Genomic DNA, 57671 nt, shown 5'->3' with positions numbered 1-57671 from the left:
TCGGGTGGGGCTGCAACGGCTGCTCGAGCATCATCAGGTAGGCGCCGCTGTCGCCGTGGAACCAGAAGGCCGGCTGGTACGCCAGCAGGTAGGCGACCCGCAGCGCGATCCCGGCGGCGAGCATGATCACCACGGGTAGGTGTCGGCGGAGCAGCGACATCCGGTGGCTCCGCTCCTCCCCCAACGTGGCAGTACGCTTCATGCGTGACTACCAGCCGGGAGATCGACCGCATCCTGCAGCGAGGCGCCGACGGTGGGCGGATCACCGCCGAGGAGGCGCTGCTGATCTACACCGACGCGCCGTTGCACGCCCTCGGCGAGGCCGCGGACGCGGTGCGGCGGCGCCGGTACCCGGACAACATCGTGACGTACCTGATCGACCGCAACATCAATTACACCAATGTCTGCGTCACCGCGTGCCGGTTCTGCGCTTTCTACCGCGCACCGAAACACGCCGAGGGCTGGTCACATCCGATCGAGGAGATCCTGCGTCGCTGCGGTGAGGCGGCCGACCTGGGGGCGACCCAGGTCATGCTGCAGGGTGGGCATCACCCTGATTTCGGGGTGGAGTACTACGAGCAACTGTTCGGCGCGGTGAAAGCCAGTTACCCGCAGTTGGTGATCCACTCGATTGGCCCGAGCGAGATCCTGCACATGGCCAAAGTATCTGGTGTCTCCCTCGACGAGGCGATTGTCCGGATCAAGTCGGCCGGGTTGGATTCGATCGCCGGCGCCGGCGCCGAGATGCTGCCGGAGCGCCCTCGACGGGCGATCGCCCCGCTCAAGGAGTCCGGGGCGCGCTGGCTGGAGGTCATGGAGCTGGCACACCGGCACGGCATCGAGTCGACCGCGACGATGATGATGGGCACCGGCGAGACGAACGCCGAACGCATCGAGCATCTCCGGATGATTCGGGATGTCCAGGACCGGACCGGCGGTTTCCGGGCGTTCATCCCGTGGACCTACCAGCCGGAGAACAACCACCTGAAGGGGCGTACCCAGGCGACGGCCCTGGAGTACCTGCGGATGATCGCGGTCTCCCGGCTCTTCTTCGACCAGGTGGCGCATCTGCAGGCGTCCTGGCTCACGACCGGCAAGGACGTGGGGCAGCTGGCGCTGCACATGGGCGTCGACGACCTCGGGTCGATCATGCTCGAGGAGAACGTCATCTCCTCGGCCGGGGCCCGGCACCGGTCGAACCTGCACGAGCTGATCTGGATGATCCGTTCGGCCGGCCGGATCCCGACCCAGCGCGACACCCGGTACCGCCACCTCGCCGTACATCACACTCCAGCGGACGATCCGACCGACGAACGGGTGGTCTCGCACTTCTCGTCGATCGCGCTGCCCGGTGGTGGGGCGCGTCGTGAACTGCCGTTGGTCGACGCCAGCTGACCGCTGACAGCCGGCGACTGAGCAGCTGCGGTTCATCCGTTCGGTGTGGTCCAGCTGGCGACCCGGCCACCCGGTCGCGACGGTAGGTCGGCGGCCCATCGGCCGGTCGTGGCGGGTACCACCGTCGATGCGGCCGAGGGTGCGCGAACCTTAGGTCAGGGAGCCATAACGTGTTGATCACGAGGCGCGCGAAGCTGCGGGCTGGCCGCTAACGTCCTCGTCAACAACGTTCCGGCAGCCACCCGCGCCGCGACACCGACCTGTCGGTCGTCGCCGGTCACGTCCCCCAGGGCGGGCCGCCGGAGGGTGTACTCCAGCGGCCCGGGCGGGCCGTCTACATAACGCACGGCAGTTCGGGCGGGGTGGTTCACCACCCCGCCCGAAATGTTTCTGCGCCGCCCGGCGGCATCGCTTCCTGGCCAGTTCCCAGTCAGGTTCGGCCCGTCGGGCAGGTGGGACCGACTTCGGCGGCTCCGCTCAATACGCTGTGCCGTCATGCGGACGAAAATGTCGATGCTCGGTCGGATCGCGGCCATGCTGCTCACCACTGCCGCGACGACGATGTTCGGCGCCGTACCCGCAGCCGCCGCCGACGGCACCGACCTGGGGGTGGCGATCAGCGGCAACGTGGTCAATTCCTACGGGTCCAAGGCGACAGTGATCACCGTGACCAACCACGGGCCCGGCGCCGCCAGCGGGATCATCCTCGATCTCAGCGAGACCAGGGTCGACAGTGAGGCGATCGACCCCGGCACCGTGCACTTCTGCGACTCGCTGCCCGGCACCGAGCCGCAGGTGAATCCGCCATCCCCGGACCCGGACCCGGAGCACCCCAACCGGGGCTACGACATCCCGGTGGCGGGCAAATGTGCTCTGGCGGACCTGCCGGCCGGTCGGTCCATCCGGCTGGAGACAGAAGTCACGGTGTGGCACCCGATGGGCATTCCGATCGGTACAATTCGGGCGAGGATCAGCCACGACGGCACCGACCCGGTGGCCGGAAACGACGCGGCGCAGGCCTCGTTGATCACCGTCGGGCACGCCACCGACCTGTACGTGCGCGCGTGGGACGTGCCGTACCGGCCGGAGGGCGAGACCGGGGCGGTGGTGCCGGGCGAGGCCACCGTCCTGCACTACGAGGTCGGCAATCCGGGTACGGCAGCGGTGACCGGGATCACCCTCACCGTGCGCCTGCCCGACCAGGTCGAATTCACCGAGTCACTGGCGGGATGTCAGTACGACATCGACCGCACCGAGACCACCTGCGCGTACCCAGATCTTCAGTTGGTCCCGAAGTCGGCGCAGACCGCGACCGCGCCCTCGGCGGTGATCTTCACCCATGAGATTCGGGTCCTGCCGAGTGCTCCGGCTCCGGCGGTGCTCGCCGACGGATCGGTGGCGCTGTCGCTGACCGGTGCCACCGATGACGTGGCAGCGCTGGCCGAACCGGCGGCGTCGGCGTCCGTGCTGCCGGCGGGGGCGGTGGCCGCCGTCGCCTCGGACATCGACCCCAGTGACAACCGGGACTCGTTCGCCGTCACCACCGGACCTGCCGGCGGCGACGGGGCGGGTCTTCCGGTGACCGGGCCGGACAGCCGGACGATCGCCGGACTCGGTCTGGTCGCGTTGCTGTTCGGCGCATTGTTGACGATGCTGGCACGGCGGGGTCGCCCCCTGTCCCGGGCCAGGGCCGGCGAGCTGACCGGCTAGGGACCCGCGCCCCGCGTCCGGGCCGGTAGCTGGCAGAGTGGTCGGGCGTGACGAACACTCCGCCTCCGGTGCGAGCTAGCCTGGACAAGCAGCCGGCCGAGGTCGCCGCGATGTTCGACGGCGTCGCCGGCCGCTACGACCTGACCAACACCGTCATCTCCTTCGGGCAGGACCGGTACTGGCGTCGGGCGACCCGTTCGGCGCTGCGGCTGCGGGCCGGCGACCGGGTACTCGACGTCGGAGCCGGCACCGGGGTGTCGACGGCCGAGCTCGGCCGCCACGGGGTGTGGGCGGTCGGCTCGGACATCTCCCTCGGCATGCTGCGGGCCGGCCGACGGGTGCGTCCCGACGTCGCGCTGCTCGCCGGCGACGCGTTGGCGCTGCCGTTCCCCGACGGGACCTTCGACGCGGTGACGATCTCGTTCGCGCTGCGCAACGTGGTGGACACCGGTGGGGCGTTGGCCGAGCTCGCCCGGGTGACCCGGCCCGGTGGCCGGCTGGTCGTCTGCGAGTTCAGCCGGCCGACCAACCCGGCCTTCCGCACGGTCTACCTGTCGTACCTGATGCGGTCGGTGCCGACGGTGGCCCGTGCGGTGGCCAGCAACCCGGACGCCTACGTCTACCTGGCCGAGTCGATCAGGCAGTGGCCGGACCAGTCGGCGTTGGCCGGCCGGATCGTGGCCAACGGCTGGCGTTCGGCACAGTGGCGCAACCTCACCGGCGGCATCGTGGCGCTGCACCGGGCGGTTCGGGGGTAGTGCGACACGGTGCGGCGTGGTGTCCGTCGATGGGTGGTTTGGTGCTCCCGGTCACCGGCCGGGGTCGCTACCTCGCAGGGTTAGGGTCACCTAACCGATTGCTGCCCTGTCAACGGTTCTAGACTCACCCCGAGCAACGCTTGTGAAGCATTTCACGAGCGGCCGGGAGATGAACGGGAGGTGGCTGTGAGTGACACCGAGGCCGACGTGATCGTCGTCGGTGCCGGCCCAGGAGGCTCCGCGGCCGCCTACCACCTCGCCCGGCACGGAGCACGGGTGCTCCTGCTGGAGAAGACCACCTTCCCTCGGGAAAAGGTCTGTGGCGACGGGCTCACCCCGCGCGCCGTGAAACAGTTGATCAAGCTTGGCGTCGACACCTCCCCCGAGGCCGGCTGGCTGCACAACCGAGGCCTGCGGGTCATCGGCGGTGGTTTGCGGTTGGAGCTCGACTGGCCCGATCTGGCCAGCTTCCCCAACTACGGCCTGGTCCGGACCCGGCTCGACTTCGACGACCTGCTGGCCAACAGGGCCGTCGAGGCCGGTGCCGTGCTGCACACCAACACCAACGTGGTGGCACCCGATCTGGATACGACCGGACGTGCGGTGGGAGTCAGCGCCGAGGTCGGCCCCGACAAGGAGCCGGTCACCTTCCGCGCGCCGCTGGTCATCGCCGCCGACGGGGTCTCCGGGCGGCTCCCACTCGCCATGGGCCTGGCCAAGCGCGAGGACCGGCCGCTCGGCGTCGCGGTCCGCCGCTACTACCGCTCTGCGGTCCGGCACCAGGACGACTACCTGGAGTCCTGGCTGGAGCTGCGCAGCCGGGAAGGCGGCGACAAGCTGCTGCCGGGCTACGGCTGGATCTTCGGAATGGGTGATGGTCGGGTCAACGTCGGGCTCGGCATCCTCAACTCCTCGGCAGCCTTCGGCAAGACCAACTACCGGCGGATGCTCACCGACTGGCTGGGTAGCACCCCGCCCGACTGGGGACTGGCCGACGAGGCCAACGCCGACGGCCCGATCCTCGGTGCCGCGTTGCCGATGGGTTTCAACCGGGTTCCGCACTACACCCGGGGGGTCATGCTGGTCGGTGACTCCGGCGGCATGGTCAACCCCTTCAACGGCGAAGGCATCGCGTACGCGATGGAGTCCGGCGAGCTGGCCGCGGAGGTGGCGGTCCAGGCACTGGCCCGACCCGCCGGTGCGGACCGGGAACGCGCGCTCGCGCAGTACGCGGCCGAGTTGAAGATCCGTTTTGGCGGCTACTACCGGCTCGGCAACATCTTCGTGAAGATGATCGGCAACCCCCAGATCATGCGAATCGCCACCAGACACGGCATGCCGCATCCGACACTGATGCGGTTCGTCCTGAAACTGCTGGCGAACCTGACCGACCCGCGCGACGGGGACGCGATGGACCGGATGATCAACGCGATGACCAAGGCGGCTCCCGCCGCGTGAGCACACCACCAGCACCACCCCGGGCCGGCAAGCCCGCTGCACCAGCCACCGGGACGGGCAACGAGGCCTGATCCAGGCAGTCAACATCAGATCGCTGGAAACTGACCGCGGGCAGGGAAGGACGAGCAGGAGAAGCCATGTCGCTCTCGCCTTACATACCCATCGTCGGGGTGTTCGCCCTCGCGTCGGCCTTTGCGCTGTTCTCGGTGGCCGCCGCCCGACTGGCCGGACCGCTGCGCTACAACCGGGCCAAGCTCGAGGCGTACGAGTGTGGGATCGAGCCGAGCCCGGAGCCGGTCGGCGGCGGTCGAATCCCGATCAAGTTCTACCTGACCGCGATGATGTTCATCATCTTCGACATCGAGATCATCTTTCTGATCCCGTGGGCGGTGTCGTTGGACCCGCTCGGTGCGTTCGGGTACGTCGCGGTCTCGCTGTTCATCGTCGCTGTCTCGGTCGCCTACGTGTACGAGTGGCGCCGCGGCGGGCTCGACTGGGACTGAGGGAGGAACCATGGGAATCGAGGAGAAACTCCCCGCCGGCGTACTGCTCACCTCGGTGGAGAAGCTGGTCAACTGGTCGCGGCGGACCTCGGTCTGGGGTGCGACCTTCGGGCTGGCCTGCTGCGCGATCGAGATGATGGCAGCCGGGGCCCCGCACTACGACATGGGTCGTTGGGGCATGGAGGTGTTCCGCGCCTCACCGCGTCAGGCCGACCTGATGATCGTCGCCGGCCGGGTCAGCCAGAAGATGGCCCCGGTGCTGCGGCAGATCTACGACCAGATGGCCGAGCCCCGCTGGGTGCTGTCGATGGGCGTCTGCGCCTCCAGCGGCGGCATGTTCAACAACTACGCGATCGTCCAGGGCGTGGACCACGTGGTGCCGGTCGACATGTACCTGCCGGGCTGCCCGCCCCGCCCGGAGATGCTCATCGACGCGGTGCTCAAACTGCGCGAGAAGATCGGCCACGAGCCGCTCGGCCCGAACGGCCGCAAGATGCTCGAAGCCCGCCGGGCGCGCGGCGACGTTCCGGTGGTCGCCCCCGGCGCGATGCCGTCGTCGTACCGCTCCGACAAGGCCCGTCGGGCCGAGTGGGAGCAGGCGGTCCGGGACGGCCGCGAGGAGCAACTGCGGATCGAGAACTGGATGAACGCACAGCACCACCTGCGCCCGAAAGAGGGCATCAAGTGAGCACCGCGGGCACGAGCGGAAAGGACGGTCCAGTGACCGGGCCGACGAACGCGCCGAGCGAGCAACCCGGTGGCGGCGTACCCGTCGCCGCGCCGCCGGTCGGGGCGACCAGCGGCGCACCGGCCGAGTTCCCGCCGGCCAGCGGGGCCGGTCGCGGCATGTTCGGCATCCAGGGCTCCGGCGACACCTCCGGCTTCGGCGGCCTGGTCCGTCGCCGGGCGAGTGTGGCCGGCAGCGAACGGCCGTACGGCGGCTACTTCGACGAGGTCTACGACGCGCTCGAAGAGGCCTACCCCGCCTTCGCCGACGCGATCGAGAAGGTCGTCGTCGACCGGGGTGAGCTGACCCTGCACATCAAGCCGGAGCGGATCGCCGAGGTCTGCCGGGTGATGCGCGACGACGAATCGCTGCGCTTCGAGCTCTGCTCGTCGGTCTCCGGGGTGGACTACCTCGGTGCCGACGAGCGCCGGCTGCACGTCGTCTACCAGCTGACCTCGATGACGTACCGCCGTCGGGTCCGGTTGGAGGCGGCGGTGACCGCCGAGGACCCCCACCTGCCGAGCGTCACCGCCGTCTACCCGACCGCCGACTGGCAGGAGCGGGAGGCGTACGACATGTTCGGTGTCGTCTTCGACGGCCACCCGACGCTGACCCGGATCCTGATGCCGGACGACTGGGAGGGCCACCCGCAGCGCAAGGACTACCCGCTGGGTGGCGTCCCGGTGGAGTACAAGGGTGCCGAGATCCCACCGCCGGACAAGCGGAGGAGCTACCAATGACCGCCGGATACGCAACCGAACGCGAGACCGACGAGGGCAAGGTCTTCACCGTCACCGGTGGTGACTGGGACTCCGTGGTCGGCGGCACCGACCCGCTCACCGACGAGCGGATCATCGTCAACATGGGTCCGCAGCACCCGTCCACCCACGGGGTGCTGCGGCTGGTGCTGGAGCTGGAGGGCGAGACGGTCCGGGAGGCCCGGACGGTCGTCGGCTATCTGCACACCGGGATCGAGAAGAACCTCGAGTACCGCAACTGGGTGCAGGGCACCACCTTCGTCACCCGGATGGACTACCTCGCGCCGATCTTCAACGAGACGGCGTACAGCCTGGCGGTGGAGAAGCTCCTCGGGATCACCGACGACATCACCGATCGGGCGAACACCATCCGGGTGCTGATGATGGAGCTCAACCGGATCTCCTCGCACCTGATCTGGCTGGGCACCACCGGCCTGGAGCTCGGCGCGATCTCGATCATGCTGTACTGCTTCCGGGAGCGCGAGTACATCCTGGAGATCTTCGAGATGATCACCGGGCTGCGGATGAACATGGCGTACGTGCGTCCCGGCGGCGTCGCCCAGGACGTGCCGGACGAGGCGATCGTCAAGATCCGCGAGTTCCTCAAGATGATGCCCAAGCGCCTCAAGGAGTACGAGGACCTGCTCTCCGGCCAGCCGATCTGGCTGGAACGGACGCAGAACGTCGCGGTGCTCGACGTCACCGGCTGCCTCGCGCTGGGCATCACCGGTCCGGTGCTGCGCTCCGCCGGGCTCGCCTGGGACATGCGCAAGACCATGCCCTACTGCGGCTACGAGAACTACGAGTTCGACGTGCCGACCACGCCGAGTGCCGACGTCTGGGGCCGCTACCTGGTCCGGATGGCCGAGATGCGCGAGTCGCTCAAGCTCGTCGAGCAGGCGCTGGACCGGCTCCGGCCCGGGCCGATCATGGTGGCCGACAAGAAGATCGCCTGGCCGGCGCAGCTGGCCATCGGCGTCGACGGCATGGGCAACTCGCTGGAGCACGTCGCCAAGATCATGGGCCAGTCGATGGAGTCGCTGATCCACCACTTCAAGCTGGTGACCGAGGGCTTCCGGGTGCCACCGGGCCAGGTCTACGTCGGTATCGAGAGCCCCCGGGGCGAGTTGGGTGTGCACGCCGTCTCCGACGGCGGTACCCGGCCCTACCGGGTGCACTACCGCGAACCGAGCTTCATCAACCTCCAGGCGATCCCGGCAATGGCCGAAGGCGGCCTGCTCGCCGACGTGATCGCCGGAGGCGCCTCGTTGGACCCGGTGATGGGTGGGTGTGACCGCTGATGGGTTTCAGTCAGGAAACGCACGACCGGGCGCGGGAGATCATCGCCCGCTACCCGGCGGACCGGGCCCGCTCGGCGCTGCTGCCGCTGCTGCACCTGGTGCAGTCCGAGGACGGCTACGTCTCGCCGGCCGGGGTCGAGTTCTGCGCCGAACAGCTGGGCATCAACAAGGCCCAGGTCAGCGCGGTCGCCACCTTCTACACCATGTACAAGCGTCGGCCCAGCGGTGACTGGTTGGTCAGCGTCTGCACCAACACCATGTGCGACGTGCTCGGCGGTCAGCGGGTCTACGACGCGTTGAGTGAACACCTCAGCGTCGGCCACGAGGAGACCACCGCCGACGGCACGATCACGCTGGAACACGCCGAGTGCCTGGCGGCCTGCGACTACGGCCCGGTGATGACGGTCAACTACGACTTCTTCGACAAGGTCGATCCGGACATCGCACTCGGCGTCGTCGCCGAGTTGCGGGCCGGCGGCCGGCCGGCGCCCACCCGGGGTGCCCGACTGTGCACCTTGAAAGAGATGTCGCTGCAGCTGGCCGGCTTCTCCGACACCCGCGAGGGCGCGGTTGCCGACGGACCGGCCGGCGACGCCACCCTGCGCGGGCTGCGGCTCGCCCAGCAGCACGGCGTCTCGGTCGCCGGATTCGACCCGAACACCCCGATCACCGGCGACGCGCCGCCGCCCGCGACCAGCCGCCCGGCCCCGGCCGCGACCGGCAGCACCGCCCCGGACGTCAAGGCACCGCAGACCAAGTCGCCCGAGCTGCGGGCGGCGGAGACCCGCGCGCCGGACGCGAAGACCCCGGTCCCCGACGCGCCCGGCACCACGGTGCCGACCGACCGGGCCGAGCCGGACAGCGACGCCGAGGCCGCCGAATCGGCCGGTGCCGCCGCCAACCCGCCAGCCAGCGACGCCAAGCCGGCCGGCGACAGCCCGCAGCCACAGCGTGAAGCGCTGCGGGACGCGCGCAGTGAGGAGGGCACCCAATGACCGAGCCGCGACGGGAGACCCTGGAGAAGCTCACGCCGGTCCTCACCAAGCGCTGGTTGTCGCCGGACGCCTGGCGGATCGACGTCTACGAGCAGCTCGACGGCTACGCGGCGCTGCGCAAGGTGCTCGCTGGCGCACCGGGCGGCGGCCGTGACCGTGGTGGCGACCCGGTGCACCCGGACGACCTGATCAAACTGGTCAAGGACGCCGGGCTGCGTGGCCGCGGCGGTGCCGGCTTCCCCGCCGGCCTGAAGTGGGGCTTCATCCCGCAGGGCGACGGTAAGCCGCACTACCTGGTGGTCAACGCCGACGAGGGCGAGCCCGGCACCTGCAAGGACCTGCCGCTGATGATGTACGACCCGCACTCGCTGGTCGAAGGCGTCATCATCGCCTCGTACGCGATCCGGGCCAGCCGCGCCTTCATCTACATCCGGGGCGAGGCGGTGCACGCCGCCCGGCGGCTGCGCAACGCCGTCGACGAGGCGTACCGGGCCGGCTACCTCGGCACCGACATCCTCGGCTCCGGTTTCAACCTGGATGTCGTGGTGCACAGCGGCGCGGGTGCGTACATCTGCGGCGAGGAGACCGCACTGCTGGACTCCCTCGAAGGCTTCCGGGGCCAGCCCCGACTCCGCCCGCCGTTCCCGGCCACCCACGGCCTGTACGCCTGCCCCACGGTGGTCAACAACGTCGGCACCATCGCGAGCGTTCCCTACATCGTGCTCGGCGGTGCCGCCTGGTGGAAGACCATGGGCACCGAGAAGTCCTCCGGCCCGATGATCTACTCGCTCTCCGGCCGGATCGCCAACCCCGGCCAGTACGAGTGCTCGATGGGAATCACCCTGCGGGAGCTGATCGAGCTGGCCGGCGGCATGCAGCCCGGGCACGAACTGCGGTTCTGGACCCCGGGCGGGTCGTCCACCCCGCTGCTCAGCGCCGAACATCTGGACGTGCCGCTGGACTTCGAAGGGGTCGCCGCCGCCGGCTCGATCCTCGGCACCACCGCCACCCAGATCTTCTCCGACCAGGACTGCCCGGTCTACGCGACCTACCGGTGGCTGGAGTTCTACCACCACGAGTCGTGCGGCAAGTGCACTCCCTGCCGCGAGGGCAACTACTGGATGGTGCGGGTCTTCCGGCGGATCCTGGCCGGTCAGGGCACCCACGAGGACCTCGACACCCTGCTGGACGCCTGCGACAACATCCTCGGTCGCTCGTTCTGCGGCCTCGGCGACGGCGCGACCAGCTCGGTGACGTCCTCGCTCAAGTACTTCAAGCAGGACTACCTCGACTACATCGAGGGTCGCAAGGCGCCGAAGCTGTCGGAGAAAGCATTGGTAGGTGCTCACTAATGAGTGACGTGGCCAAGACCACCGAGACGGTGACGCTGACCATCGACGGCGTCGAGGTCACCGCGCCGAAGGGGTCGCTGCTGATCCGGGTCGCCGAGAAGCTGGGCGTCGAGATCCCCCGGTTCTGCGACCACCCGCTGCTCGCCCCGGCCGGTGCCTGCCGGCAGTGCCTGGTCGACGTGGAGGGCCAGCGCAAACCGGTCGCCTCCTGCACCCAGACCGTCGCCGAAGGCATGGTGGTCCGCACCCAGCTCACCTCCGAGGTGGCCAAGAAGGCCCAGCAGGGGATCATGGAGCTGCTGCTGGTCAACCACCCGCTCGACTGCCCGATGTGCGACAAGGGCGGTGAATGCCCGCTGCAGAACCAGGCGATGTCCACCGGCCGACCGGACTCGCGCTTCCACGAGCACAAGCGGGAGTACCCCAAACCGGTCGAGATTTCCAGCCAGGTGCTGCTGGACCGGGAACGCTGTGTGCTCTGCCAGCGGTGCACCCGGTTCTCCGAGGAGATCGCCGGGGACACCTTCATCGACCTGATGGACCGCTCCTCCGGCGAGCAGATCAACGTCTACCGGGACGAGGCGTTCGGCGCCGAGCCGGCACCCGACGGCGAGTCCGGCGCTGGCGACGAGCCGTTCAACTCCTACTTCTCCGGCAACACGGTGCAGATCTGCCCGGTGGGCGCGCTCACCGGCGCCCAGTACCGGTTCCGGGCCCGCCCGTTCGACCTGGTCTCCTCGCCGAGCGTCTGCGAGCACTGCTCGGCCGGCTGCGCCCAGCGCACCGACCACCGGCGCGGCAAGGTGATGCGCCGGCTGGCCGGCGACGACCCGGCGGTCAACGAGGAATGGAACTGCGACAAGGGCCGGTGGGGTTTCCGCTACGCCACCGACCGGCTCACCACCCCGCTGGTACGCGACGCCGACAGCGGTGAACTGCGCGAAGCCTCCTGGAGTGAGGCCTTCGCGGTCGCCGCCGAAGGACTGCGCAACGCCCGCGACGGTGCGTACGGGGTCGGGGTGCTGGCCGGCGGCCGGCTCACCGTCGAGGACGCCTACGCGTACGCCAAGTTCGCCCGGGTCGCGCTGCGGACCAACGACATCGACTTCCGGTCCCGGCCGATCGCCGCGACGGCCGGCTCCACCGAGGAGGCCGACTTCCTGGCCGCCCGGGTGGCCGGCGGCAACGACGTGACGTACGCCGACGTCGAGCGGGCACCGGTCGTGGTGATCGCCGGGCTGGAGCCCGAGGAGGAGTGCCCGATCCTCTTCCTTCGGCTGCGCAAGGCGTACACCAAGAAGGGGCTGCGGGTGGTCGCCCTGGCCCCGTACCTGAGCCGAGGGCTGGAGAAGCTGGGCGCGACCCTGGTGCCGGCGGTCCCCGGCGACGAGGCGCGGCTGCTCACCGAGGACGCGACGGTCACCGAGGCACTCGCCCGCTCCGGCGCGATCCTGATCGTCGGCGAGCGGCTGGCGACCGTACCCGGTGGGTTGTCGGCCGCCGGCGCGGTAGCCGAGCGGGCCGGCGCGAAGCTGGCCTGGGTGCCCCGCCGGGCCGGGGACCGGGGCGCGGTCGACGCCGGCTGCCTGCCGAACCTGCTGCCCGGTGGCCGTCCGGTCGCCGACGCGGCGGCCCGGGCGGAGCTGACCGGGGCCTGGGACATCGGCGCCGGGATCATCCCGGCCGAGCCGGGCCGCGACGTCGACGCGATCATCGCGGCGACCGCCGCCGGCAAGGTCGGCGCCCTGGTCGTCGCCGGGGTCGACCCGGCGGACCTGGCCGATCCGCGACTGGCCGAGGAAGCGCTCGACGCGGTGCCGTTCCTGGTCAGCCTGGAGATCAGGGGCAGCGCGGTGACCCGCCGCGCGGACGTGGTGTTCCCGGTCGCGCCGGTGGTGGAGAAGTCCGGCAGCTTCGTCGACTGGGAGGGCCGGCTGCGGACCTTCGAAGCGGTGCTCGACACGACCGCGATGGCCGACTCCCGGGTGCTCGACGCGCTCGCCGCCCAGTTGGGCGTCGAGCTCGGCACCGGCGAGATCAACCTGATCCGCCGGGAGCTGGGTGCGCTGCCGGCGACCAAGGCGCAACGCCCCGGCCTGCCACTGGTCGACCCGGTGACTCCGGCGAGCCCGGCGGCCGGCGAAGCGGTCCTGGCCACCTGGCATCACCTGATCGACCTGGGCACGTTGACCGACGGGGACACCCATCTGGGCGGCACCGCCCGGCTACCGGTGGTCCGGCTGGCGAAGTCGCTGGCCGGCGCGCTCGGCGTCGCCGACGGCGATCCGGTCACCGTCGGCACCGAACGGGGCGCGATCACCCTGCCGGCGGCGGTGACCGACCTGCTGCCCGACGGCGTGGTGTGGCTGCCGACCAACTCGCCCGGCTCGACGGTGCGCCGTAGCCTCGGCGCGGTCTCCGGCGCGGTGGTCAAGGTCAGTGCGGCCGCCAGTCCCAACGGCACCGCCAGCCGCGACGGTGTGACGAACCCGAACGTAGGGGGTCTGCGGTGAACCCAGTGGCACAGGATCCGAACCTGTCCGACTTCGGGCTGGACCCGTGGTGGCTGATCCTGATCAAGGTCGTCTTCGCCTTCGCCTTCGGCCTGGTCGGCACCCTGCTCGGCGTCTGGTTCGAACGCCGGGTCGTCGCCCGGATGCAGGTGCGGCCCGGCCCGAATCAGGCCGGTCCGTTCGGTCTGCTGCAGACCCTGGCCGACGGCCTGAAGATGGCCTTCAAGGAGGACATCCTGCCGAAGGCCGCCGACAAGGTGGTCTACTTCTTCGCCCCGACGATCTCGGTGATCTGCGCGGTGACCGCGCTGTCGGTGATCCCGTTCGGGCCGATGGTGAGTATCTTCGGCACCCGGACCCCGCTGCAGGTCACCGACGTGCCGGTGGCGGTGCTGGTGCTGCTGGCCTGCTCGTCGATGGGCGTGTACGGCCTGGTGCTGGGCGGCTGGGCGTCCGGGTCGACGTACCCCTTGCTCGGCGGGCTGCGGTCGACGGCGCAGGTGATCTCGTACGAGATCGCGTTGGGGCTGTCGGTGGTCGGCGTCTTCATGACCGCCGGCACCATGTCCACCAGCGAGATCGTCACCGCGCAGGCCGGTGGAGACCGGTTCTACTCGATCGGCGGGTTCGACCTGTACGCCCCGGGCTGGTACGCGATCCTGCTGTTGCCCAGCTTCATCATCTTCTTCATCGCCGCGGTGGCGGAGACCAACCGGGCACCGTTCGACCTGCCGGAGGCCGAGTCCGAACTGGTCGCCGGCTACATGACCGAGTACAGCTCGCTGAAGTTCGCGCTGTTCATGCTCTCCGAGTACGTCGCCATGGTGACCATGTCGGCGGTGACGGTGACGCTGTTCCTCGGCGGCTGGCGGGCACCGTTCCCGATCAGCATCTGGGACGGGGCGAACTCCGGCTGGTGGCCGATGCTCTGGTTCATGGGCAAGGTGATCCTGCTCGTCTTCGTCTTCGTCTGGCTGCGCGGCACGCTGCCCCGGCTGCGCTACGACCAGTTCATGCGGTTCGGCTGGAAGGTGCTGCTGCCGATCAACCTGGTCTGGATCCTGGCGCTCGGCGGCATTCGGGTGACCAGCGACTGGGAGCGCAACGACCGGCTGATCGCGATCGGCATCCCGGTCGCCATCCTACTGGCGGTGGTGATCTTCTGGCCGACCCGCCGGGAGCGCCCGACGCAGACCCTGCAGGAGCAGGTCGACGCACGACCGACGGGCAGTTTCCCGTTGCCACCGATGGACCTGCAGGTCCCGCCCAGCCCGCGGGCCAAGCGGGCGGTAGCCGAACGGGAGCCGGCCCAGGTCGGTCCCGCCACCGACGACAAGGAGGTGTGACGTGGGCGCGATCACGGGAACGTTCAAGGGGTTCGGAGTCACCTTCTCGCACATGTTCAAGAAGGTGGTCACCACCGACTACCCGTTCAAGCCGCCGGTGTCCGCGCCGCGCTACCACGGTCGGCACATCCTCAACCGGCACCCGGACGGGCTGGAGAAGTGCATCGGCTGCGAGCTGTGCGCGTGGGCCTGCCCGGCGGACGCGATCTACGTCGAGGGCGGCGACAACACCGAGGAGCAGCGCTTCTCCCCGGGCGAGCGGTACGCCAGCACCTACCAGATCAACTACGCCCGCTGCATTTTCTGCGGGCTCTGCATCGAAGCCTGCCCGACCCGGTCGCTGACCATGAGCAACGAGTACGAGCTGGCCCGCGACTCGCGGCAGGACCTGATCTTCACCAAGGAGCAGCTGCTGGCGCCGCTGTTGGCTGGGATGGAGCAGCCGCCGCACCCGATGCGACTGGGCGACACCGAGAAGGACTACTACGTCGGGGCGCTGACCAACCCGGGCACCTCGGCCGGCGCCGAACGGGCCCCCTGGTCGGAGCAGGGCACCGAGGACGGCTCGGGTACGACGGGAAAGGTTGAGCCATGACCGAGCTCGCGGCGGAGGTCTCCACCGGAGAGGCGGTGACCTTCTGGATCCTGGCGCCGATCGCGCTGCTCGGCGCGATCGGAACGGTGTGGGCCCGCAACGCGGTGCACTCCGCGCTCTGGCTGGTGCTGACCATGCTCTGCCTCGGCGTCTTCTACGTCGTGCAGGGCGGTCCGTTCATCGGCCTTGTGCAGATCATCGTCTACACCGGCGCGATCATGATGCTGTTCCTGTTCGTGCTGATGCTGGTCGGCCGGGACACCACGGACTCGCTGATCGAGACGCTGCATGGGCAGCGGATCGCCTCGATCGCGCTCGGCGTCGGCTTCGCCACCCTGGTCGGCACCGGGCTGTACCGGGGACTCGGCGGGGTGCAGGCGGTCGGGCTGGAACAGGCCAACGCGGACGGCAACGTGCAGGGCATCGCCGCACTGCTGTTCACCCGCTACCTGATCGCCTTCGAGGTGACCGCCGCGTTGCTCACCACCGCCGCGATCGGCGCGCTGATCCTGGCGCACATCGAGAAGCGCAAGGGTGAGAAGCGCGGCCAGCCGGAGATGATGCGGGCCCGGTTCGCACCGGGCAACTACCCCGGTCCGAAGCCGGGTCCGGGTGTCTACGCCACCTCCACCTCGGTGGCCACGCCGGGCCGGTTGCCGGACGGCACGCTCACCGAGCTGAGCATCCCGGCGATCCTGCCGACGCGGGAACTTTCGCCGAGTGAGGCCGCCCCGAAAGGCACTGAAAAATGACTCCGGATTACTACCTGATCCTGTCGGCGGTGCTGTTCACCATCGGCGCGGTCGGCGTGCTGGTTCGCCGCAACGCGATCGTGCTGTTCATGTGCATCGAGTTGATGCTCAACTCCGCGAACCTGGCCCTGGTCACCTTCAGCCGGATCAACGGTGACCTCAACGGTCAGATCATCGCCTTCTTCGTGATGGTCGTGGCGGCAGCCGAAGTGGTCGTGGGGCTCGCCATCATCATGACCATCTTCCGTACTCGACGCTCGGCAAGCGTCGACGACGCCAACCTGCTGAAGTACTAAAGGGGCCCACACGTGGAATCGACTGTGGAGTACGCCCAGGCCACGGGGCTGCTGAGTAGCGTGTGGCTGCTGGTGGCCATCCCGCTGGCCAGCGCGGCGATCCTGCTGCTGCTCGGCCGCTGGGCCGACAAGTGGGGACACTGGCTCGGGGTGGCCAGCGTCGGGGCGATCTTCGCCCTCGGCCTGACCTACTTCTTCCAGCTACGCGACCTGGAAAACCGGGCGGTCGAGCTGAGCCTGTGGCGGTTCATCGAGGTCGGTGGCCTGTCGGTGGACTTCGGGCTGCTGTACGACCCGCTGTCGGCGGTCTTCGTACTGCTGATCACCGGTGTGGGTTTCCTGATCCACATCTACGCGGTCGAGTACATGTCGCATGACCCGGGTCGGCGACGGTTCTTCGCGTACTTTAACCTGTTCGTCGCCGCGATGTTGATGCTGGTGCTCGGCAACAACTACGTGATGCTCTTCCTCGGCTGGGAGGGCGTCGGCCTGGCGTCGTACCTGTTGATCTCCTTCTGGTACGACCTGCCGGCCGCGGTGACCGCCGGCAAGAAGGCGTTCCTGATGAACCGGGTCGGCGACGCCGGCCTGGTGCTGGCGATCTTCCTGATGTTCGCCACCCTGGGCACCACCCAGTTCGACGCGGTCTTCACCGGTGCCGGCGCGCTGGCCTCCGGCACCATCCTGGCGATGGGCCTGCTGCTGCTGCTCGGGGCCACCGGCAAGTCCGGCCAGTTCCCGCTGCAGGCCTGGTTGCCCGACGCGATGGAAGGCCCGACCCCGGTCTCGGCGCTGATCCACGCCGCGACGATGGTCACCGCCGGCGTCTACCTGATCGCCCGGTCCAACCCGATCTTCTCGGCGAACCCGACGCTGCAGACCGTGGTGGTCAGCATCGGTGCCTTCACTCTGCTGCTCGGCGCGGTCATCGGTTGCGCCAAGGACGACATCAAGCGGGTGCTGGCCTGGTCGACGGTCTCCCAGATCGGCTACATGTTCCTCGGTGTCGGGCTTGGCGGCGGGGCCTACGCGCTGGCCATCGTGCACCTGCTGGCGCACGGCTTCTTCAAGGCCGGGCTGTTCCTCGGTGCCGGTTCGGTGATGCACGGGATGAACAACCAGGTCGACATCCGGCGCTTCGGCGGCCTGTGGCGGTACATGAAGATCACTTGGGCGACCTTCGGGCTGGCCTGGCTGGCGATCATCGGTATCCCGCCGTTGTCCGGCTACTTCTCCAAGGAGCCGATCATCGCGGCAGCCTTCGAACGGGAGGACTGGACCGCCTGGCTGTTCGGCGGCGCCGCCCTGCTCGGTGCCGGGATCACCGCCTTCTACATGACCCGGCTGTTCGTGCTGACCTTCCACGGACCGAAGCGGTGGACCGAAGACATCGACCACCCGCACGAGTCGCCGGCGTTGATGACCGTGCCGCTGATCCTGCTGTCGGTCGGCTCGGTCGCCGCCGGCGCGCTGATGGCCACGGCGGTGCCCGAGTGGCTGACCCCGGTGCTGGGCACTGAGGAAGGCCACCACGAGGCGGTGCTGTCGCACACCGCGGTCACCATCCTGGCGCTGGTGGTTACCGTGCTCGGTGCGGTCGGTGGCTGGCTGCTGTTCCGTAACGGCACCGCCGAGCAGGAGCAGCCGGCCGGGGTGCTGGTCACTGCGGCCCGACGCAACCTCTACACCGACGCGTTCAACCGGGCGGTGTTCGAACGGCCGGGCATCTTCCTCACCCGGGCGCTGGTCTTCCTCGACAACCGGGGAGTCGACGGTCTGGTCAACGGCCTGGCCGCGGCGATCGGCGGCAGCTCCGGGCGACTGCGGCGGCTGCAGACCGGCTTCGTGCGCTCGTACGCGATGTCCGTGCTCGCCGGCGCCCTCGTGGTGGTCGCGGCGTTCCTCGCCCTGCAGATGGGATGGCTGGCGTGAACGACTTTCCGTTCCTCTCGGTGCTGACCGTGGCGCCGCTGGTCGGTGCGCTCGTAGTGGCGCTCGTCCCGCGCCGCCAGGGAGAGTTCGCCAAGTGGCTGGCGCTCGCCTGGTCGACGGCGGTGCTGGTGCTGTCGCTGGTCATGTGGTTCGCCTTCCAAGCTGGCGGCGACCGCTTCCAGTTCCACGAGTCGTACCCGTGGATTCCCAACTGGGGGGTGCGGTTCACCTTCGCCGCCGACGGCATCGCGCTGGTCATGCTGATGCTGATCGCCGTACTGGTGCCGTTGGTGATCCTCGCCTCCTGGCATGACGCGGAGGCGTCGAAGCGGTCGGTGCCGGTCTACTTCGGGCTGCTGCTGATGCTCCAAGGCACGATGATCGGCGTCTTCGCCGCCGCCGACATCTTCCTGTTCTACGTGTTCTTCGAGGTCATGCTGGTGCCGATGTACTTCCTGATCGGCAGCTACGGCGGCCATCAGCGCCAGTACGCGGCGGTGAAGTTCTTCCTCTACTCACTGGTCGGCGGCCTGTTCATGCTGGCCGCGGTGATCGGCCTTTGGGTGGTCGGCGGACAAACCTTCGACTGGCAGGCGCTGAGCCAGATCGACATGTCCACCGGGGTGGAGCGCTGGCTGTTCCTCGGCTTCTTCGTGGCGTTCGCGATCAAGGCGCCGTTCTTCCCGTTCCACACCTGGCTGCCGGACGCCGGTGGCGCCGCGCCGGCCGGCTCGGCCGCGCTGCTGGTCGGCGTGATGGACAAGGTCGGCACGTTCGGCATCCTGCGCTACTGCCTGGGGCTGTTCCCCGAGGCGTCCCAGTGGTTCGCGCCGTGGGCGCTGACGCTGGCAGTGATCGGCATCATCTACGCCGCACTGCTGGCGGTCGGCCAGAACGACCTCAAGCGGCTGGTCTCGTACACGTCGATCTCGCACTTCGGCTTCATCGGGGTCGGCATCTTCGCGTTCACCACCCAGGCCGGCACCGGCGCGGTGCTCTACATGGTCAACCACGGGCTCGCCACTGGCCTGCTGTTCCTGGTCGTCGGCATGTTCGTGGCGCGGCGGGGCTCGGCGCTGATCAGCGACTTCGGCGGGGCCGGGAAGATGGTGCCGGTACTGGCCGGGGTCTTCTTCTTCGCCGGTCTGGCGTCGCTGGCGCTGCCCGGCACCGCCCCGTTCGTCTCCGAGTTCCTGGTGCTGATCGGCACCTTCTCGGTGAACAAGCCGGTGGCGGTGATCGCCACGCTCGGCATCATCTTGGCCGCCGCGTACGTGTTGTGGATGGTGCAGCGCACCACCCAGGGCACGCTGAACCCGGCGCTGGCCACCGTGGACGGCATGAAGCGGGACATCACGCTGCGGGAGAAGGTCGTGGTCGCCCCGCTGATCGCGCTGCTCCTGCTGTTCGGGTTCTACCCCAAGCCGTTGACCGACGTGATCAATCCGGCGATCCAGGCGACGTTGTCCGGTGACGTCGGCACGTCCGACCCCGCCCCGACCGTGGGCGTTATCCAGGAGGCGGCCCGGTGAGCGACATCTCGTTCCCCGAGATCAACTACGCGGCGATCGCACCGCTGCTGATCCTGTTCGGCGCGGCGATGATCGGCGTACTCGTCGAGGCGTTCGTGCCCCGTTCGGTGCGCAACCCGGTGCAGTTGGTGCTCGCCCTGGGCAGCATGGTCGCCGCCCTGATCGCGGTGGTGGCGCAGGGCAGCACCCGGACGGTGACCGCCGGTGAGGCGATCGCGGTCGACGGACCGACGTTGTTCCTGCAGGGCGCCATCCTGGTGCTCGCCATCATGGCGATGCTGCTGATCGGCGAGCGGACCCTGGAGACCGGCGGGGCGTTCGTCGCGCAGGCGGCGATCGTGGTCAACTCCCCGGAGGACCGCAAGCAGGCGGAGGGCCGGTCGGGTGCCACCGAGGTCTACCCGCTGGCGCTGTTCGCGATCGCCGGCATGCTGCTGTTCGTCGCGGCCAACGACCTGCTGACCATGTTCATCGCCCTGGAAGCGTTCTCGCTGCCGTTGTACCTGCTCTGCGCGTTGGCCCGGCGCCGGCGACTGCTCAGTCAGGAAGCGGCGCTGAAGTACTTCCTGCTGGGCGCCTACTCGTCGGCGTTCTTCCTGTTCGGGCTGGCCCTGACCTACGGCTTCACCGCCGGTGTGGACAGCCCGACCGGGCCGGGCGTCGACTTCGCGACGATCCGGCTCGCGGTGGAGACCTCCACCGCCAGCCCGGTGCTGTTGTTCGCCGGCATCGCGTTGATCTCGGTCGGTCTGCTGTTCAAGGCGACCGCGGTGCCGTTCCACGTCTGGGCCCCGGACGTCTACCAGGGTGCTCCGACGCCGATCACCGGTTTCATGGCGGCCTGCACCAAGGTCGCCGCGTTCGGTGCGCTGCTGCGGGTGCTGCACGTCGCGTTCTACGGCGCGGCCTGGGACTTCACCCCGGTGCTCGGCACGATCGCCGTGTTGACCATGCTGGTCGGCGCGATCATGGCGGTCACCCAGACCGACATCAAGCGGCTGCTGGCGTACTCGTCGGTGGCCAACGCCGGCTACCTGCTGGTCGGGGTGCTGTCGTTGTCCGCCGCCGGGCTGGCCAGCACGATGTTCTACCTGGTGGCGTACGGCTTCATCGTGCTCGCCGCGTTCGCCGTGGTGACCCTGGTCCGCGATGCCGACGGCGAGGCCACCCACCTGTCCCGGTGGGCTGGGCTCGGCCGGCGTTCGCCGCTGTTCGCCGGAGTCTTCACCTTCATCCTGCTGGCCTTCGCCGGTATCCCGTTGACCAGTGGCTTCACCAGCAAGTTCGCGGTGTTCGGCGCGGCCATCGGGGACGGCCAGGTCTGGCTGGTGATCGCCGGGGTGGTGACCAGCATGATTCTGGCCTTCCCGTACCTGCGGGTGGTGGTGATGATGTGGCTGAGCGAGCCCAGCGATGCCACCCCGACGGTGGTGATCCCCGGCGCGCTGACCTCGGCGGCGCTGATGATCGGCGTACTGGCCACCCTGCTGCTCGGCGTCGCCCCGGGCGCGCTGCTCGACCTCACCAGCAACGCCGCCGAGTTCGTCCGATGAGCCGCCCCACCCGCCCCCAACCTGGGCCGCGCCGACCGCTGTGGCATGGTTGGGGGTGTGGTGAGGACGGATGACGGCGGCTCCATCGCCTCCGGCGCGAGGGCGGTGACCTCGATCGGGATCGACATCGTCGACCCGCGGCTGCAGGCGTCCGTCGAGCGGGTCATGGCGATGGTCGAGTCCGAACTGCGTGACTGTGTGTTCAGCGCCGACCCGTTCGTGACCGAAGCGGCCCGGCATCTGGTTGAGGCCGGCGGGAAACGGTTCCGGCCGCTGCTGGTGGCCCTCGGGGCTCATTTCGGTGACCCGGGATCGCCGTTGGTGGTGCCCGCCGCAGTGGTGATGGAGCTCACCCACCTGGCGACGCTGTACCACGACGACGTGATGGACGAGGCGCTGGTGCGTCGCGGTGCCCCGAGCGCGAACTCGCGGTGGACCAACTCGGTGGCCATCCTGGTCGGCGACTATCTGTTCGCCCGGGCCGCCGACCTCGCCGCCGACCTGGGCATCGAGGCCGTCCGGCTACAGGCCCGGACCTTCGCCCGGCTGGTGCACGGCCAGATCGCCGAGACCGTCGGCCCACAGGCCGGTGAGCCGTCGGTCGACCACTATCTGCAGGTGATCGGGGACAAGACCGGATCGTTGATCGCGACGTCCGCTCGGTTCGGCGGGATGTTCGGCGGTGCGGCGCCCGAGCATGTCGAGGCGCTCGCCGGGTACGGCGAGATCATCGGCGTGGCGTTCCAACTCTCCGACGACCTGCTCGACATCGCCTCCGAGTCGGCCCAGTCCGGCAAGACACCCGGCACCGATCTGCGGGAGGGCGTGCCCACGCTGCCGGTGCTCTACGCACTCGGCGACGATGACGGTGACGCGGCGGCGCGGCGGCTCCGGGAGATCCTGGCGGCGGGTCCGGTGACCGACGACGACCTGCACGCCGAGGCGCTCGGGCTGCTGCGTGAGTCGCCGGCTCTCAAGCGCGCCCGGGAGACCGTCCGCAGCTATGCGGAGGACGCTCGGGCGCGGCTGGCCCCGTTGCCGTCGGGCGGCCCCCGCCGGGCGATGGAATCACTCTGTGACTTCATCGCCGACCGGACGAACTAGCGGCCACGTCGCCGGCGCTGGCACCCGCCGGCCGGTCGCGGAGCCGGTGCCGCACCACGCCGGGTCGACGGTGGATTTGCGCAGTCCAGGTGGCTGCGGCAGCGGCGACCGAGGGTGCCATTTGCGATGACCTTATGCCAGCTAATAGCATGAACCGAACGTGTCGGGCGCCACACCGATAGTCGCCACCTGGTGCCCCTGATTCGAAAGGGCATTCCACAGGCGGCTGTCTTTTCATATGGTGTAAGTCCCCGGCGGCGGAGGTGGTTGTGCGCGACCCCTTGGCGGAACCTTCGGACCTGATCCGGAGCGTTTCACGGGCACTTCGGGTGCTCGAAGCGGTAGGTCGTGCTCCGCGCGGGCTGACGGTCAAACAGATCGCCCGACGGTGCGAGTTGACCGTGGCCACCACGTACCACCTGGTGCGCACCCTGGCGTACGAGGGTTACGTGATTCGCCGCGAGGACGGCACCTACATCGTCGGGCTCGAGATCGCCGATCGGTACCGCGAACTGGTCACCGCGTTCCGCGGCCCGCCGGCAGTCGGCGAGGCGCTGCGCCGGGCCGCCGTCGAGTCCGGGTACAGCCACTACCTCGGCCGGTTCGTCGGCACCCAGGTGGCGGTGACCGCGTCGGCCGACGGACTACGCTCGCCGTACCTGGAGGACATGGTCCCCGGTTTCGACGAAGGTGCGCACGCCACCGCCCTCGGCAAGGCGCTGCTCGCCACGCTCACCCCTGATCAGCGGTTCCGGTACCTCAAAGAGTTCGGGATGCGGCCGTTCACCTCGGCGACGATCACCACGATCGAAGGCTTCGAAGCCGACCTCGCGGTGGGCGACCGGCGCGGCATGCACCTGGAGATCGGTCAGTACCGCCAGGGCATCGCCTGCGCCGCGGTGATGGTCAACGCGGACAAGGACCTCGAACGGCGGGTGGCGATAGCCTGCGCGTTGCCGGCCGCCGAGATGATGACGTCGGCCCGGGTGGTCCGCGCCAAGCTGCTGACGGCTGCTCGGGCGGTGGCCGAGGCGATGAGCGCACCGGAACATCCGGCAGGCTGAGCGCCGGGGCGCCGGCCGAGCCGGCGGTGCCCGGCCGGCCGAGCAGTTTTCCCAGTACTTGAACCGTCCGGCTGGTGGCTACGTGTCAACAGTCGGAAGGGAAGGGCGCCTCTTGACCGACCAGGATTCACAACTGATGCGCGCGTTGCACGAAGAGCATGGCGACGCGCTGTTCGCCCATGCCCTACGGCTGGCTGGCGGTGATCGTCAACGAGCCGAGGATCTGGTTCAAGAGACGCTGCTGCGGGCCTGGCGTCACCCTGAGTCGCTGGATCCGGAGCGAGGTTCCGTACGCGCCTGGCTGTTCACCACCGCCCGGAATCTCGCGATCGATGCCTGGCGCCGACGCAGCGTCCGGGTCGGCGAGGTCGTCACCGACGAGCTACCGGAGCCACCGCCCGCGGTGGACGAGGCGGACCGTGCGGTGGAGGCATGGACGGTCGCCGAGGCGCTCGGGCGGCTGTCGCCGCCGCACCGTGAGGTGTTGATCGAGTGTTTCTACCGGGGCCGTTCGGTCTCCGAGGCGGCGGCCCGGCTCGGGGTGCCACCCGGCACCGTGAAGTCACGTACACATTACGCACTGCGCGCGTTGCGCCTGGTGCTGGAGGAGATGGGGGTGACCCAGTGAGGTGTGACTACGCGCACGACGATGGAGCTTACGTCCTGGGCGCCCTGTCGCCCTCCGAGCGCACGGCGTACGAGCACCACCTCAGCGGCTGCGCGGGCTGCCGGCAGGCGGTGGCGGAGATCGCGGTACTGCCCGGACTGCTCGGCCGGCTCGATCCCGCCGGCTTCGAACAGATCAGTGACCCACCGTCGGCCGGGCCTCGACTGTCGACCCTGGTCGGCGCGGCCGACCGGGCGCGTCGGCGCGGGCGGCGGGTGCGACGTTGGCAGACGGCGGGCGCGGCGCTCGTCGCCGCCGGCCTGGCGATCGTGGTCGGCTTCGGCGTCGGCTGGGTCGGTGCCGGCGGTACGCCGGACAACACACCTGGTTCCCAACTCACCGCGATGCAGCCGGTGGCATCCGAGATCCCGATTCACGCTGAGGTCGGCCTGCGGCCGGTGGCGAGCACCGGGACCGAGGTGACCATGCGGTGCTGGTGGGAGCCGACCAACCCGGATGGCAGCCCGATGAGCTTCGAACTGGTCGCGTACGACCGGGACGGCGCGAAGCAGCGGGTGGGCTCGTGGGCGGTCAGCCCCGGTGCGGAGATCGTGTTCACCGGTGCCACCCGGTTCGAGCAGGACCAGCTGGAACGCCTCGAGCTGGTGCGCGCCGACGGCGCGGCGATCCTGACGCACCAGGTCGGCTGAGCCGACCCGGTGCGTCCGGTGACCTCAGATGGACCGGCGCCGATGACGCCGGGCTCGATGACACCGGGCTGGCCTCGGTGTCGACGGCCCCGGCGGCCGGATCCGCCTCGGTCAGTTCCATCCAACGGTCCGGGCGGGCCAGCGGCGCGAAGCCCAACGGGGCGTAGACGCCGTGCGCGTCCAGGGTGCCCAGCACCAGCCGCCGGACGCCGCGCCGACCCAGCTCGTCGCGGACCGTGCCGACCAGCCAACGACCCAGGCCACGGCCGCGATGCGACCGATCGATGTAGACGTCGCAGAGCCAACCGAAGGTCGCCAGGTCGGTGACGACCCGGGCGAAACCGACCTGTTGGTCGTCCGCGTCCTGGTAGATCCCGAACACCACCGAGTTGGCGATGGTGGTGGCGACCACCTCCCGCGACCGGCCCTGCGCCCAGTAGGCGTCGGTGCAGAGCCAGGTGTGCACCCGATCCAGGTCGATGCGGTCCGGATCGTCGCAGATCTGATAGCCGCCCGTACGTTCGATCGTCAGCACGCCCCGACCCTGTGCCGAGCATCCGGCGGTACGCCCCCGAATTCCTGACCGGGTCAGTCCCGGTCGAGGATCAGCCCCAGCACCCAGGTGACCACGCTGACGAAGAGCGCCCCGAGTACGGCGGCCGGCCAGAAGTTGTCGACGTGGAACGGCAGTTCGAGCTGTTCGGCGATGAACCCGGTGAGCAGGAACAGCAGTCCGTTCACCACCACCGCGATGAGGCCGAGGGTCAGCAGGTAGAAACCACACCCGACGGTCTTGATGATCGGCTGCAGGACCGCGTTGACCACGCCGAAGATGGCGGAGACGAGCAGCAGGGTGCTGACGGACTCGCCCAGGGAGTTGCTCTCCAGCCGGATGCCGGGAACGACGAAGGTGGCAAGCCAGAACGCCAGTGCGGTGCTGCCCAACCGGATGAGCAGGCTCGTGACGAAACTCATCCGGGGATCTTGTCATGGACGAGGCCGTGACGACCACGGACGTTGCCGATCGTCGATACCATCGCCGAGCGTCGAGCACGTTGTCACCATGGGTTGGCGCCGACCGGCGCCGGAGGTGGTCGGATGGTGTCCGGACCGGACCAGCTGCAGTCACACCGGTACACCACGGCGCGGGTGGTCCGGGCCCTCGTCCGTGGGGATGCCGACCCGACCCGACCCGCGCCGGGGGACCGCAGCGTCAGCGCGACGCTGGCCGGCCTGCTGACCGCGGTCATCCTGCTCGGGGCCGCCGCCGGCTACGGGGCGGTGACGGGCACTGCGCGCGTCGACTGGCGGGACAGCGCGGTGGTGATCGTCGAGCGGGAGTCCGGTGCCCGCTACGTCTACCGCGACGACGTGCTACGGCCGGTGCACAACTACAGTTCGGCGTTGCTGATCGCGGCCGCGGCACCGCCGCGCACCGTGCTGGTGAGCCGGACGGCGCTGCGAGGGGTGCAGCGCGGCGCACCGCTCGGCATCCCGGGCGCTCCCGACTCACTGCCGCCGGCCGAGGAGCTCGTCGGTGCGCAGTGGACGGTGTGTTCCAGCGGGCAGGTCCCGGAGTCATCCGCCGCGACGGCTCGGCCCGACGCGATGGTGCTGGTCGGCGGGACCGTCGCGGCCGGCCGTGAGCTAGGTCGGGACGCGCTGCTCGTCCGGTCGACCGACGGCGGCCTGCACCTGCTCTGGCAAGGCCACCGGCACCTGATCGAGGAGCCGGAGCTGGTGCTCAGTGCCCTCGGTTGGAGCCATCACCGGCCGGTTCCGGTGCCGGCGGCGGTGGTGCGGGCGGTGCCGCCGGGTGCCAGCCTGGTCCGTCCGACACTTTCCCGGGCCGGCGCGCCGTCCGCCGCGATCCCGCAGGCGGCGATCGGCGAAGTGTTCGTGGTGGTCACCCAGAGCGGATCCCGGCAGTACGTGGTCGCGGACCGGACCGGGCTGGCGGCGATCACCCAGGTGCAGGCCGACCTGCTGCTGACCGCGTACGACCAGGCGGAGCCGACGGTGTTGACGCAGGGCCGGTTCCGGGAGCTTCCCCGATCGGCCGGCCTCATTCCGGATGGCCCGCTGCCCCCGCCGGCCACCACGCCCGAAGTGCGGCCGGCGGCGGCCGGCGTCTGCGTACGGGTGGCCGAGGTGGCTGACGCCGGGCCGGCGTCGGTCGCGGTGCGGGTCGACGTGGACCCGGCCTTCGTCGCGCCGGGAGTGCGGTTGCCGCCCGGCCAAGGGGCGCTCGTGCAGGCGGTGCCGCCCGGGGGATCCGCCGCGTCGGCCGGGACTACTTCCGGGCGGCCCGAGGACGATGGGCCGGTGAGCCTGATCACCGACGCCGGACTGCGCCACCGGGTCAGCGATCCGAGGGTGCTCGCCACCCTGGGCTATCCGGACGTCGCGCCGGTGCGGCTGCCCGCCGGGGTCATCGAGTTGGTTCCGGCGGGTCCAGATCTCGATCCACGGCTGGCGCTCGGGTGACGGCCCTTCTCGATGCGCGAGCGACCATCGAGACGAAGCTGTTATCCACAGCGGACGAATTCGGGAGCGCGGCGGCCGGCCCGGCGAACTACGTTCTGCGATAGGGCGGCGACTCCCGATCGCCGAGGTGCGGGTGGACGGGCGGGCGCCGGCATGGTCACGGCACCGGCGCGTCGCCGGTGTGCCGGAAGGAGGCTGGCGGATGTCCCAGACACAGGCCGAGGCCGCGGTGATGCGGCAGACGGCGGGTCGGTTCGAGCAGGTCGACGCGGAGCTGGACACCATGCTGCGGGGCCTGCTGCACCGGCTCGAGGCGGTGCAGGGCGCCTGGCGCGGCGCGGGTGGCCGATCGTTCGAGCAGGTGAAGACGGCGTGGGCGCAGGATCAGGCGGCGCTGCAGGCGGCGCTGCGCGAGACGGCCGCCGCGGTGCGGTCCGCCGGGGTCCACTATCAGTCCGCCGACCTCGCGGCGGCGGACCGGGTGGCCGGGGCCGGCCGCCGGATCGAGTTGCCGCTGTGAGCCCTGGCCACCGTGGGCCGGAGCCGTCGACATGGAGGTGTGCTGGTGACCGAGGGTGTTCTGATCGTCGACTTCTCGGTGCTGCGCCAGGCGAGCGCGGACATCGCGCAGGCGCTGCGTACGCTCGAATCACAGTTGGAGCAGTTGGAGCGTGATGCCGCTCCGTTGATCGCGACCTGGGACGGCGCGGCCCGGCAGGCGTACGAGCAGCGGCAGGGTCGGTGGCGGGCCGCCGCCCGGAGTCTGCAGGCGATGCTGCGCGACATCAAGTTGGCGGTGGACGACTCGGCGGCGGACTATCTGAGCGCGGAGCGCCGTAACGCGAGCCTGTTCCAGTGACTGTCGAGTGGCGTTCGTTTCGCCCGGACCGGTCCGGGTAATCCGGTTCGCCGATCGACATTCGTCAACGTTCAATCGTGTCCACCTGGACACGTAACGTCATTTTGAGTTTGGTGATCGAGAACGCCTCCCCGCCGGCCGTCGTGATCATGGAACTACCTTGTAAGTTGTACCCGACGTGTCGGCAGGTCCGGTGAAAGGGGGGCGGCCGTGACTGATTGGCAGCCGGCCACCGAGGTCGAGGCCGCGATGCGCGATGCCCTGCTCCGGCAGGATCAGGAGTTGTACTTTCAGCTCCTCGCCGGGACCGAGTTGCTGCTGCCGGTCTCGGCGGAGGCCCTCGCCGGCCAGGTCCCGATGGGCTGGGGCACCTGGACGACCAACGGACGCACCCACGTCCTCGCTTTCACCTCGCCGGTGACGCTGCACGCCTGCCTCGGAAACAACGGCAGTTCGGCCCGCCGGGTGACCTTCGCCGATCTGGCCAACACCTGGCCGAATCTCGAGTGGTGGTTGGCCGTGAACCCCGGCCTGCCGATCGAGGGGTGGCTTCCCGCCTGGTTCGTCGCTCAGCTCGCCCGTGGCGACGCGCGGCTACCCACCCGTGGCAGTCAGGCCCGGGCCCGGGCCACGGCGACCGTTCCGACCGGCCAGGGCGGTGGCCCGCCGTCGACGGCCGGTCGTCCCGGCGCGGCCACCGAAGGCTACGGCGGCGACCTGTACGGCACCGGCCGACGCGATATCGACCAGCCGGAGCCCGAGTACCCCGCGCCGGCCCCGCCGCTCGCGGCACCGACGGTGCCTGCTCCGCAGGGCCAGTGGCCCCACCCGGACCGGGCTGCCGACGACGCGGTGACGCACGCCGCCACCCCCGCACCGCGTGGTGCTCCGCCGTACGGGTCGACGCAGTCACAGACGAGCGCCGTCGGTGGGCTGGCACCGAGCGGGCTGCCGCGCCGGGTTCCCACGCCCGCACCTGGCTCCGCTGCCGAGGCGGCACCGGCCACCGCGCCGCCCGGCGTACCCGACGTATCGCCCACACCGAGCATCCCGACGGCACCCTCGTCGCCCGCCCCGACGGCTGCCCCGGCCGACGCCACGGATCAGGCCGAGCCGCCTGCCCCGGCCGAGCCGCCTGCCCCGGCCGAGCCGCCTGCCCCGGCCGACGCCACGGATCAGGCCGAGCCGCCTGCACCGGCCGAGCCCGACGCCGTCGCGGAGGTGACCTTCGAGCCGGCCAACGACGTCGAGCGTGATCTGGTGACCGCCGCCGGCGGTGGCGGCAGCAACTCGTTCCTTTCTACGCTGCTGCTCGCCCGGGTGCTGCTACCGGTCGCCGCGTCGTCCGGCGATGGTTCCAGACCGGGCGACGACGGGTTCGTCTGGCGCACCGAGACAGTGGACGACGACACCTTCGTGCTGGTGTTCACCTCTCAGGAGCGCATCGCGGACCACTTCGACGACCCGGTCGAGACGGTCGAGGTGAAGTTCGTCCAGCTGATCCGTCGCTGGCCTGACCCGCAGTGGTCGTTCGTCATCAACCCGGGCACGCCGGTCGGTGCCAAACTCCCCGGCACCGAGATCGTCGGCCTGGCGAGCTGGGCCGCCGAGGTCGGTCTCGGCGCGGAGCCCGACGTCGAGCCGGCCGATCCGAAGCCGAGCGTGACGGCGACACCGGGGCCGAAGACGGCGGCGCAACATGCGGACCCGGACCAGCCGACGATGATGCAGAAGGCCATCGCACCCAGCCAGCTCGACTACTACCTGGAGCGCGGCTACGACCGGGTGTCCGGCTTCGTGCACCGAGCCGGCGAGGTCGCGCACCTGGACACCGTCAGCAAGCTGCACACGGCACTCGGGCTGGGCTACGCCGGCTCCCCGTTCGACCCGGGCGCCGCCGAGGTTTTCGTGCTCCGCTGGCGGGCCTACCGGCCGAGTCTCTACCGCATCCCCTACGGCGGGCAGAACGAGGCCGCGATGCGTGCCATGGAAGGCTGGGTCATCGAGCGCACGCCGTTCCGTGGCAACGGATTCGCCCCAGGTGAGAGCAACGACGTGGTGGCCGAGTTCAAGGTCGACAGCATCCGGTTGCCACACGGATCGCAGCTGTGGCGCATCACCGACGGCAGTGAAACCCTCGTCGCCCAGCTGGACGCCGACGAGCCGGCCTGGCACCGGGTCAAGGAGGACTGATGCGCGACGGCTACGTCGCCCGCTGGCGTGGGCAGGAGTACGACGCCAGCCCGGACGGCGACCAGGTCCGGATCTACCAGCCGACCGACGGCGAGGGATTCACCGCCATCCGGCCGGGCCGATCCGTCCGGGTGGTTCCGATGACGGAGATCGACGACCTTGCTTACGTGCGTACCACCTGCACCTGGCACGGCCAGCCGTTCGTGGTGCTCGCCAGGCACGACAGCTGGCTGCGGGTCGAGTACACCGGCGGTCGGGCCCCGGTGGCCCAGTCCCTCGGGCTGGAAGAGTTCGACTTCGGCGTCTACCAGGGGTGGGCCCCGGCCAACGAAGTGACCGAGCTGCGTGAGCAGCGGGTCTGAGCCGACCCGGCCGCCGGCCAAGCTCAGCTCTTCGCCCAGCGCAGCACCTCGCCGAGTACCAATTCGGGCGACTCGACGTGCGGAAAATGCCCGACCGCGTCCAGCAACCGCCACTCGTACGGGGCGATGACGTAGCGCCCCGAACCTTGGGCCGTCCGTGGCAGCACCGCCGGATCGAGCGCACCGTGCAACTGCAGCGTCGGCGTCACCAGCGGCTCCTGCAGCAGCTTGACGAATCGGTAGCCGTGTAGCCGCAGCAGCGAGCGGAACGCCCAGCGGTGTGCTTCCAACGCGCAGAACGACGCCTGCGGGATCTGCATCGCGGTCCGGCACCGCTGTTCGTACTCCGCGAAGCGGGATCCGGTCGCCCAGGCCGGTCCACCCCACTGCCGCAGAAAGCCGCCGACCATCGCCGCGTCGTCGCGGGTCAGCAGGTGTTCGTAGCGGGGCAGCTGAAAACGCAGCGACGGGGTGGAGGCGACGAACTGCCCCCGGGGGTCGGAGAAGATCGCCGATCGCAGGCGCAGCGGGTGCGCGGCGCCGATGACGACCAACCGGCGCACCATCCGGGGATGGAACGCGGCGGTGGTCCAGCCGACCATCCCACCGAACCCGGCACCGACGATGGTCGCCGAGCGCTCGCCGAGCGCTCGGATCATGCCGGTGACATCGGCCGCCAAGGTGTAACCGTCGTAGCCCCGAGGCGGCTTGTCGCTGGCGCCGAAACCACGCATGTCCACAGCCACGGCCCGGTAGCCGGCATCGGCGACCGCCGGGAGCATCTCGTGCCAGGCCCACCAGAACTCCGGGAACCCGTGCAGGAACAGAACCAGCGGGCCGGCGCCCGCCTCGACGACGTGGAACCGGCTGCCGTTGGCGCCGACGTACCGATGCTCCCAGGGGCCCTTGTCGAGTACGCAGGACTCGTCCACCCGACCAGCTGCCCCGCCGCGTTCCGCCATGGCCACAGCGTAGGCCGCAGCCGCACCCGCCCGGGGCCAGGACCGAATCGGTACCCGTCCGCGCGGCGATACGGTTGCCGGATGGTTGACGACGACGCTGCCCGGGACCTACCGACCACCCCCACCGCCCCCGTACCGGTGATCAGTGTTTCCGGGACACCGGCGCGGTGCGGTGCCGGGTACGGCGAGGCGGCGGCCGGCCTGGTCGCCGACAACCTCGAGCGGTACCTGCGTAGGTTCCGTGACGAGGCGGGGCTGAGCCGTGCGGCGGTGCGGATCGCCGGCAGTACGTTCCGCAGCGCCAGCCAGGCGGCGCACCCCAGGGTGGCCGAGATGCTCGACGGACTGGCCGAGGGCGCCGGGGCCGCAGTCGACGAGATCTACGCGCTGAACGCCCGTACCGAACTGTTGTACGGAGCCGGCTCGGCCAGCGCCAGAGCCCGCCGTCCGACGTCCGGCGACCAACCGGTGCCGGGCGCGGCGACCAGCGGCGACGACGAGTGGCAGCTCAGACCGGACGGTGCCGACGGCGGCTGTACGGCCGCCGGCGTGCTCGGCACCCGCACTCGCGACGGGCATCTGCTGCTCGGCCAGAACTGGGACTGGCACCCCGATCAGCGGGACACCATGGTGTTGCTGCGTACGGTGGACGAGCACGGTGCCGTGGTGCTCACCCTCGCCGAGGCCGGCATGCTGGCCAAGACCGGCCTGAACTCGGCCGGGCTGGGTGTCTGCGTCAACATGCTCGGCAGTGACCGGGACGGGCTGGCCGCCGACCGGGCACCAGGAGTGCCGTACCACGTGTTGCTGCGGGCGGTGCTCGAAGCCGGCAGCCTTGGCCAGGCGTCCCGGGTGGCCTGCCGCACCACCCGCAACGCATCGATCAACCTGCTGCTCGGTCAGGCCGGCCCGTACGGGGGCGAACTGCTCGACCTGGAGATGGTGCCCGGCGACGTCGGCTGGCTGCACCCGACCGACGGCATCCTCACCCACGCCAATCACCTGGAGTCGGCGCTGCCGGTTCGGGACACGATGAAGGATTTCGGCGGGTCGTCGCTGTTTCGGGCGGCGCGGGCCCGCCGGCTGCTCGTCGATCGGGCCGACCGCGCGCCGGTGGGCCTCGCCGACCTGGCTGACGTCTTCCACGACCATCTGGGTCTGCCGCTGGCGATCTGTCGACACCTCGACGAGCAGGACGCCCCGGCCGATCAGGGGGAAACGGTCTACTCGGTTCTGCTCGACCTCGACAGCCGTCGGCTGGGGCTGGCCACCGGGCCGCCCTGCCGGCACGAGTACCAGTGGTTCGAGCTGACCGGCGTCACCGGATGAGTTCGGCCCGGACCAGCCGCCACGGTTGCCCCGGGCCGCAGTGGATGCGTACGTCGAGCGGTGCGACCCGGACCCGGATCCGTGCGTGCCGGGTCAGTTCGACCGGCTCGTCGCTGTACAGCGAGTGCTCCACGCCGTCGTCGGTGATCAGGCCGTAGCAGGGGCCGGTGCCGCCCTGGGTCACCGTGCCCACCAGCCAGTCGCCGGTGATGAGGTCCGAGGGCGTCTTCGGCGGGGTGCCGGGACGCGGTGGGGTCGGCGGGACGGTCTGGGACAGCCCTGGTGGCTGCGCCGTCGCGTTGTCCGTGGCGTCACTGGTCGGTGTGCCGGCTTCGGCCGGCACCGGTCCTTGCCGCGTCGGCTCGGGTCCTCCCGGGGACGGGTCGCCGCGCGGCGAGCGGCCACCGCCCGAGGACGGGCCGCAGCCGGTGGTGATGGCGAGCGTGGCGGCCACCGCGAGCGTGGCGAGGGCCAGCCACCCGGGCGGCGTACCGTGCCGTCGAACGGCTGACCATCTGATCAGTCTGGTTGGCGCCATGCTGGTTGGACGCCGCCCGGCCGGTCGCAGTTCCCTGCGACCGGCCGGACGGATCGCACCGGTCAGGAAATCCGGATCTTCATGGTGGTGCCGTCCACCTCGACCACCCGGATCTTGACGCCGACCGCGGGCAGCTTCACGCCGTGGTTCGGCAACTCCTCGAAGAAGTACTTCTTGGTGTCGTCGAACACCGGCTTGGCGGCCTGGCCCCGGACGTACTGCGGCTGGCCGTTGACGTGCAGCGTGAACGAGTCGGCCTTGGTCAGGCTGAACGGCGCGTCGTACACCTGGACCCGGGCCCGCCACGGCGCCCCGGTCAGGTTGTACATCGGCCGCGGCCGCGAGTCGATGTAGAGGTTGCGACCCTCACCCGGATGTACGTTGGTGTTGTTGTCCGCCTGGGAGGTGTCCCAGTACGAGATCAGCAGACCCTCCTGGTACGCGTAGTGGTCCACCCAGTCCGGCTTGGTGTTGGCGTACCCGAAGAAGTACGGGCCGGTCTTGAGGTAGCGGTCGTAGGAGACGTACGAGCGGTGACCGGCGATGTAGTAGTTGTCGAACTCGCCGGTGACGCTCGCACCCACCGCCGACCAGCCGCTCAGGGCCCAGCCGCCGTCGCCCTCCGCACCGTCGGTGAAGATCGGCGACCCGTCGGCGGTCACGACGATCTCGTCGCCGAAGAAGCCGCCGTAGGCGACCGCGCCGTCGGTGCGGTAGAGCAGCCGGACCAGGACCTCGTCACCGGCGTACGCGTCGAGCGGTACGGCGATGTCCACCCACTGGCCACCGGTGGAGCTGTCGATCGCCGGGGTGCCGCTGCCGTCGGTGCCGAACGGGCTGCCGTTGATGGTGCCGTCCAGCGACGTCCAGCTGGTGCCGCCGTCGGTGGACGCCTGGAAGTACAGGTAGTCGTAGTCGTCCTCGATGTCGTAGCGGGCCTTCATCGACAGGGCGGCGGTGGCGGCCCCGGTCAGGTCGAACTCGCGGGTCATCGTGTTGTTCAGGTCGTCGGAGTTGCCGGAGAAGTACTGCAGCTCACCGGCGTACGGCTCGCCCAGCTCGGTGGTGACCTGCTTCTTCGGCAGGACCACCACGACCGCCTGGGCCCGCTTGGTGTTGTACTCCTGCGGTCCGAGGTGCAGGGTGCGCTTCTGGCCGGCCACCACGACCTCGTAGTCCAGCCAGCCGAGCTGGAGCTTGTTCCAGGCACCGAGGTCGCCGGGGCGCTCGCCGATGCCCTGGTCGGTGGCGGCGCCCAGCCGGCTCTGCGCCATCAACGTCCAGTGTTCGTTGTTGTTGTCGCCACCACCGGAGGTGTCGTAGTCGTCCGGCAGGCCCAGGTCGTGGCCGTACTCGTGGACGAAGACGCTCAGGCCGCCGTTCTCCGGCTGGATGGTGTAGTCGCCGATCCACAGTCCGGTGTCGGCGATCTGGGTGCCGCCCAACAGGTTGTCGGCCGGTCCGGTCAGGCCGGCGTCGCTGGCGAAGGCGTACCAGCGGTGGCTCCAGATGGCGTCCTCGCCCTGCCACGGGTCGCCGTCCTCCTGGCCGTGGCCGGCGTGCACGATCTGGAAGTGGTCGAGGTAGCCGTCGGGCTCGTTGAAGTCGCCGTCACCGTCGTAGTCGTACCGGTCCCACTTGTCGAACTCGCGCAGCTCGGCGGTGATCTCCTCGTCGGTACGCCCGAGCGCCCGCTGGTCGGCGACCCACTGGTTGGCGGCGTCGCGGACCAGCTGCCAGACGTTGCTGCAGACGTTGCTGCCGCACAGGTCACGGCCGTAGCGGGCGCCGTTGTAGCGGACCTTCACCCAGTCGGTGACGGTGCCGTCGATGCTGTAACGGCCGGAGGACTGGGTCTCGAAGTAGGTCTTGACCGACTCGACACCCTCGCCGGCTCCGAAGTAGAGCTGCCGGTAGTGCTCGGCGGAGTAGTCGGCCTGCCAGACGGTGCTGTTGTCGACCGAACGGTCCGGCTCGGGGATCTGGTTGTGCAGCGGTCCGTCGAAGGTTTCCGGTCCGGGCCAGCCGGGGTTGCTGTCCACGTCCGGGTAGCTGGGGTGCCGCTCGTCGCCGTACTCAGCCAGAATCACGAAGATCCGGTCGGTGGTCTCGCGCTCCAGCTCGACGTACTGGTCCTTGGAAGCTGTGGTGTTGCCGGCGGCCCGACCGGCGATGCCGGCTTCGGGTGTCTCGCCGACCTTGGCGACCGTGCTCACGCCGCGTCGCTCGGGCGTGAGTCGCCCGCTGACCACTTCGCTGACCGCGCGTTCGCGCAGCTCGCGACGCTTCTCGCCGAGCGGGTTCGGTAGGTCGTCGGTGCTCGGGGCTACGGCTTCAGCAGGAGCAGCCGGCGTGTCCACCGGCGGTGCTGCCATTGCCGTCGCGGGTAGAGCAAAGCTCAATCCCGAGGCGAGCGACACGGTGAGCATCCCCACCATGACTTTGCGCACCTGGTTACCTCCGGTTCGGGGGATTCCGAGCCGCCACTTGGATGGGTGGGGCAGGGAGCTCCGGATGATGTGGCCTCGTTTTGTCGGGGCCATCGTGAACCTAGTCACCCGAGGGAACCTCTGTGAAGGTCAATGCGTCGATTTGTTTCACCGACCTGGCAGGATCGCCCTGATATGTAACAAGCGTCGGGCAGTAGGAACGGGCCGGTCCGGTCGCCACGGCGACCGGACCGGCCCGAAGATCGACAACCGGCGGTACGGCGCGAGCCGCACCGCCGTGACGCGCTGCGCTCAGTCCTCGTCGGACTTGGTGCCCTGCATCCCGGACGAGATCAGGTCCATCACCGTGGAGTCCTGCAAGGTGGTCACGTCACCGAGGGAACGGTTCTCGGCGACGTCACGCAGCAGCCGGCGCATGATCTTGCCGGAGCGGGTCTTCGGCAGCTCCGCGACCAGCATGATCTGCCGGGGCTTGGCGATCGGCCCGAGCGTACGGGCGACGTGGTTGCGCAGCTCCTGAATCAACTCCTCACCGGCTGCGCCGGCGATGTCGGCACTGCCGCGCGGGATGGCGAACGCGACGATCGCCTGGCCGGTGGTCGGGTCGGTGGCGCCGACCACCGCCGCCTCCGCCACCGCGGGGTGCGCCACCAGGGCCGATTCGACCTCGGTGGTGGAAATGTTGTGGCCGGACACCAGCATCACGTCATCGACCCGACCGAGCAGCCAGACGTGGCCGTCGGCATCCTTCTTCGCCCCGTCGCCGGCGAAGTACATCTTGTCGAAGCGGGACCAGTAGGTGTCGACGAACCGGTCGTCGTCGCCCCAGATGGTGCGCAGCATCGACGGCCACGGCTCGCGTAGCACCAGGTAACCACCGCCACCGTTGGGCACCGAGGCGCCCTGGTCGTCGACCACGTCGGCGCTGACGCCCGGCAACGCCGACATCGCGCTACCCGGCTTGGTGGCGGTCACCCCGGGCAACGGCGAGATCATGATCGCCCCGGTCTCGGTCTGCCACCAGGTGTCCACGACTGGGCACCGGTCACCTCCGATGTGCTCCCGGTACCACATCCAGGCCTCCGGGTTGATCGGCTCGCCGACGCTGCCGAGCAGCCGCAGCGAACTGAGGTCGTACCCGACCGGGATCTCCTCGCCCCACTTCATCATGGTGCGGATCAGCGTCGGCGCGGTGTACAGGATGCTGACCTTGTACTTCTGCACCAACTCCCAGAACCGGCCCCTGTGCGGGGTGTCCGGGGTGCCCTCGTACATCAGCTGGGTGGCACCATTGGACAGCGGACCGTACACGATGTACGAGTGCCCGGTCACCCAGCCGATGTCGGCGGTGCACCAGTAGACGTCGGTCTCCGGCTTGAGGTCGAAGACCGCGTGGTGGGTGAACGACGTTTGGGTGAGGTAGCCGCCGGTGGTGTGCAGGATGCCCTTCGGCCTGGCCGTCGTGCCGCTGGTGTAGAGGATGAACAGCGGCTGCTCGGCGTCGAACGGCTGTGCCTCGTGCGCGGTGTCGGCCTTCTCCACCGTCTCGTGCCACCAGCGGTCCTTGTCCGTCCAGGCGACCTCCTCGCCGGTACGGCGGACCACCAGCACGTGCTCGACGGACGGGCACTTGGCGACCGCCTCGTCGACGGTCGGCTTGAGCGCCGACGGCTTGCCCCGCCGGTAACCACCGTCCGCCGTGATGATCACCTTCGCGCTGGCATCCTGTACCCGGCTGGAGAGCGCGTCGACAGAGAAACCGCCGAACACCACGTTGTGGGTTGCACCGATCCGGGCGCAGGCCAGCATCGCGACCGCCGCCTCCGGGATCATCGGCAGGTAGATCGCCACCCGGTCGCCAGCGGTCACCCCCAGCTCGGTCAGGGTGTTTGCCGCCTGACAGGTCATCTGGTGCAGCTCGGCGTAGGTGATGGCGCGGGTGTCGCCCGGCTCGCCCTCCCAGTGGATGGCGACCCGCTGGCCGAGGCCGGCCGAGACATGTCGGTCCAGACAGTTGTACGCGACGTTGAGTTGCCCGCCGACGAACCACTTCGCGAACGGCGGATTGGACCAGTCCAGCACCTGGTCCCACTCCTTGGCCCAGTGCAGCCGGCGAGCCTGGGTCGCCCAGAAGGCAAGCCGGTCGGCGGCTGCCTCGTCGTAGGCGGCCGCAGTGACGTTGGCCGCCCCGGCCAGCTCGGCCGGCGGCTCGAACCGGCGATTCTCCTGAAGTAGGTTCTCCAGTGCTTCGCTCATTCGTGGGGCTCCTCACACGTCGCTTGACTTGCTCCGAGGTTAATGTCGTCGTCTCGTTGGCACGAGACTTGTCACATACCGGGGTGCCCATCTCGCGCCGAGCGGCCACACCAGCGCGGCGGGCGGTCCGGCCCGTGCTCGTCCGCCGCGGCCGGGCACGTAGCGTAGCGGGGTGACCGATGCCGATCCGCTCGCGCCGCTGCTCGACCTCGCCGACGTGGCACCGTCCCTGCACCGCGCCCGGGACGAGGTCGACGCGGCGCTGCGCCACCGGGCGCTGCGTCGACACGGCGGGCAGGTCGCCGCGGAGATCAGCCTGCGGTCGGCGGTGGCCAGCGCGGCGCTGGAGGGCCACCTCTACCCGCTGGCCGACGTACGGGCCGGCACGGTGACCGACCCGGCCGTACAGGGTGCGCTGCGGGTGGCCGAGGCGGTGCCGGCGTTGGCCGACCGCTGGCCGCTCGCACCGCGCCAGATCCTCGCCCGGCTGCACGTACTGGCCGCTCGCGATCTGGTCGAGGCGGACAGCCTCGGCCGACCCGGCGGGGTGCCGGGCGTCGCGAACCGGATCGACGCGCTGTCGGCGTTGGTCGCCGGCGGCACCTCGGTGCCGGCGCTGGTGGTCGCGGCGGTGGTGCACGCCGAGCTGCTGACGCTGCGGCCGTTCGCCGGGCCGAACGGGGTGGTGGCCCGCGCCGCCGGGCGGCTCACCCTGGTCGCGGCCGGGGTCGACCCCCGTGGGTTGCTCGCCGTCGAGGTCGGCCACCGTGAGCGGGAGCCGGAGTACGTCGGCGCGGCGGGCGCGTTCGCGACCGGTACGCCGGACGGCATCCGCTCCTGGTTGCGGCACTACCTGACGGCGGTGGAGCTGGGGGCGCAACAGTTGACCGGGGTCGCCGACGAGGTGCTCGCCAGCGCCTGAGCGCTGCCCGCGGACCGGGTGCTCCGTTCGTCCGGTGAGGTTCGTCAGGTCGAGCTGGCCCTGGCCCGCCGGTGGCGTCCGTACCAGGCGATCCCGATGGCCACGCCGACACCGACGCTCAGCGCCGCGGCGGCGACCGGCACCGCCGGCCGGTCGCGCAGCCGCCGGCCGAGCGGCACCGGGTGGCGGAACGCCAGAACGGGCCAGCCCTGCTCGGTGGCGAGCTTGCGCAACTGCCGGTCCGGGTTGACCGCGGTGGGGTGGCCGACGCATTCGAGCATCGGCACGTCGGTGTAGGAGTCGGAATAGGCGTAACATTCAGCCAGGTCGTATCCGCGCAGGTCAGCCAGCTCGGTGATGCCGGTGGCCTTGGCTGGGCCAGCGGCGTAGAATTCGATTTTTCCGCTGTATCGGCCGTTCTCCACCGCCATCCGGGTGGCGATCACGTCCGTGACCCCGAGCAGCTCGCCGATCGGGCGCACCATCTCCTCACCGGAGGCCGACACCAGCACGATGTCGCGCCCCGCGCCCTGGTGTTCCTCGATCAGCGCCGCCGCCTCCGCGTAGACGTACGGGTTGATCAGCTCGTGCAGGGTCTCGGCCACGATCTGGCTGACCTGATCCACCTGCCAACCCTTGCAGAGCGTCGCGAGGTAGTCCCGGGTCCGGGCCATCGTCTGCTCGTCGGTGCCGCCGAGGCGGAACATCAGCTGCGCGTACGCCGATTTGACGACGTCCCGCCTGGTGATCAGCCCATCGCGGTAGAACGGCCGGCCGAACGCCAAGGCGCTGGACTTGGCGATGACGGTCTTGTCAAGATCGAAGAAAGCGGCGCTGCGGCCCACGACGCGCAAGTCTAGCCGGCCGGTGCGCCGCGCGGTGGTACGCGGGTAGCCTACGACGCCGTAGCTGAGGGAGCCCGTTCCTGACTCGAAGATCAGTTGCCTGGGTACGCTGACCACTGGTCTGCTCCGTGCTGTCACGCGACTCGCGGTAAACACCCCTCGACGCGTGGCGGTCCGCTCAGGCATGCTTGTTTTGTGACACAGTTTCACTTCCAGGCCTGCTCCATCCGGTAGACACTCGGCGGTTGCACCCCCCGTGACCGCTGAGCGAGTTCGGCTCGACCCCCCCGGAGCCGAACTCCAGACGGCCCCCGCCTCCCCCCGGCGGGGGCCGTCGTCTTTCCGGTGGCAAGTCCGGCCTGTCCGGCGGCGACCCCGCTCACCCGGCGGCCCTGCGCCTGCTACGTGGTGGCGGTCCGCCGCGTAGCAGATCAGCACCGCCGCCCCGGAGCTATCCACAGGTGTTCCGGCTGTCCACAGCCTTCGTGATCACCCGGGCGTGACCCGCCCGCCGGCCCCACAGTTGCGGCATCGCTCCCCGATCCGCAAGGAGGCCCTCCGATGTCGCCGCCACGCACCGACACGACCCACTCCCGACGTCTGCCGCTGGTCGTCACCGCCGACGAAGGTCTCCTCGACGATTTGCTGCGGCTGGCCGCGCTCGGCGGCACCGATGTCGACCTGGCCGCCGACCCGGTCGCCGCCCGGTCCCGACACAGCGGTGCACCGTTCGTCCTGGTCGGCGTCGACCAGGCCGCCGCCTACCTGCGGGCCCGGCTGCCCCGCCGGCCCCGGCTGATCCTGGTCGGCCGGGCCGGCCAGGACCAGCCCTGGCAGGTCGCGGAGCTGCTCGGCGCAAAGCACGTCGCGATCCTGCCGGCGGCCGAGCCGTGGCTGGTCGACCGGTTCACCGACCTGCACGTCGGCGATCGGGTGCCAGCCGTGGCCATCGGCGTAGTGGGCGGCAGGGGCGGTGCCGGGGCCAGCGTGCTGGCCGGCGGGCTCGCCGTCACCGCCGCCCGTCGCGGACTGCGCAGCCTGCTGATCGACGCCGACCCGCTCGGCGGCGGGCTCGACCTGGTGCTCGGCTGGGAGCAACTCGGCGGGCTGCGCTGGCCGGCGTTGGCCGACAGCGACGGGCGGCTCGACCCGGCCGCACTGGCCGGGGCGCTGCCCTCCCGGGGCGACCTCGGCCTGCTCAGCTGGGATCGCGGTGCGCCGCTGCCGCTGCCCGCCAGCACCATGACGGCCGCGATCGACGCCGCCCGCCGCGAGCGCGACCTGATCGTGCTGGACCTGCCCCGGCGGCCGGACGACGCCGCCATCGCCGCCATGCACGCGGCCGATCAGATCTTCGTGCTGGTTCCGGCCGAGTTGCGGGCAACCGCCGCGGCGGCCCGGGTCGTCGCCGGCATCCAGGGGCACTGCCCGAACCTGTCGCTGGTCGTGCGCGGCCCCGCACCGGGGCAGCTCAGCGCCCGGGAGATCGCCCGGTCGCTCGGCCTGCCATTGGCCGGGGCGCTGCGGCCCGAGCCACGGATCAGCCGTGGGTTGGAGCGTGGCGACGCGCCCGGCTCCTCGGGTAGCGGCGCGCTCGCCGAGTTGTGCCAGCGGATCGTCGCCGGTCTGGCGGACCGCGCCGCGGCACCGTGACGGCCACAGCGGCAGCTGTACATCAGTCCAGACTTGTCCAGCACAGCGCACTGACCGTTGACACTCACGCCTCCGCCGGCCGCGCGAATGTGACCGCTGGGGTGGGATACCTCTTCGAGCGTGATCCCCTCGGAGGATTTTGATCCCCCAAGGGGATCACGCTGGAACAGAGTTCGGCTTCCGGCCGGCCGCCGCATAGCAGATCGGGTGCGTAGCTCGGGGGTTGTCCACAGGCGGTCGGGTTGTCCACAGGCCGAGTGATCGTCCGGGCGTGAGCTGTCCGCCAGCGTCCAGAGTTGCGGTATCGCTCCCCGATCCGCAGGAGGCCTGGATGCCGCCGCTCCGAATCAGCACGGTCCCGTTCCGATGTCTGTCGCCGGTCATGTCTGTCGCCGAAGGTGTCCTCGATGACCTGCGGCGGTTGGCTGCGTTCGGCGGCGCGGCTCGGGCGGTGGCGTCGTGACCGCCACAGCGGCTGGCTCCGGCAGTTCGGTGGCCGGTGGCTTCGTGGCCGGCAGTTCGGTGGCGGCCGGTTCGTCGGGTGACAGGTCGGTGGCGGCTCGGGTGCGGGAGCGGTTCATCGCCGATGGGGCGGTGGTGACTCCGGCGTCGGTGGTGACTGCGGTGCGGGCGGAGCCGGGTGCGGCGTTGTTGGGTGACGCCCGGTTGTTGCGGATCGCCGGTGAGGTGCACGGGGAGTTGGCCGGTGCCGGGCCGTTGGCTCCGTTGTTGGCCGAGGCTCGGGTGACGGACGTGCTGGTGAACGGTACGTCGGTGTGGGTGGACCGGGGCACTGGCCTGGAGCGTGCGTCGGTGGTGTTCCGGTCGGTCGACGAGGTGCGCCGGTTGGCGCAGCGGTTGGCCGCTGCGGCGGGCCGTCGGCTCGACGACGGTTGTCCGTACGCGGATGCCCGGTTGCCGGACGGAACGCGGTTGCATGCGGTGTTGCCGCCGATCGCGGCGACGGGTCCGTATCTGTCGTTGCGGACGTTCCGGCAGCGTCCGTTCCAGTTGGCCGAGCTGGTCGGGCGGGGCATGGTGCCGGGTCCGTTGGCGGAGTTGCTGCGGGCGGTGGTGGCGGCCCGGTTGGCGTACCTGGTCACGGGTGGGACGGGGTCGGGCAAGACGACGTTGTTGAACACGATGCTCGGGTTGGTGCCGGCCGATGAGCGGATCGTGTTGGTGGAGGATGCCGCCGAGTTGCGGCCGGAGCATCCGCATGTGGTCGGTCTGCAGGCGCGGACGGCGAATGTCGAGGGTGCCGGGACGGTGGGCCTGGGGGAGTTGGTCCGTCAGGCGTTGCGGATGCGTCCGGACCGGTTGGTCGTCGGCGAGTGCCGGGGTGCCGAAGTGGTCGACCTGCTGGCGGCGCTCAACACCGGCCACGAGGGTGGCGCCGGCACTCTGCACGCCAACGCGGCCGGCGACGTGCCGGCTCGGTTGGAGGCGTTGGGGCTGCTCGGAGGATTGCCCCGGCCGGCGCTGCACGCCCAGGTGGCCGCCGCGATCCAGGTCGTCGTCCACCTTCGTCGGGTGGCCAACCGCCGCATGGTGGACGCGGTGTGCCTGCTGACGCCGCAAGGTCCGCAGCATCTGGTGACCGTCGCGCCGGCCTGGCGGTACGGGCACGGCCCGCAGCCCGCTGGCGACACACTCGCCAGCCTGTTCGCCGAGCGCGGGGTGGCGGTCCCGGCGCTGCTTCAGGGCGGATCCCGATGAGCTGGGTGAGCAGGCCGGCCCAGTCGTGGATTCGCCGCCGCCGGGTCCTGGCCACCGCCGCCGGGCCAATGGGCCACGCCGTCGTCCCCACCCATGCATCAGGCCGTTTCCGGGGCCGCGCCGGGCCCGCACAAGCGGCGGCACGGTCTGAAGGACTGCCGGCCCGGCTCCAGACGCTGCCGGCCTGGCTGCCGGCCTGGCTGGCGGCATGGCTGGCGGCATGGCCGGCCCGGCTGCGGCGCGACGCACAGCGCAGTCCTGGTCGGACCACCATCGGGGCCGCCGTCAGCGGCGGCCTGTTCGCCGGTTGGTTCGGCGGCGTGGTGGCGGCCCTGGTGATTGCCGCCTACGTCTGGCTCGGTGTCCGGGCGCTGTTGGCCAGCCAGGGCGCGCATCGGCGGCAGACGTTGCGGGTGCAGCAACTCGACGGATTGGCGGCGCTCGCCGCTGACCTGCGCGCCGGGCTGCCGACCGGGCAGCCGGCGTTGCCCGGCTCGACGGGGGATACCGCCGCAGGCCGGCTCGACCGGTTGGCAACGGCGGCGGCCCGACTGGCGGAGCGGACGGGAGCTCCACTGGCGGAGCTGATCGAGCGGATCGAGACCGACGCGCGGGCGCTGGACCGGGCGCGGGAGGCGGCCGCCGCCCAGGCAGCGGGCTCCCGGGTGACCGCCTGGCTGCTCGCCGGTCTGCCGGCGGGCGGGATCGCCCTCGGGTACGGCATCGGCGTGGACCCGCTGGCGGTGCTGCTCCGTACCCCGATCGGCGCGGGCTGCGCGTTGGGTGCCGTCGGCCTGCAGATCGCCGGCCTGATCTGGACGGAACGGTTGAACAAGGCGCCCGAGGGAGTCGGCTGATGGCCGGCCACCGAGCGGTCCCCGCGCCGCGGGGCGGCGTCCCGATCACCGCGATCGCCGTTCGTCGGCGGCTCAGGCAATTGTCCGGGGTGCCCGGATCGCCAGCCGAGTCGGCAGGCGGTACGTCCCGCCTGGTGCGGCCGGTCGCGGTGCTCGCCGGGGTCGCGGTGCTGGTGCTCGGCGGCAGCTGGATCTTCGTCCCGGTGGGTGTCGCTGTCGCCGTCGGCCTGGATCGGCTGTTGCGGCGGATCGAGCCGCCGGGGGCGCGTCGGCAGCGGCTGCGTGAGGCGGCCGACCTGCCACTGGCCGCTGACCTGTTGGCGGCGGCACTGCGCGCCGGGTCTCCGGTCGACGGCGCTGGCGTCGCGGTCGCCGAGGCGGTGGCCGGACCGCTCGGGGCCAGGTTGGGCCGGGTTGCCCGCGCGTTGCGGCTCGGAGCGGAGCCGGTTGACGCCTGGCGGCCGTTGGCCGAGGTGCCGGCGGGCGATCGGGTCGCCGCCGCCGCGATCCGCTCCGCCGCCAGCGGTGCTGCTCTCGCTGGCGCGTTGGTCCGGGTCGCCGACGACCTGCGGGCGGGCCGGTCGGCCGCCGCCGAAGCGCAGGCACGCCGCGCCGGTGTGCTGATCGTGCTGCCACTCGGGCTGTGTTTCCTGCCCGCCTTCATTCTCGCCGGCTTGGTGCCGGTGATCGTCGCCGTCCTCGGCGACGTCCTCTGAGGAAAGGAGTCCATCATGCGGTTGACGTCCGTATCCACATCGATACACGAGGCACCGGCCGGCCCGGCGCTCGCGCCGGGCCGGCCGGTGGTCGGCCGGGTCGTGGCGCGGCTGTCCCACCGGTTGCGCGACGACGCCGGCATGAACACCGCCGAGTACGCGGTCGGCACCCTGGCCGCTGTCGCCTTCGCCGGCATCCTGCTCAAGGTGCTGACCAGCGAAGGTGTGCAGGCCGCGCTGGCATCGGTGATCGATCGGGCACTCGGGTGAGTCGGCGCCGGCGGGCCGGCGGCGATCGCGGTTCGTTCACCGCCGAGTTGGCGGCCGGCCTGCCGGCGCTGGTCCTGCTGTTGGCGGTCGGGCTGTCCGCGGTCAGCGCGGTCGTCACCAAAGCCGAAAGTGTCGATCTGGCTCGGGCGGTCGCCCTGGCCACGGCCCGGGGCGATGCGGTCTCACCGCCGGGCGGGCCGGCCGGTGCCCAGGTCCAGGTGGCCTACGACGGCGACCTGGTCACGGTGACGGTGCGGGCGCCACTGCGGGCGTTGGGGGCCCGCCTTCCGCGGAGCACGGTCACCGTGACCGCGACGGCTGCCGTCGAGCCCGGTGTGTTGATCGACCCTGGCGTGCTGATCGACCCTGTGGCGGTCCCCGCCACGTCGGATCCGGTCGGTCACCCGTGATCGGTCACCGTGGCCGGCACTGGGTCCTGGCGCGTACGGCTGGTTCGGGCCAACGGGGGAGCGCCAGTCTGTGGCTGTTGGCGGTCGGGTTGGTGCTGGTCGCCGCCGGCTTGGCCGGCGCGATGATCGGTGCGGCTCGGTTGGCCCGGCAGCAGGCCGCGGTGGCGGCGGACCTGGCCGCGTTGGCTGGCGCCGCCCGGGCCCTCGACGGCCCGACCCTGGTGTGCGAGCGGGCCGCCGAGTTGGCGGAGCGCAACGGCGGTCGGCTGGTCGGCTGCGTCGTCGAAGGGCTGGAGGTGCTGGTCGCCGTGGAGGTGCCGGTGCTGCCGTCGATCGGCGTCAACCGACCGGCGGTCGCCCAGGCCAGGGCCGGCCCGGTCCACGGCCCGCCGTCTGTGGTCTGACGCCCAAGATCAATGTGAGCGCCAGATACCCTAAAACAGCCGGGTAGCGTATCTGGCGCTCACATTGATCTTGCCCTCGACCAGAGCGCTCAGCGGGCGGGGCCGTCGGCGGCGGCGTGCATCGCCCAGCGGGAGATCACCTGCTGGATGCTGTAGAGCCGCTGCTGGATCAACTCGAGGCGCTCCGCCTGGGCCAACGACGCGTACGCCTGGGCAAGGGCGATCTGCTGGTCGACGGTGAGGTTCTGCTGGTCGATCGAGTAGAGCATCTCGACGGTGTCGGTCACGGTGTCGGCCACGGTGTTCTCCTCCGGCGGCGTCCTGGAGCGCTCCCATGCCTAATCTATCCAGATCGGTCGAGATCTATGCCGGTAAATCAACCAGAGTTGGCTGCCGGATCGGCCATCGTCTCGGCAGCGTTGGTCGGCTCCGGCAGATTGGTCAGCACCACGTCCAACACCCGGACCGCGTCCGCCTTACCCAGCGGGTTGTTGCCGTTGCCGCACTTCGGCGACTGCACGCAGGAGGGGCAGCCGGTGTCGCAACCGCAGGCGGCGATCAGGTCCCGAGTGGCACCGAGCCAGGTGCGGGCCGCCTGGTACGCCCGTTCGGCGAAGCCGGCACCGCCCGGATGCCCGTCGTAGACGAACACCGTCGGCGCCTCGGTGTCGGCGTGCGACGCCGTCGACAGTCCACCGATGTCCCACCGGTCGCAGGTGGCGACCAGCGGCAGCAGACCGATCGCCGCGTGTTCGGCGGCGTGCAGTGCGCCCGGCACCTCCGCCGGGTCGACTCCGGCGGCGGTGAGTGAGGCCGGCGAGACGGTGAACCAGACGGCCACGGTCCGTAGTTGCCGGGCCGGCAGATCCAGCGGTCGGGTGTCCAGCACCTCGCCGGAGCCGATCCGTCGCCGCTGGTAGGAGACGACCTGACTGGTCACGTCGACGTCGCCGACGAACAGCCCGACCGGCCCGGCGTCCTGGTACTCGCGGACCGAGACCACATCCAGCGAGGTCACCTCCCGGGCGTGGGTGGACCATTCCGGCTCCTCGGCGTGCACCAACGCACAGGCGCCCTCCAGATCGAGGTCGTCCACCACGTACGACACGCCCTGATGCAGGTAGACCGCGCCCGGATGGACCAGGAAGTGCGACGAGCCGGGGTCGACGGTGCCGAGCAGCCGGCCGGTCGCCGCCTCGACCACGTTGATCGGCGCGCCGCCTTCGCCCCGCAGGTCGACGTCGGGGCGCCCCGGCGCGGTCCAGTACCAGCCGGTGGGCCGGCGGCGCAGCAGCCCGGCCGCGACGAGTTCGTCCAGCGTCTGTTTGACCACCGCGCCGCCGAACAGCTCGACGTCCGCCGTGGTCAACGCTCCTTCGGCGGCCGCGCAGCACAGCTGCGGCCCGAGGACGTACGGGTTGGTCGGGTCGAGCACGGTCGCCTCCACCGGCCGGCCGAAGACCGCCTCGGGGTGGTGCACGAGGTACGTGTCGAGCGGGTCGTCGCGGGCGATCAGCACTGCGAGAGCCTCCCGTCCGGCCCGTCCGGCCCGACCCGCCTGCTGCCACAGCGACGCCCGGGTGCCGGGGTAGCCGCAGATCAGCACCGCGTCCAGGCCGACCAGGTCCACGCCGAGTTCGAGTGCGTTCGTCGAGGCCAGCCCGAGCAGGTCGCCATGGACGAGTGAGCGTTCCAGGGCCCGTCGCTCCTCGGCCAGGAACCCGGCCCGGTAGGCCGCGACCCGGGTGCCCAGACCGGGCACCACTTCCTCCAGCGCCCGGCGGGCGGTGCTGGCGACCACCTCGGCGCCGCGCCGGGAGCGGACGAACGCGAGCGTACGCACGCCGGCGGCAACGGCGTCGGCGAGCAGGTCGGCGCTTTCGCGCAGCGCGGATCGGCGTACCGGGGTGAGGTCTTCGGTGTCGGCCCGGGCACCGGGCAGCAGCGGCGGCTCCCACAGCGCGAAGGTGACCGCGCCCCGGGGTGCGCTGTCCTCGGTGACCGGCTCGACCGGTAGGCCGGTCAGCTGTCGTGCCGCCCGCGCCGGTTCGCCGGAGGTGGCCGAGGCGAGGATGAACACCGGTCCGGCCGGGCCGCCGGGTCGGGCGCGGTGGTACCTCTCGGTCTGCCGTCGCAGCCGGCGGAGCACGTGTGCCACGTGTGAGCCGAACACCCCGCGGTAGCTGTGGCACTCGTCGACGATCACGTACGTGAGCCGGCGGAGGAAATGCGACCAGGCGTTGTGGCCGGGCAGAATGCCGCGATGCAGCATGTCAGGATTTGTCAGTACGAAGCGTGCGTGCTGCCGGATCCACGCCCGTTCGGCCTGCGGGGTGTCGCCGTCGTAGCAAGCCGGTCGGACGCCGTCCAGCCCGAGCCCGGTGACGGCGCGGAACTGGTCGGCGGCCAGCGCCTTGGTCGGTGCCAGGTAGAGCACGGTGGCCCGTGGATCCGCCAGCAGCGTCGACAGCGCCGGCAGCAGGTACGCCAGGGACTTCCCGGAGCCGGTCCCGGTCGCCACCACGACGTGCCGGCCGCCGTGGGCAAGCTCGGCGGCGTACGCCTGATGTTGCCAGGGTTCCCGCACGCCGCGCCCGGCCAGCGCGTCCCGCAGTTGGTCCGGCACCCAGCCGGGCCACGGCGCGGTCGTCCCGGGGCGGGCCGGCAGCCGTTCGACATGGGTGACCGGGTCGGGCCACCCACCGTCCGGCACCGATCGGGCCTCGCCCGCCTGGCGCGGCAGTTGCCCGGCGGACCGCCACCGGCGCAGCAACCCCGCCGGGTCCGGAACGGGCCCGGGCGTTACGGTGGCGGGTGAGGTCACGTCTGCACTCTCGCACTGGTGTGCGGACGTCGGCATCCCGGGGTGTCGGTCGGCCAGGATGGAGGCCGCCCAGGTCACCGGTCATTCGGGTATCGATCGTGCGGAGCCGCCCAGCACGAATGTGCCGGGCGGTGGTTAGATGCCATAATCACGCGTCACGGCCAGGCGTGCGTCACGGCCAAGGAGGAGACCGATGGAACTGTCGCTGTCGACTCGCACCGTGGGTGAGCACACGGTGCTGGAGGTCGGTGGCGAGGTGGACGTCTACACCGCGCCGCGCCTTCGGGAACGGTTGATCGAGCTCATCGACGCTGGTGACCGCAAGATCGTCGTCGACCTCGGCCGGGTCGACTTCCTCGACTCCACCGGACTCGGTGTGCTGGTCGGCGCGCTGAAGCGGCTACGCCCCGCCGGCGGCACCTTCGGGCTGGTCTGCGACAAGGAGCCACTGCTGAAGATCTTCCGGATCACCGCCCTCGACCAGGTCTTCCCGATCTTTCCGACGGTGGAGGCTGCCGCTGGCGAGGCGCCGGCCGGTCCGGCCGGCGTAGTTCCACCGGCGTGATGGCGACAGTCCGGCTCTCGTTCTCCCCGGCGCCAGTGCACGTGCGCACCGCACGCCTGGTCGGAGTCGCGGTCGCCCGCCGTGCCGGGGTCGCCGAGGAACTCCTCGACGAGGTGCGGTTGGCGATCGGTGAGGCATGCACCCGGGCGGTCGCCCTGCATCGCCAGTACGGGCTGGTCGACCTGGTCCGGGTGGAGATGTCCGACGAGGAGACGTACACCGTACGGGTGATCGACCGCGCGCCGATCGAGGCCGGGCTGGGCCTGAGTGCCCTGCCGCCGGACGAGTTGGCCGACGAGGCGCTGACCGACGAGGCGTTGACGGTCGGCGTCGGCTTCGCGCTGCTCGCCGGCTTCGTCGAGGACCTGCAGGTCCGGCCGGTCGACGAGGGTATCGGCACCGAGGTGCGGATGGTGTGGCCGGTCGGCCGCTGAGCTCGCCGCTCGCCGCTCCGTTGGGCCCGCCCACGGATTTCAACCGGCAGGCAGAGATCAACAGGAGTCGTCGTGCTTTTCGTTCTGCCTGCGGGAATGATCTGAAACTCGGTGGGTAGACGGTGTGACCTGCCTTACCCCGGGCCGCTAGAGTACGCGGGTTATCACCAACTGTCCTGGCCCCACAGCCTGTGGGCGCCAGCAGACTTCGTCGCTCCCCGCGTGGAGTCGCTCCGGCGGTTCGTCCACCGACCGGGGCGAGCGTTCGGTACAGGAGGACACTGATGTCCGGGACCATCTTGGCTGCCGAAGGCGGCGGGTTGTCCCTTACTGGATCACACCTGACGTACGTCATCATCGCCGCGGTCATCGCGTTGGTGGCGTTGGGTTTCGCCGCCGCCCTGGTACGGGCGGTTCTGGCAACCGGTAAGGGCACCACGAACATGCAGGAGATCGCCGGCGCCGTGCAGGAAGGCGCGTCGGCGTACCTGTTCCGCCAGTTCAAAACCCTCGGCGTGTTCGTCGTACTCGCCGTCATACTTCTCTTCCTGCTGCCCGTCCACGAGACACAGGGCAGCGAGACGATGGTGAAGGTCGGCAGGTCCGCCTTCTTCGTGGTCGGCGCGGTGTTCAGCGCGTTCATCGGTGGCGCGGGGATGGCCCTGGCGACCCGAGCCAACGTGCGGGTGGCCGCGGCTGCCGGTGCCGGCCCGGGCGGCCGGGAGAACGCGATGAAGATCGCCTTCCGGACCGGCGGGGTGGTCGGTTTCCTCACCGTTGGTCTCGGCCTGTTCGGCGTGGCCGTGGTGGTCATGATGTACCGGGTCGACGCGCCGACCGTACTTGAAGGATTCGGCTTCGGCGCCGCGCTGCTGGCCATGTTCATGCGGGTCGGTGGTGGCATCTTCACCAAGGCAGCCGACGTCGGCGCCGACCTGGTCGGCAAGGTCGAGCAGGGCATCCCGGAAGACGACGCCCGTAACCCGGCGACCATCGCCGACAACGTGGGCGACAACGTCGGCGACTGTGCCGGCATGGCCGCCGACCTGTTCGAGTCGTACGCGGTGACCCTGGTCGCCGCGCTGATCCTCGGCCGGGCCGCCTTCGGCGAGGAAGGTCTGATCTTCCCCCTGATCGTCTCCACCATCGGTGCGGTGATCGCCCTCGTCGGCGTCCTGCTCACCCGGCTGCGTCCCTCGGACCGCAACGGCATGGTGGCCATCAACCGGGCCTTCTTCACCTCGGCGGTGCTCGCCGCCGTGCTGGTCGCCATCGCCGCGTTCCTCTACCTGCCCGGTAGCTGGTCGGAGCTGCTCGGCGACGACTGGCGTACGCAGCTCGACGTCGACGCCGGGGTGGACCTGCCGTTGTCCCCGGCCGGGCTGGCGATCGCCGCGGTCATCATCGGTATCGTGCTGGCCGCCGCGATCCAGCTGCTCACCGGCTACTTCACCGAGGTGCACCGCCGCCCGGTGCAGGACATCGGCAAGAGTTCGTTGACCGGCGCGGCCACCGTCATCCTGGCTGGGATCAGCGTCGGCCTGGAGTCGGCGGTCTACTCCGCGCTGCTGGTCGGCGGTGCCGTCTTCGGGGCGTTCCTGCTCGGTGGCGGTTCGATCACCCTGTCACTGTTCGCCGTGGCGTTGGCCGGCACCGGCCTGCTCACCACGGTCGGCGTGATCGTCGCGATGGACACCTTCGGCCCGATCTCCGACAACGCGCAGGGCATCGCCGAGATGTCCGGCGACATCGACGAGGCAGGCGCGCGGATCCTCACCGAGCTGGACGCGGTCGGCAACACCACCAAGGCGATCACCAAGGGCATCGCGATCGCCACCGCGGTGCTCGCGGCGACCGCGCTGTTCGGGTCCTACACCGATACGGTCAGCATCGCACTGCGCGACGCCGGGATCGACGATGTGCCGGGCTACCTGGCGGACTCGCTCAACGTCGCGAACCCGGGCAACCTGGTCGGTCTGATCATCGGCGCGGCGGTGGTGTTCCTCTTCTCCGGGCTCGCCATCAACGCGGTGTCCCGCTCCGCCGGGGCCGTCGTGCTGGAGGTCCGCCGCCAGTTCCGCGACAACCCGGGCATCATGGCGGGAACCCAACGGCCGGAGTACGGCAAGGTCGTGGACATCTGCACCCGTGACGCCCAGCGCGAACTGCTCACCCCCGGCCTGCTGGCGGTGCTCGCGCCGATCGCGGTCGGCTTCGGCCTCGGCGCCGGTGCGCTCGCCGCGTACCTGGCCGGTGCGATCGCCACGGGTGTGCTGATGGCGGTCTTCCTGGCCAACTCCGGCGGTGCCTGGGACAACGCCAAGAAGTTGGTGGAGGACGGCGCGCACGGCGGCAAGGGCTCCGAGGCGCACGCCGCGACGGTCATCGGCGACACTGTCGGTGACCCGTTCAAGGACACCGCCGGGCCGGCGATCAACCCGCTGCTGAAGGTGATGAACCTGGTGGCGCTGCTGATCGCCCCTGCGGTGATCATGTGGGGTGTCGGCACCGACCAGAACAACCCGCTGCGGATCACCGTCGCGCTCGCTGCCACGGCGATCGTGGTCGCGGCCGTGGTGTTCACCAAGCGCAAGTCGATGGCGATCGGTGACGACCTCGGTGACGGTCCGGCCGGCGGCGGTGCCGCCGGCTCGGAGCCGGAGCGGGTCAGCGTCTGATCGACCGGTGGCCCCGCCGGCCCGCGATCCGACCGGATCGCGGGCCGTGCGGGCCCACCGTATCGACCTACCGCCGACCGGCGGCGGGCCGTACGGTTGCCGCCGCCAGTGCGTACGCTGCACAGCATGGGAGCGCGCCACGTGGTATCCACTGCCCGGACCACTGTGGTGCTCATCGCCGTCCTGGCGACGTTGGCCGCCTGCGGCGGTGGGCCGAGCCCGGTCATGTGGGCGGCCGAGGTCTGCACCGCCTTGCGCCCGTGGCGAGCGGAGATCAGCGGCCTGACCAGCAGCGCCCAACAGCAGATGACCGCGCAGACCACCCCGGCGCAGGCCCAGGAGAATCTGGTGCGGCTGCTCGCCGGGGCGGAGTCCGCCACCGAGACCGCCCGCGCCCAGGTGGTGGCGGCCGGCATCCCCGACACCGACCAGGGCGAACTGGTCGCCGGCGGCTTCGTCGATTCACTCGGTGCGGTGCGCGACGCGTACGGCCGGGCCGAGGAGGGCATCGCCGAGCTGGACGCCAGCGGCCCGGCGGACACCTTCTACGACGGTGTCGAAGCGGTGCTCGAGGTGCTCACCGACGAGTATCAGAGCAGCGCGCTGGACACCACCACGTTGGATTCCGCCGAGCTCGATCGGGCCTTCGACGAGGTCCCGGAGTGTCGCTGACACCGCCAGCCGACTCACCGGCCGGGGCTGTGGTAGCCCGGCAGTTGTCGCTGTTCGGTGTGGCCGCCGTCGATCCGACGCCGGCTGATCTCGCGGGCCTGCTGGCCGGCCCGGGGCGGATCAGCCGGATGGGTGGCACGGTGCGGGTCTCGGTGGACGTCGACCATGCCTGGCGGGTGCACGTGCTGGTCGCCGAGTTGCGCCACCGCGGGCTGACCCCGAGTTGGCGGCAGACGCCCGAGGGCCGGCTCGTGGTGCGAACGGCGTACACGGCGGTGCTCAGTCAGTTGGGTGCGGCCTGGCTGCACCCCCGTCCCGGGTCCCCGCCCCCGGCGACCACCGACACCGGCACTCAGGCCGAGATCGACGCTGAGGTCCGGGACGACGCCGAGATTGACGCTGGGGTCCGGGACGACGCCGACGCCGACGCCGGGGTCCGGGACGACGCCGACGACCGACTCGTCAAACGGCCGCCGGTCGGGTTCCACCTGGCCGGCCAGCGGCTGCGCCTGTGGGCCGCCGCGGCCGGCGTCCGTGATCAGCTCGGCTTCCGGCTCGGGCTCGGCGAGCCGGACGCGGACAACTGGGCACAGGTGGGTGCGGCGCTCGCGGCGATCGGGTTGCCGGCGGCGCTGTTGGACGCCCGGTCGGGTGGGCCGGCGTTTCGCATCGTCGGCCGACGCCGACTGACCAGGCTGGCCGAGCTGCTCGGCGACCGGCCCTCGGCGGCCCCACCGGACGGCTGGGTCTGACCCGGATCGCTGGCTGACCGGCCGGGGCCGGGTCGGGCCGGCTGCTGTCCGATCGCCGACAGAGTCCGCCGGACATCGACCGCTGCCATCGGATCTTCCGGTGCGGTGTGCCACGTCACCTCAGTCGTTGGGTGTACCGTGTCGCCGTTGGTGCGGTGGGACGAGCAGGATCGGCATCTGGTGGGCTGCCGATCAGCTGTGGTGGATCAACCGGGCGACCGACGCGAATCGGACAAGAGGCTTGCCCGCGTGTGCTCCACCGGACCCGGGTTCGCGTTACGTTGGACGTCGTGACTGTCGCCCGCCGCCCGCCGTGGCGGGCGCCGGTCGATCTGGGTCGCTGCCTCTGTGGCTGCGGCCTGAGTGGGTCGAGGTCAGGAGAGAAGTGCCGAGCAACACCTCAAGCAGCCGTCTGGTCATCGTCGAGTCGCCGGCGAAGGCCAAGACGATCTCGGGCTATCTCGGCCCGGGTTATGTCGTGGAGGCGAGTCTCGGGCATGTCCGGGATCTGCCGCGCAACGCGGCCGACGTGCCCGCCCGGTACAAGAAGGAACCATGGGCCCGGCTCGGCGTCGACGTGGACAACGGATTCTCCGCCCTCTACGTCGTCTCACCCGACCGTAGGCAGCAGATCGCCAAGCTGACCAAGCTGGCCAAGGAAGTGGACGAGGTGCTGCTCGCCACGGACGAGGACCGCGAGGGTGAGGCGATCGCCTGGCACCTGGTGGAGACGCTCAAGCCGAAGGTCCCGGTCCGGCGGATGGTCTTCCACGAGATCACCCGGGCCGCGATCCAGGCCGCGGTGGCGAGCCCGCGAGAGATCGACCGCGACCTGGTCGACGCCCAGGAGGCCCGGCGCATCCTGGACCGGCTGTACGGCTACGAGGTCTCGCCGGTGCTGTGGAAGAAGGTGATGCCCCGGCTCTCCGCCGGCCGCGTGCAGTCGGTCGCGACCCGGATCGTGGTGGAGCGGGAACGCCAGCGGATGGCGTTCCGTACCGCCGAGTACTGGGACATCCAGGCCACGCTGGCGCTGACCGGCCGGGCGGGCGCCGAGGCCGACGGACCGCGGTCGTTCAACGCTACGCTGATCGCCCTCGGCGGCGACCGGATCGCCACCGGAAAGGACTTCGAGGCCACCACCGGCCGGGTCCGTCCGGAAGCCTCGGTGGTGCACCTGGACGGCGACGGTGCCCGGGGCCTGGCCGCGCGCCTCGACGGCCGGCCGTTCACCGTCACCCGGGTCGAGGAGAAGCCGTACCGCCGCCGCCCGTACGCCCCGTTCATCACCTCGACGCTGCAGCAGGAGGCGGCCCGCAAGATGCGGTTCTCCTCGCAGCAGACGATGCGCACCGCACAGCGGCTGTACGAGAACGGCTACATCACCTATATGCGGACCGACTCGGTCAACCTGTCGGAGACGGCGATCGCCGCCGCCCGCAGCCAGGTCGCCGAGCTGTACGGCGAACGCTTCGTGCCGCCGGAGCCGCGTCGCTACACCGGCAAGGTCAAGAACGCCCAGGAGGCGCACGAGGCGATCCGGCCGGCAGGTGACCACTTCCGGACCCCCGGTGAGCTGGCCAACGAACTGTCCGCCGAGGAGTTCAAGCTCTACGAGCTGATCTGGCGTCGGACCATCGCCTCGCAGATGACCGACGCGGTCGGCTCCAGCGTGTCGGTACGCATCCGGGCGGTCTCCACCGCTGGGGAGGAGTGCGACTTCGGCGCCACCGGTAAGACGATCACCGATCCCGGTTTCCTGCGCGCGTACGTCGAGTCCTCCGACGACGAGTCGGCCGAGGCTGAGGACGCCGAGCGTCGACTGCCGAACCTGACCAAGGACCAGCCGTTGTCCGCGCAGGAGCTGGCCGCGGTCGGCCACAGCACCCAGCCGCCGGCCCGCTACACCGAGGCCTCGCTGGTCAAGGCGCTCGAAGAGCTCGGCATCGGTCGGCCGTCGACCTACGCGTCGATCATGCAGACCATCCAGGACCGGGGGTACGTCGCCAAGCGCGGCCAGGCGTTGATCCCGTCGTTCCTGGCGTTCGCGGTCATCGGCCTGCTGGAGAGCCACTACCCACGGTTGGTGGACTACAACTTCACCGCCAGCATGGAGAACGAGCTGGACGAGATCGCGTCCGGCGATCACCAGGCGGTGGACTTCCTCACCTCGTTCTACTTCGGCAGCGACACCGCCGGTACCGATTCGGTTGCCCGCTCCGGCGGGCTCAAGCGGCTGGTCACCGACAAGCTCGGCGAGATCGACGCTCGCAGCGTCAACTCGATCCCGCTGTTCGTCGACGACGACGGCCGCCAGGTCGTCGTCCGGGTCGGCCGGTACGGCCCGTACCTGCAGCGTTTCCTGCCCGGTGCGGACGGTGTCGACTCCTCGGCGCCGGCGTCGCACGACGGCGATGCCCACGCCCACGACGGCGATGCCCACGCCCACGACGGCGTCGGATCCGCCGACGGCAACAACGAGTCGCCCGGCGGCGAGTCCGAGGTCGGCGCGTCCGCCGCCGACCGGGTCTCGTTGCCCGAGGGGATCGCCCCGGACGAGTTGACCCCGGAGAAGGTCAACGAGTTGTTCCTCGGCGGCGGCGGTGAGCGCAAGCTCGGCGAGCACCCGGAGACCGGCGAGCCGATCGTGCTCAAGTCCGGCCGCTTCGGCCCGTACGTCGAAGGCGGGGAGCGGCGCTCCTCGCTGCTGCGTTCGCATTCCCCGGAGACGCTGACCCTCACCGAGGCGCTGCGCCTGCTCACCCTGCCCCGGGTGGTCGGCACCGCCCCGGACGGCGCAGAGGTGGTGGCCGCCGCCGGCCGCTACGGGCCGTACGTGAAGAAGGGCGACGAGTTCCGCTCGTTGGATTCCGAGGACAAACTCTTCACCGTCTCGCTCGACGAGGCGTTGGCGCTGCTCGCCGCGCCGAAGGCACGGCAGCGGCGGGCGGCCGCGCCACCGCTGCGGGAGATGGGTGTCGACCCACTCACCGAGCTGCCGCTGGTGATCAAGGACGGCCGCTTCGGGCCGTACGTGACCGATGGTGAGAGCAATGCCTCGCTGCGTCGCGGTCAGACGCCGGAATCGTTGACCATCGAGCAGGCATCGGAGATGCTGGCCGAGAAGCGGGCCAAGGGTCCGGCGCCGCGCAAGAAGGCGGCCAGGAAGGCAGCGCCTGCCAAGACGACCGCGAAGAAAGCGACCGCGGCCAAGACGACCGCGAAGAAAGCGACCGCGGCCAAGACGACCGCGAAGAAAGCGACGGCGAAGAAGGCCGCGCCGAGGAAGGCCGCCGCACGAAAGGCGACTGACCAGTCCGACGCCTCCTGACCCGTTGACCACCCGGCCGCAGCGCGGTCGACCGTTCAGCGCCGTGGCGACCTGCTCGAAGGCGTGAGGTACGCCTGATCCGGCGGTGCGATGCACCGGTGGGTCGCCACGTGCGCTGGTTTCATCCTTGGCTCTGGAACCGGCTCTGGAACCAATGCCACTTAACGTAAGTTGATCATGGTGTTGGGCTGGGGTTTCGTGGCCGTGTTGGTGTCGCGGCGT

Annotated in this window: 52 protein-coding genes and 1 pseudogene (1 of these 53 running past the window's edge); 43 read left to right on the top strand and 10 right to left on the bottom strand. The window is 70.5% G+C overall.

Going from position 1 to position 57671, the window contains the following annotated elements:
- On the bottom strand, nt 1–202 hold the start of the coding sequence (locus ACFHVL_RS11795) for a hypothetical protein (RefSeq protein ID WP_416627668.1). It extends 1265 nt beyond the left edge of the window; 202 of the gene's 1467 nt are visible here — the first part of the coding sequence; the start codon lies at nt 200–202; its stop codon lies off the left edge, out of view.
- A 2-nt stretch (nt 203–204) separates the two neighbouring features.
- Between ACFHVL_RS11795 and mqnC the strand changes: the two genes are divergently transcribed.
- The 22 genes from mqnC to ACFHVL_RS11685 all read left to right on the top strand — a co-directional run bounded on the left by mqnC (nt 205) and on the right by ACFHVL_RS11685 (nt 24961).
- Entirely contained in the window at nt 205–1395 is a 1191-nt protein-coding gene (mqnC, locus tag ACFHVL_RS11790) for a cyclic dehypoxanthinyl futalosine synthase (RefSeq protein WP_416627667.1), read from the top strand.
- Between the two features lie 495 nt (nt 1396–1890).
- The gene (locus ACFHVL_RS11785; RefSeq protein WP_416627666.1) at nt 1891–3105 is read left to right on the top strand and encodes a hypothetical protein; all 1215 of its coding nucleotides are present in this window, start codon (nt 1891–1893) and stop codon (nt 3103–3105) included.
- 47 nt (nt 3106–3152) lie between these two features.
- Nucleotides 3153–3863, top strand: coding sequence for a demethylmenaquinone methyltransferase (locus tag ACFHVL_RS11780; protein WP_416627665.1), 711 nt, complete (start codon nt 3153–3155; stop codon nt 3861–3863).
- A gap of 186 nt (nt 3864–4049) precedes the next feature.
- Nucleotides 4050–5321, top strand: a complete 1272-nt coding sequence (locus ACFHVL_RS11775) for a geranylgeranyl reductase family protein (protein ID WP_416627664.1) — start codon at nt 4050–4052, stop codon at nt 5319–5321.
- Between the two features lie 137 nt (nt 5322–5458).
- A complete protein-coding gene (locus ACFHVL_RS11770; protein WP_123607118.1) occupies nt 5459–5824 on the top strand; it encodes an NADH-quinone oxidoreductase subunit A in 366 nt (121 codons plus the stop codon).
- Between the two features lie 10 nt (nt 5825–5834).
- On the top strand, nt 5835–6512 hold the full coding sequence (locus ACFHVL_RS11765) for a NuoB/complex I 20 kDa subunit family protein (protein ID WP_416627663.1): 678 nt from the start codon (nt 5835–5837) through the stop codon (nt 6510–6512).
- Between the two features lie 32 nt (nt 6513–6544).
- Nucleotides 6545–7291 (top strand): NADH-quinone oxidoreductase subunit C, encoded by a 747-nt coding sequence (locus ACFHVL_RS11760; protein ID WP_326551028.1) that lies wholly within the window; start codon nt 6545–6547, stop codon nt 7289–7291.
- Nucleotides 7288–8610 carry an NADH-quinone oxidoreductase subunit D gene (locus tag ACFHVL_RS11755; RefSeq protein ID WP_416627662.1) on the top strand — a complete coding sequence of 441 codons (1323 nt, stop codon included), beginning with the start codon at nt 7288–7290 and terminating at the stop codon, nt 8608–8610. The genes ACFHVL_RS11760 and ACFHVL_RS11755 overlap by 4 nt, the downstream gene beginning before the upstream one ends.
- Nucleotides 8607–9605 carry an NADH-quinone oxidoreductase subunit NuoE gene (gene nuoE / locus ACFHVL_RS11750; RefSeq protein WP_416627721.1) on the top strand — a complete coding sequence of 333 codons (999 nt, stop codon included), beginning with the start codon at nt 8607–8609 and terminating at the stop codon, nt 9603–9605. Before ACFHVL_RS11755 ends, nuoE begins: the two co-directional genes overlap by 4 nt.
- Complete coding sequence (nuoF, locus tag ACFHVL_RS11745) at nt 9602–10957, top strand: NADH-quinone oxidoreductase subunit NuoF (protein WP_416627661.1); 1356 nt, start codon at nt 9602–9604, stop codon at nt 10955–10957. Before nuoE ends, nuoF begins: the two co-directional genes overlap by 4 nt.
- Nucleotides 10957–13470, top strand: a complete 2514-nt coding sequence (locus ACFHVL_RS11740) for an NADH-quinone oxidoreductase subunit G (protein WP_416627660.1) — start codon at nt 10957–10959, stop codon at nt 13468–13470. The genes nuoF and ACFHVL_RS11740 overlap by 1 nt, the downstream gene beginning before the upstream one ends.
- The gene (gene nuoH / locus ACFHVL_RS11735) at nt 13467–14816 is read left to right on the top strand and encodes an NADH-quinone oxidoreductase subunit NuoH (RefSeq protein WP_416627659.1); all 1350 of its coding nucleotides are present in this window, start codon (nt 13467–13469) and stop codon (nt 14814–14816) included. Before ACFHVL_RS11740 ends, nuoH begins: the two co-directional genes overlap by 4 nt.
- A gap of 1 nt (nt 14817) precedes the next feature.
- Nucleotides 14818–15411, top strand: coding sequence for an NADH-quinone oxidoreductase subunit NuoI (nuoI, locus tag ACFHVL_RS11730; RefSeq protein WP_416627658.1), 594 nt, complete (start codon nt 14818–14820; stop codon nt 15409–15411).
- Nucleotides 15408–16163: an NADH-quinone oxidoreductase subunit J gene (locus ACFHVL_RS11725; protein WP_416627657.1), complete on the top strand. Its 756-nt coding sequence runs from the start codon at nt 15408–15410 to the stop codon at nt 16161–16163. The genes nuoI and ACFHVL_RS11725 overlap by 4 nt, the downstream gene beginning before the upstream one ends.
- The gene (gene nuoK, locus ACFHVL_RS11720; RefSeq protein ID WP_326551035.1) at nt 16160–16459 is read left to right on the top strand and encodes an NADH-quinone oxidoreductase subunit NuoK; all 300 of its coding nucleotides are present in this window, start codon (nt 16160–16162) and stop codon (nt 16457–16459) included. Before ACFHVL_RS11725 ends, nuoK begins: the two co-directional genes overlap by 4 nt.
- Before the next feature lie 12 nt (nt 16460–16471).
- The gene (gene nuoL / locus ACFHVL_RS11715; protein WP_416627656.1) at nt 16472–18391 is read left to right on the top strand and encodes an NADH-quinone oxidoreductase subunit L; all 1920 of its coding nucleotides are present in this window, start codon (nt 16472–16474) and stop codon (nt 18389–18391) included.
- Entirely contained in the window at nt 18388–19923 is a 1536-nt protein-coding gene (locus tag ACFHVL_RS11710) for an NADH-quinone oxidoreductase subunit M (protein ID WP_416627655.1), read from the top strand. The genes nuoL and ACFHVL_RS11710 overlap by 4 nt, the downstream gene beginning before the upstream one ends.
- The gene (nuoN, locus tag ACFHVL_RS11705; protein WP_326551038.1) at nt 19920–21476 is read left to right on the top strand and encodes an NADH-quinone oxidoreductase subunit NuoN; all 1557 of its coding nucleotides are present in this window, start codon (nt 19920–19922) and stop codon (nt 21474–21476) included. The genes ACFHVL_RS11710 and nuoN overlap by 4 nt, the downstream gene beginning before the upstream one ends.
- Nucleotides 21477–21521: 45 nt before the next feature.
- Nucleotides 21522–22580, top strand: a complete 1059-nt coding sequence (locus tag ACFHVL_RS11700; RefSeq protein ID WP_416627654.1) for a polyprenyl synthetase family protein — start codon at nt 21522–21524, stop codon at nt 22578–22580.
- Between the two features lie 269 nt (nt 22581–22849).
- Nucleotides 22850–23644 (top strand): IclR family transcriptional regulator, encoded by a 795-nt coding sequence (locus ACFHVL_RS11695; RefSeq protein ID WP_416627653.1) that lies wholly within the window; start codon nt 22850–22852, stop codon nt 23642–23644.
- 133 nt (nt 23645–23777) lie between these two features.
- Nucleotides 23778–24272 carry a sigma-70 family RNA polymerase sigma factor gene (locus tag ACFHVL_RS11690; protein ID WP_326555918.1) on the top strand — a complete coding sequence of 165 codons (495 nt, stop codon included), beginning with the start codon at nt 23778–23780 and terminating at the stop codon, nt 24270–24272.
- Nucleotides 24269–24961 (top strand): anti-sigma factor family protein, encoded by a 693-nt coding sequence (locus ACFHVL_RS11685; protein WP_416627652.1) that lies wholly within the window; start codon nt 24269–24271, stop codon nt 24959–24961. Before ACFHVL_RS11690 ends, ACFHVL_RS11685 begins: the two co-directional genes overlap by 4 nt.
- Nucleotides 24962–25073: 112 nt before the next feature.
- Here ACFHVL_RS11685 and ACFHVL_RS11680 read toward each other — a convergent pair.
- Nucleotides 25074–25496: pseudogene (locus ACFHVL_RS11680) on the bottom strand (GNAT family N-acetyltransferase); the annotation flags it as partial.
- Nucleotides 25497–25549: 53 nt separating this feature from the next.
- Nucleotides 25550–25936, bottom strand: coding sequence for a phage holin family protein (locus tag ACFHVL_RS11675; RefSeq protein ID WP_416627651.1), 387 nt, complete (start codon nt 25934–25936; stop codon nt 25550–25552).
- Between the two features lie 123 nt (nt 25937–26059).
- Here ACFHVL_RS11675 and eccB point away from each other — a divergent pair, with 123 nt between their 5' ends.
- From eccB to ACFHVL_RS11650, 5 genes are all read left to right on the top strand, one after another.
- Complete coding sequence (eccB, locus tag ACFHVL_RS11670; protein WP_416627650.1) at nt 26060–27448, top strand: type VII secretion protein EccB; 1389 nt, start codon at nt 26060–26062, stop codon at nt 27446–27448.
- A gap of 202 nt (nt 27449–27650) precedes the next feature.
- The gene (locus tag ACFHVL_RS11665; protein ID WP_416627649.1) at nt 27651–27968 is read left to right on the top strand and encodes a WXG100 family type VII secretion target; all 318 of its coding nucleotides are present in this window, start codon (nt 27651–27653) and stop codon (nt 27966–27968) included.
- 45 nt (nt 27969–28013) lie between these two features.
- A complete protein-coding gene (locus ACFHVL_RS11660) occupies nt 28014–28307 on the top strand; it encodes a WXG100 family type VII secretion target (RefSeq protein ID WP_416627648.1) in 294 nt (97 codons plus the stop codon).
- Between the two features lie 210 nt (nt 28308–28517).
- Entirely contained in the window at nt 28518–30500 is a 1983-nt protein-coding gene (locus ACFHVL_RS11655; RefSeq protein WP_416627647.1) for an SseB family protein, read from the top strand.
- Complete coding sequence (locus tag ACFHVL_RS11650; protein ID WP_416627720.1) at nt 30497–30862, top strand: hypothetical protein; 366 nt, start codon at nt 30497–30499, stop codon at nt 30860–30862. The genes ACFHVL_RS11655 and ACFHVL_RS11650 overlap by 4 nt, the downstream gene beginning before the upstream one ends.
- A 23-nt stretch (nt 30863–30885) precedes the next feature.
- On the opposite strand, the gene ACFHVL_RS11645 is transcribed toward ACFHVL_RS11650, so the two are convergent.
- Nucleotides 30886–31824, bottom strand: a complete 939-nt coding sequence (locus ACFHVL_RS11645; RefSeq protein WP_416627646.1) for an alpha/beta fold hydrolase — start codon at nt 31822–31824, stop codon at nt 30886–30888.
- A gap of 81 nt (nt 31825–31905) precedes the next feature.
- On the opposite strand from ACFHVL_RS11645, the gene ACFHVL_RS11640 reads away from it, so the two are divergent.
- Entirely contained in the window at nt 31906–33153 is a 1248-nt protein-coding gene (locus tag ACFHVL_RS11640) for a C45 family autoproteolytic acyltransferase/hydolase (RefSeq protein ID WP_416627645.1), read from the top strand.
- Here the strand turns inward: ACFHVL_RS11640 and ACFHVL_RS11635 are convergent.
- The 3 genes from ACFHVL_RS11635 to acs all read right to left on the bottom strand — a co-directional run bounded on the left by ACFHVL_RS11635 (nt 33143) and on the right by acs (nt 38397).
- Nucleotides 33143–33691 carry a hypothetical protein gene (locus ACFHVL_RS11635; protein ID WP_416627644.1) on the bottom strand — a complete coding sequence of 183 codons (549 nt, stop codon included), beginning with the start codon at nt 33689–33691 and terminating at the stop codon, nt 33143–33145. The genes ACFHVL_RS11640 and ACFHVL_RS11635 overlap by 11 nt on opposite strands.
- A gap of 62 nt (nt 33692–33753) precedes the next feature.
- Entirely contained in the window at nt 33754–36126 is a 2373-nt protein-coding gene (locus tag ACFHVL_RS11630; RefSeq protein ID WP_416627719.1) for an immune inhibitor A domain-containing protein, read from the bottom strand.
- 306 nt (nt 36127–36432) lie between these two features.
- Nucleotides 36433–38397 (bottom strand): acetate--CoA ligase, encoded by a 1965-nt coding sequence (gene acs, locus ACFHVL_RS11625; RefSeq protein WP_416627643.1) that lies wholly within the window; start codon nt 38395–38397, stop codon nt 36433–36435.
- A 172-nt stretch (nt 38398–38569) separates the two neighbouring features.
- On the opposite strand from acs, the gene ACFHVL_RS11620 reads away from it, so the two are divergent.
- A complete protein-coding gene (locus tag ACFHVL_RS11620; RefSeq protein WP_416627642.1) occupies nt 38570–39319 on the top strand; it encodes an oxidoreductase in 750 nt (249 codons plus the stop codon).
- 44 nt (nt 39320–39363) lie between these two features.
- On the opposite strand, the gene ACFHVL_RS11615 is transcribed toward ACFHVL_RS11620, so the two are convergent.
- Nucleotides 39364–40173 carry an HAD family hydrolase gene (locus ACFHVL_RS11615; protein ID WP_416627718.1) on the bottom strand — a complete coding sequence of 270 codons (810 nt, stop codon included), beginning with the start codon at nt 40171–40173 and terminating at the stop codon, nt 39364–39366.
- 552 nt (nt 40174–40725) lie between these two features.
- Between ACFHVL_RS11615 and ssd the strand changes: the two genes are divergently transcribed.
- From ssd to ACFHVL_RS11575, 8 genes are all read left to right on the top strand, one after another.
- Nucleotides 40726–41817 carry a septum site-determining protein Ssd gene (ssd, locus tag ACFHVL_RS11610; protein ID WP_416627641.1) on the top strand — a complete coding sequence of 364 codons (1092 nt, stop codon included), beginning with the start codon at nt 40726–40728 and terminating at the stop codon, nt 41815–41817.
- Nucleotides 41818–42148: 331 nt separating this feature from the next.
- Nucleotides 42149–42280 (top strand): hypothetical protein, encoded by a 132-nt coding sequence (locus ACFHVL_RS11605; RefSeq protein WP_416627640.1) that lies wholly within the window; start codon nt 42149–42151, stop codon nt 42278–42280.
- 59 nt (nt 42281–42339) lie between these two features.
- The gene (locus ACFHVL_RS11600; RefSeq protein ID WP_416627717.1) at nt 42340–43536 is read left to right on the top strand and encodes a TadA family conjugal transfer-associated ATPase; all 1197 of its coding nucleotides are present in this window, start codon (nt 42340–42342) and stop codon (nt 43534–43536) included.
- 5 nt (nt 43537–43541) lie between these two features.
- On the top strand, nt 43542–44393 hold the full coding sequence (locus tag ACFHVL_RS11595) for a type II secretion system F family protein (protein ID WP_416627639.1): 852 nt from the start codon (nt 43542–43544) through the stop codon (nt 44391–44393).
- Nucleotides 44393–45109 (top strand): type II secretion system F family protein, encoded by a 717-nt coding sequence (locus tag ACFHVL_RS11590; RefSeq protein ID WP_416627638.1) that lies wholly within the window; start codon nt 44393–44395, stop codon nt 45107–45109. The genes ACFHVL_RS11595 and ACFHVL_RS11590 overlap by 1 nt, the downstream gene beginning before the upstream one ends.
- A 141-nt stretch (nt 45110–45250) precedes the next feature.
- Entirely contained in the window at nt 45251–45379 is a 129-nt protein-coding gene (locus ACFHVL_RS11585) for a DUF4244 domain-containing protein (RefSeq protein ID WP_233606454.1), read from the top strand.
- On the top strand, nt 45376–45789 hold the full coding sequence (locus ACFHVL_RS11580; protein ID WP_416627637.1) for a TadE family type IV pilus minor pilin: 414 nt from the start codon (nt 45376–45378) through the stop codon (nt 45787–45789). The genes ACFHVL_RS11585 and ACFHVL_RS11580 overlap by 4 nt, the downstream gene beginning before the upstream one ends.
- Nucleotides 45786–46193, top strand: a complete 408-nt coding sequence (locus ACFHVL_RS11575; protein ID WP_416627636.1) for an Rv3654c family TadE-like protein — start codon at nt 45786–45788, stop codon at nt 46191–46193. Before ACFHVL_RS11580 ends, ACFHVL_RS11575 begins: the two co-directional genes overlap by 4 nt.
- Nucleotides 46194–46282: 89 nt before the next feature.
- On the opposite strand, the gene ACFHVL_RS11570 is transcribed toward ACFHVL_RS11575, so the two are convergent.
- Both ACFHVL_RS11570 and ACFHVL_RS11565 read right to left on the bottom strand, forming a co-directional pair.
- Entirely contained in the window at nt 46283–46492 is a 210-nt protein-coding gene (locus ACFHVL_RS11570; protein ID WP_416627635.1) for a hypothetical protein, read from the bottom strand.
- 77 nt (nt 46493–46569) lie between these two features.
- Nucleotides 46570–49053, bottom strand: a complete 2484-nt coding sequence (locus ACFHVL_RS11565; RefSeq protein WP_416627716.1) for a DEAD/DEAH box helicase — start codon at nt 49051–49053, stop codon at nt 46570–46572.
- 157 nt (nt 49054–49210) lie between these two features.
- Here ACFHVL_RS11565 and ACFHVL_RS11560 point away from each other — a divergent pair, with 157 nt between their 5' ends.
- From ACFHVL_RS11560 to topA, 6 genes are all read left to right on the top strand, one after another.
- Complete coding sequence (locus ACFHVL_RS11560) at nt 49211–49582, top strand: STAS domain-containing protein (protein ID WP_416627634.1); 372 nt, start codon at nt 49211–49213, stop codon at nt 49580–49582.
- The gene (locus ACFHVL_RS11555) at nt 49579–50016 is read left to right on the top strand and encodes an ATP-binding protein (protein WP_326551065.1); all 438 of its coding nucleotides are present in this window, start codon (nt 49579–49581) and stop codon (nt 50014–50016) included. The genes ACFHVL_RS11560 and ACFHVL_RS11555 overlap by 4 nt, the downstream gene beginning before the upstream one ends.
- 284 nt (nt 50017–50300) lie before the next feature.
- A complete protein-coding gene (locus ACFHVL_RS11550) occupies nt 50301–52694 on the top strand; it encodes a sodium-translocating pyrophosphatase (protein ID WP_416627633.1) in 2394 nt (797 codons plus the stop codon).
- A 126-nt stretch (nt 52695–52820) separates the two neighbouring features.
- Complete coding sequence (locus tag ACFHVL_RS11545; RefSeq protein ID WP_416627632.1) at nt 52821–53366, top strand: hypothetical protein; 546 nt, start codon at nt 52821–52823, stop codon at nt 53364–53366.
- On the top strand, nt 53357–54118 hold the full coding sequence (locus tag ACFHVL_RS11540; RefSeq protein WP_416627631.1) for a hypothetical protein: 762 nt from the start codon (nt 53357–53359) through the stop codon (nt 54116–54118). The genes ACFHVL_RS11545 and ACFHVL_RS11540 overlap by 10 nt, the downstream gene beginning before the upstream one ends.
- 385 nt (nt 54119–54503) lie before the next feature.
- The gene (gene topA / locus ACFHVL_RS11535; RefSeq protein WP_416627630.1) at nt 54504–57449 is read left to right on the top strand and encodes a type I DNA topoisomerase; all 2946 of its coding nucleotides are present in this window, start codon (nt 54504–54506) and stop codon (nt 57447–57449) included.
- Nucleotides 57450–57671 lie beyond the last annotated feature (222 nt).

Source organism: Micromonospora sp. LOL_023, from assembly GCF_048060115.1.
In the GTDB taxonomy this organism is placed as follows: Bacteria; Actinomycetota; Actinomycetes; order Mycobacteriales; family Micromonosporaceae; genus Micromonospora_E.
This window is presented reverse-complemented; position numbering and strand designations above follow the sequence as displayed.

Excerpts from the sequence above, each read along its gene's own strand:
- ssd (WP_416627641.1), top strand. The coding sequence starts at position 40,726 with ATGTCGCCGCCACGCACCGACACGACCCACTCCCGACGTCTGCCGCTG.
- ACFHVL_RS11725 (WP_416627657.1), top strand. The coding sequence starts at position 15,408 with ATGACCGAGCTCGCGGCGGAGGTCTCCACCGGAGAGGCGGTGACCTTC.
- ACFHVL_RS11585 (WP_233606454.1), top strand. The coding sequence starts at position 45,251 with ATGAACACCGCCGAGTACGCGGTCGGCACCCTGGCCGCTGTCGCCTTC.
- ACFHVL_RS11635 (WP_416627644.1), bottom strand. The coding sequence starts at position 33,691 with ATGGCGCCAACCAGACTGATCAGATGGTCAGCCGTTCGACGGCACGGT.
- ACFHVL_RS11640 (WP_416627645.1), top strand. The coding sequence starts at position 31,906 with ATGGTTGACGACGACGCTGCCCGGGACCTACCGACCACCCCCACCGCC.
- acs (WP_416627643.1), bottom strand. The coding sequence starts at position 38,397 with ATGAGCGAAGCACTGGAGAACCTACTTCAGGAGAATCGCCGGTTCGAG.
- nuoK (WP_326551035.1), top strand. The coding sequence starts at position 16,160 with ATGACTCCGGATTACTACCTGATCCTGTCGGCGGTGCTGTTCACCATC.
- eccB (WP_416627650.1), top strand. The coding sequence starts at position 26,060 with ATGGTGTCCGGACCGGACCAGCTGCAGTCACACCGGTACACCACGGCG.
- ACFHVL_RS11755 (WP_416627662.1), top strand. The coding sequence starts at position 7,288 with ATGACCGCCGGATACGCAACCGAACGCGAGACCGACGAGGGCAAGGTC.
- ACFHVL_RS11565 (WP_416627716.1), bottom strand. The coding sequence starts at position 49,053 with ATGCCGACGTCCGCACACCAGTGCGAGAGTGCAGACGTGACCTCACCC.
- ACFHVL_RS11700 (WP_416627654.1), top strand. The coding sequence starts at position 21,522 with ATGGTTGGGGGTGTGGTGAGGACGGATGACGGCGGCTCCATCGCCTCC.
- ACFHVL_RS11550 (WP_416627633.1), top strand. The coding sequence starts at position 50,301 with ATGTCCGGGACCATCTTGGCTGCCGAAGGCGGCGGGTTGTCCCTTACT.
- ACFHVL_RS11560 (WP_416627634.1), top strand. The coding sequence starts at position 49,211 with ATGGAACTGTCGCTGTCGACTCGCACCGTGGGTGAGCACACGGTGCTG.
- ACFHVL_RS11770 (WP_123607118.1), top strand. The coding sequence starts at position 5,459 with ATGTCGCTCTCGCCTTACATACCCATCGTCGGGGTGTTCGCCCTCGCG.
- ACFHVL_RS11645 (WP_416627646.1), bottom strand. The coding sequence starts at position 31,824 with ATGGCGGAACGCGGCGGGGCAGCTGGTCGGGTGGACGAGTCCTGCGTA.
- ACFHVL_RS11765 (WP_416627663.1), top strand. The coding sequence starts at position 5,835 with ATGGGAATCGAGGAGAAACTCCCCGCCGGCGTACTGCTCACCTCGGTG.
- ACFHVL_RS11675 (WP_416627651.1), bottom strand. The coding sequence starts at position 25,936 with ATGAGTTTCGTCACGAGCCTGCTCATCCGGTTGGGCAGCACCGCACTG.
- ACFHVL_RS11605 (WP_416627640.1), top strand. The coding sequence starts at position 42,149 with ATGCCGCCGCTCCGAATCAGCACGGTCCCGTTCCGATGTCTGTCGCCG.
- ACFHVL_RS11740 (WP_416627660.1), top strand. The coding sequence starts at position 10,957 with ATGAGTGACGTGGCCAAGACCACCGAGACGGTGACGCTGACCATCGAC.
- ACFHVL_RS11665 (WP_416627649.1), top strand. The coding sequence starts at position 27,651 with ATGTCCCAGACACAGGCCGAGGCCGCGGTGATGCGGCAGACGGCGGGT.
- ACFHVL_RS11785 (WP_416627666.1), top strand. The coding sequence starts at position 1,891 with ATGCGGACGAAAATGTCGATGCTCGGTCGGATCGCGGCCATGCTGCTC.
- ACFHVL_RS11545 (WP_416627632.1), top strand. The coding sequence starts at position 52,821 with ATGGGAGCGCGCCACGTGGTATCCACTGCCCGGACCACTGTGGTGCTC.
- nuoF (WP_416627661.1), top strand. The coding sequence starts at position 9,602 with ATGACCGAGCCGCGACGGGAGACCCTGGAGAAGCTCACGCCGGTCCTC.
- ACFHVL_RS11590 (WP_416627638.1), top strand. The coding sequence starts at position 44,393 with ATGGCCGGCCACCGAGCGGTCCCCGCGCCGCGGGGCGGCGTCCCGATC.